Annotated in this window: 48 protein-coding genes and 2 pseudogenes (1 of these 50 running past the window's edge); 35 read left to right on the top strand and 15 right to left on the bottom strand. The window is 71.9% G+C overall.

The annotated features are described in order from the left end of the window. Nucleotides 1-1,185, top strand: partial view of an alkaline phosphatase family protein gene (locus IF20_RS31835; RefSeq protein WP_052868873.1) — the 3' portion only. 15 nt of this gene lie to the left of the window's left edge; 1,185 of the gene's 1,200 nt are visible here — the last part of the coding sequence; its start codon lies beyond the left edge, outside the window; it ends in the stop codon at nt 1,183-1,185. Between the two features lie 308 nt (nt 1,186-1,493). Further along, nucleotides 1,494-2,147 (top strand): thymidine kinase, encoded by a 654-nt coding sequence (locus IF20_RS31830; RefSeq protein WP_052868872.1) that lies wholly within the window; start codon nt 1,494-1,496, stop codon nt 2,145-2,147. Nucleotides 2,148-2,367: 220 nt separating this feature from the next. Here IF20_RS31830 and IF20_RS31825 read toward each other — a convergent pair whose 3' ends face one another. Continuing rightward, nucleotides 2,368-3,132 (bottom strand): VOC family protein, encoded by a 765-nt coding sequence (locus IF20_RS31825; protein ID WP_052868871.1) that lies wholly within the window; start codon nt 3,130-3,132, stop codon nt 2,368-2,370. A 357-nt stretch (nt 3,133-3,489) separates the two neighbouring features. On the opposite strand from IF20_RS31825, the gene IF20_RS31820 reads away from it, so the two are divergent. Further along, a complete protein-coding gene (locus IF20_RS31820) occupies nt 3,490-4,326 on the top strand; it encodes a sulfurtransferase (protein ID WP_052868870.1) in 837 nt (278 codons plus the stop codon). 201 nt (nt 4,327-4,527) lie between these two features. On the opposite strand, the gene sepH is transcribed toward IF20_RS31820, so the two are convergent. Continuing rightward, a complete protein-coding gene (sepH, locus tag IF20_RS31815) occupies nt 4,528-5,628 on the bottom strand; it encodes a septation protein SepH (RefSeq protein WP_110944726.1) in 1,101 nt (366 codons plus the stop codon). Nucleotides 5,629-6,111: 483 nt separating this feature from the next. Between sepH and IF20_RS31810 the strand changes: the two genes are divergently transcribed. Further along, on the top strand, nt 6,112-7,341 hold the full coding sequence (locus tag IF20_RS31810; RefSeq protein ID WP_199896845.1) for a hypothetical protein: 1,230 nt from the start codon (nt 6,112-6,114) through the stop codon (nt 7,339-7,341). Between the two features lie 59 nt (nt 7,342-7,400). On the opposite strand, the gene IF20_RS31805 is transcribed toward IF20_RS31810, so the two are convergent. After that, nucleotides 7,401-8,720, bottom strand: coding sequence for a D-arabinono-1,4-lactone oxidase (locus IF20_RS31805; protein ID WP_052868867.1), 1,320 nt, complete (start codon nt 8,718-8,720; stop codon nt 7,401-7,403). Further along, complete coding sequence (locus IF20_RS31800) at nt 8,680-9,951, bottom strand: MFS transporter (RefSeq protein ID WP_052868866.1); 1,272 nt, start codon at nt 9,949-9,951, stop codon at nt 8,680-8,682. The genes IF20_RS31805 and IF20_RS31800 overlap by 41 nt, the downstream gene beginning before the upstream one ends. 153 nt (nt 9,952-10,104) lie before the next feature. Between IF20_RS31800 and IF20_RS31795 the strand changes: the two genes are divergently transcribed. Then, entirely contained in the window at nt 10,105-11,253 is a 1,149-nt protein-coding gene (locus IF20_RS31795; protein WP_052868865.1) for a ferrochelatase, read from the top strand. A 50-nt stretch (nt 11,254-11,303) separates the two neighbouring features. Further along, entirely contained in the window at nt 11,304-12,134 is an 831-nt protein-coding gene (locus IF20_RS31790) for an inositol monophosphatase family protein (RefSeq protein ID WP_052868864.1), read from the top strand. A gap of 204 nt (nt 12,135-12,338) precedes the next feature. On the opposite strand, the gene IF20_RS39490 is transcribed toward IF20_RS31790, so the two are convergent. Further along, a complete protein-coding gene (locus IF20_RS39490; RefSeq protein WP_199896844.1) occupies nt 12,339-12,512 on the bottom strand; it encodes a hypothetical protein in 174 nt (57 codons plus the stop codon). 353 nt (nt 12,513-12,865) lie between these two features. On the opposite strand from IF20_RS39490, the gene IF20_RS31785 reads away from it, so the two are divergent. The 4 genes from IF20_RS31785 to IF20_RS31770 all read left to right on the top strand — a co-directional run bounded on the left by IF20_RS31785 (nt 12,866) and on the right by IF20_RS31770 (nt 16,534). Beyond that, entirely contained in the window at nt 12,866-13,519 is a 654-nt protein-coding gene (locus tag IF20_RS31785) for a response regulator transcription factor (protein WP_030062975.1), read from the top strand. An 8-nt stretch (nt 13,520-13,527) separates the two neighbouring features. Further along, on the top strand, nt 13,528-14,775 hold the full coding sequence (locus tag IF20_RS31780; RefSeq protein ID WP_052868863.1) for a sensor histidine kinase: 1,248 nt from the start codon (nt 13,528-13,530) through the stop codon (nt 14,773-14,775). A gap of 439 nt (nt 14,776-15,214) precedes the next feature. Continuing rightward, a complete protein-coding gene (locus tag IF20_RS31775) occupies nt 15,215-15,517 on the top strand; it encodes a DUF4193 domain-containing protein (RefSeq protein WP_003982531.1) in 303 nt (100 codons plus the stop codon). 189 nt (nt 15,518-15,706) lie between these two features. Beyond that, nucleotides 15,707-16,534: a hypothetical protein gene (locus tag IF20_RS31770; RefSeq protein WP_110944725.1), complete on the top strand. Its 828-nt coding sequence runs from the start codon at nt 15,707-15,709 to the stop codon at nt 16,532-16,534. Nucleotides 16,535-16,615: 81 nt separating this feature from the next. On the opposite strand, the gene IF20_RS31765 is transcribed toward IF20_RS31770, so the two are convergent. Beyond that, complete coding sequence (locus tag IF20_RS31765; RefSeq protein ID WP_052868862.1) at nt 16,616-17,059, bottom strand: DUF3093 domain-containing protein; 444 nt, start codon at nt 17,057-17,059, stop codon at nt 16,616-16,618. Between the two features lie 58 nt (nt 17,060-17,117). Between IF20_RS31765 and IF20_RS31760 the strand changes: the two genes are divergently transcribed. From IF20_RS31760 to IF20_RS31730, 7 genes are all read left to right on the top strand, one after another. Next, on the top strand, nt 17,118-17,702 hold the full coding sequence (locus tag IF20_RS31760; RefSeq protein ID WP_052868861.1) for a PaaI family thioesterase: 585 nt from the start codon (nt 17,118-17,120) through the stop codon (nt 17,700-17,702). Beyond that, nucleotides 17,699-18,238, top strand: coding sequence for a dUTP diphosphatase (dut, locus tag IF20_RS31755; RefSeq protein ID WP_052868860.1), 540 nt, complete (start codon nt 17,699-17,701; stop codon nt 18,236-18,238). The genes IF20_RS31760 and dut overlap by 4 nt, the downstream gene beginning before the upstream one ends. Before the next feature lies 1 nt (nt 18,239). Continuing rightward, complete coding sequence (locus IF20_RS31750) at nt 18,240-19,004, top strand: DUF3710 domain-containing protein (RefSeq protein WP_052868859.1); 765 nt, start codon at nt 18,240-18,242, stop codon at nt 19,002-19,004. 443 nt (nt 19,005-19,447) lie between these two features. Continuing rightward, on the top strand, nt 19,448-21,994 hold the full coding sequence (locus IF20_RS31745) for a sensor histidine kinase (protein ID WP_052868858.1): 2,547 nt from the start codon (nt 19,448-19,450) through the stop codon (nt 21,992-21,994). 65 nt (nt 21,995-22,059) lie between these two features. After that, the gene (locus IF20_RS31740; protein ID WP_052868857.1) at nt 22,060-22,743 is read left to right on the top strand and encodes a response regulator; all 684 of its coding nucleotides are present in this window, start codon (nt 22,060-22,062) and stop codon (nt 22,741-22,743) included. A gap of 79 nt (nt 22,744-22,822) precedes the next feature. Then, nucleotides 22,823-23,221, top strand: a complete 399-nt coding sequence (locus IF20_RS31735) for an OB-fold nucleic acid binding domain-containing protein (RefSeq protein ID WP_110944724.1) — start codon at nt 22,823-22,825, stop codon at nt 23,219-23,221. Between the two features lie 3 nt (nt 23,222-23,224). Beyond that, the gene (locus IF20_RS31730; protein ID WP_052868855.1) at nt 23,225-23,992 is read left to right on the top strand and encodes a DUF3159 domain-containing protein; all 768 of its coding nucleotides are present in this window, start codon (nt 23,225-23,227) and stop codon (nt 23,990-23,992) included. A 152-nt stretch (nt 23,993-24,144) separates the two neighbouring features. Here the strand turns inward: IF20_RS31730 and IF20_RS31725 are convergent, their stop codons facing one another. From IF20_RS31725 to IF20_RS31715, 3 genes are all read right to left on the bottom strand, one after another. Beyond that, a complete protein-coding gene (locus tag IF20_RS31725; RefSeq protein WP_052868854.1) occupies nt 24,145-24,816 on the bottom strand; it encodes a potassium channel family protein in 672 nt (223 codons plus the stop codon). Continuing rightward, nucleotides 24,813-25,481: a potassium channel family protein gene (locus IF20_RS31720; RefSeq protein ID WP_052868853.1), complete on the bottom strand. Its 669-nt coding sequence runs from the start codon at nt 25,479-25,481 to the stop codon at nt 24,813-24,815. The genes IF20_RS31725 and IF20_RS31720 overlap by 4 nt, the downstream gene beginning before the upstream one ends. A gap of 228 nt (nt 25,482-25,709) precedes the next feature. Next, nucleotides 25,710-26,399, bottom strand: coding sequence for an acetoacetate decarboxylase family protein (locus IF20_RS31715; protein ID WP_052868852.1), 690 nt, complete (start codon nt 26,397-26,399; stop codon nt 25,710-25,712). A gap of 94 nt (nt 26,400-26,493) precedes the next feature. Here IF20_RS31715 and IF20_RS31710 point away from each other — a divergent pair, with 94 nt between their 5' ends. The 4 genes from IF20_RS31710 (at nt 26,494) to IF20_RS31695 (ending at nt 33,771) form a co-directional block, all read left to right on the top strand. Beyond that, entirely contained in the window at nt 26,494-28,602 is a 2,109-nt protein-coding gene (locus IF20_RS31710; protein ID WP_052868851.1) for an NAD(P)-binding protein, read from the top strand. A gap of 100 nt (nt 28,603-28,702) precedes the next feature. Then, nucleotides 28,703-29,809: a PucR family transcriptional regulator gene (locus IF20_RS31705; RefSeq protein ID WP_052868850.1), complete on the top strand. Its 1,107-nt coding sequence runs from the start codon at nt 28,703-28,705 to the stop codon at nt 29,807-29,809. A 459-nt stretch (nt 29,810-30,268) separates the two neighbouring features. Next, entirely contained in the window at nt 30,269-32,320 is a 2,052-nt protein-coding gene (locus tag IF20_RS31700) for an APC family permease (RefSeq protein ID WP_052868849.1), read from the top strand. A 122-nt stretch (nt 32,321-32,442) separates the two neighbouring features. After that, a complete protein-coding gene (locus IF20_RS31695; RefSeq protein ID WP_052868848.1) occupies nt 32,443-33,771 on the top strand; it encodes a class I SAM-dependent RNA methyltransferase in 1,329 nt (442 codons plus the stop codon). A 518-nt stretch (nt 33,772-34,289) separates the two neighbouring features. Here IF20_RS31695 and IF20_RS31690 read toward each other — a convergent pair. After that, nucleotides 34,290-37,526, bottom strand: a complete 3,237-nt coding sequence (locus IF20_RS31690; protein WP_199896842.1) for a type ISP restriction/modification enzyme — start codon at nt 37,524-37,526, stop codon at nt 34,290-34,292. 623 nt (nt 37,527-38,149) lie between these two features. On the opposite strand from IF20_RS31690, the gene IF20_RS31685 reads away from it, so the two are divergent. From IF20_RS31685 to IF20_RS31675, 3 genes are all read left to right on the top strand, one after another. After that, complete coding sequence (locus IF20_RS31685; protein WP_052868846.1) at nt 38,150-38,404, top strand: ribbon-helix-helix domain-containing protein; 255 nt, start codon at nt 38,150-38,152, stop codon at nt 38,402-38,404. After that, a complete protein-coding gene (locus IF20_RS31680; RefSeq protein ID WP_052868845.1) occupies nt 38,401-38,844 on the top strand; it encodes a PIN domain-containing protein in 444 nt (147 codons plus the stop codon). Before IF20_RS31685 ends, IF20_RS31680 begins: the two co-directional genes overlap by 4 nt. 429 nt (nt 38,845-39,273) lie before the next feature. Further along, nucleotides 39,274-40,449, top strand: coding sequence for a spore photoproduct lyase family protein (locus IF20_RS31675; RefSeq protein ID WP_052868844.1), 1,176 nt, complete (start codon nt 39,274-39,276; stop codon nt 40,447-40,449). A gap of 234 nt (nt 40,450-40,683) precedes the next feature. On the opposite strand, the pseudogene IF20_RS31670 reads toward IF20_RS31675, so the two are convergent. After that, nucleotides 40,684-42,036, bottom strand: a pseudogene (locus tag IF20_RS31670) (NERD domain-containing protein); the annotation flags it as partial. 33 nt (nt 42,037-42,069) lie between these two features. On the opposite strand from IF20_RS31670, the gene IF20_RS31660 reads away from it, so the two are divergent. Further along, nucleotides 42,070-42,996, top strand: a complete 927-nt coding sequence (locus IF20_RS31660; protein ID WP_052868841.1) for a DUF4232 domain-containing protein — start codon at nt 42,070-42,072, stop codon at nt 42,994-42,996. Nucleotides 42,997-43,036: 40 nt separating this feature from the next. On the opposite strand, the gene IF20_RS31655 is transcribed toward IF20_RS31660, so the two are convergent. Next, complete coding sequence (locus IF20_RS31655; protein ID WP_052868840.1) at nt 43,037-45,307, bottom strand: hypothetical protein; 2,271 nt, start codon at nt 45,305-45,307, stop codon at nt 43,037-43,039. Continuing rightward, entirely contained in the window at nt 45,304-45,987 is a 684-nt protein-coding gene (locus IF20_RS31650; RefSeq protein ID WP_052868839.1) for an ABC transporter ATP-binding protein, read from the bottom strand. The genes IF20_RS31655 and IF20_RS31650 overlap by 4 nt, the downstream gene beginning before the upstream one ends. A 233-nt stretch (nt 45,988-46,220) precedes the next feature. Between IF20_RS31650 and IF20_RS31645 the strand changes: the two genes are divergently transcribed. The 7 genes from IF20_RS31645 to IF20_RS31615 all read left to right on the top strand — a co-directional run bounded on the left by IF20_RS31645 (nt 46,221) and on the right by IF20_RS31615 (nt 53,530). Next, nucleotides 46,221-47,900, top strand: a complete 1,680-nt coding sequence (locus IF20_RS31645) for a PucR family transcriptional regulator (RefSeq protein WP_110944731.1) — start codon at nt 46,221-46,223, stop codon at nt 47,898-47,900. Nucleotides 47,901-48,188: 288 nt separating this feature from the next. Further along, nucleotides 48,189-49,574 carry a type III PLP-dependent enzyme domain-containing protein gene (locus IF20_RS31640; protein WP_407702578.1) on the top strand — a complete coding sequence of 462 codons (1,386 nt, stop codon included), beginning with the start codon at nt 48,189-48,191 and terminating at the stop codon, nt 49,572-49,574. Nucleotides 49,575-49,767: 193 nt separating this feature from the next. Further along, nucleotides 49,768-51,273: an amino acid permease gene (locus IF20_RS31635; protein WP_052868836.1), complete on the top strand. Its 1,506-nt coding sequence runs from the start codon at nt 49,768-49,770 to the stop codon at nt 51,271-51,273. A gap of 167 nt (nt 51,274-51,440) precedes the next feature. Continuing rightward, nucleotides 51,441-52,313 carry a helix-turn-helix domain-containing protein gene (locus tag IF20_RS31630; protein ID WP_052868835.1) on the top strand — a complete coding sequence of 291 codons (873 nt, stop codon included), beginning with the start codon at nt 51,441-51,443 and terminating at the stop codon, nt 52,311-52,313. Then, complete coding sequence (locus IF20_RS31625) at nt 52,310-52,495, top strand: DUF397 domain-containing protein (protein WP_052868834.1); 186 nt, start codon at nt 52,310-52,312, stop codon at nt 52,493-52,495. Before IF20_RS31630 ends, IF20_RS31625 begins: the two co-directional genes overlap by 4 nt. Beyond that, nucleotides 52,492-52,683 (top strand): DUF397 domain-containing protein, encoded by a 192-nt coding sequence (locus tag IF20_RS31620; protein WP_052868833.1) that lies wholly within the window; start codon nt 52,492-52,494, stop codon nt 52,681-52,683. The genes IF20_RS31625 and IF20_RS31620 overlap by 4 nt, the downstream gene beginning before the upstream one ends. A 91-nt stretch (nt 52,684-52,774) precedes the next feature. Next, nucleotides 52,775-53,530 (top strand): DUF4232 domain-containing protein, encoded by a 756-nt coding sequence (locus tag IF20_RS31615; RefSeq protein ID WP_052868832.1) that lies wholly within the window; start codon nt 52,775-52,777, stop codon nt 53,528-53,530. Here the strand turns inward: IF20_RS31615 and IF20_RS31610 are convergent. After that, complete coding sequence (locus IF20_RS31610; RefSeq protein WP_052868831.1) at nt 53,493-54,347, bottom strand: AraC family transcriptional regulator; 855 nt, start codon at nt 54,345-54,347, stop codon at nt 53,493-53,495. The two genes, IF20_RS31615 and IF20_RS31610, sit on opposite strands and share 38 nt — an antisense overlap. 50 nt (nt 54,348-54,397) lie before the next feature. Here IF20_RS31610 and IF20_RS31605 point away from each other — a divergent pair, with 50 nt between their 5' ends. Then, a complete protein-coding gene (locus tag IF20_RS31605) occupies nt 54,398-54,862 on the top strand; it encodes a DUF2000 domain-containing protein (protein WP_052868830.1) in 465 nt (154 codons plus the stop codon). Nucleotides 54,863-54,894: 32 nt separating this feature from the next. On the opposite strand, the gene IF20_RS31600 is transcribed toward IF20_RS31605, so the two are convergent. Further along, nucleotides 54,895-55,665 carry an IclR family transcriptional regulator gene (locus tag IF20_RS31600; protein ID WP_052868829.1) on the bottom strand — a complete coding sequence of 257 codons (771 nt, stop codon included), beginning with the start codon at nt 55,663-55,665 and terminating at the stop codon, nt 54,895-54,897. 219 nt (nt 55,666-55,884) lie between these two features. On the opposite strand from IF20_RS31600, the gene hutH reads away from it, so the two are divergent. After that, nucleotides 55,885-57,423 carry a histidine ammonia-lyase gene (gene hutH, locus IF20_RS31595; RefSeq protein WP_052868828.1) on the top strand — a complete coding sequence of 513 codons (1,539 nt, stop codon included), beginning with the start codon at nt 55,885-55,887 and terminating at the stop codon, nt 57,421-57,423. Nucleotides 57,424-57,458: 35 nt separating this feature from the next. After that, nucleotides 57,459-57,671, top strand: a pseudogene (locus IF20_RS31590) (urocanate hydratase); the annotation flags it as partial.

The following is a 57,671-nucleotide window of genomic DNA, read 5'->3' as shown; positions in this document are numbered from 1 at the left end:
GTGGACCCGGCGTCCGCCTGGCCCGAACCGCTGGACCTCGACTCCGCGCCGGTACCCCGCTACGGCACCGGCTCGCTCGCCGACCTGCTGCCCGCCATCACCGCCGGCCAGGGCCTTGCACACGCGCAGCCGACGGGCCTGGAGCTGGCCCCCGCCGACCGCGCCTGCGTCTTCCTGATCGACGGCCTGGGCTGGGAGCTGCTGCGCGCTCATCCGGACGAGGCGCCCTTCCTGTCCTCACTGCTCGGCACGTCCATGAACGGCACCGGACGCCCCATGACGGCCGGTTTCCCGTCCACCACGGCCACCTCCCTCGCCTCGGTCGGCACCGGCCTGCCACCCGGCGCGCACGGCCTCGCCGGGTACACCGTGCAGGACCCCGGAACGGGCGCGCTCATGAACCAGCTGCGCTGGTACCCGTGGACCGACCCGCACGCCTGGCAGCCGTACCCCACGGTCTTCCAGCAGGCGCACGCGGCGGGCATCCACACCTGCCAGGTCTCCGCGCCCGACTTCGCGAGCACCCCGCTCACCCAGATCGCGCTCAGCGGTGGCACGTTCCACGGCAGGCTCTCCGGCGAGGAGCGGATGGACCTGGCCGCCGAGCAGCTCGCCGCCGGCGACCGGTCGCTGGTCTACACGTACTACTCCGAGGTCGACGGCAAGGGGCACCGCTACGGCGTGGACTCCGATGCCTGGCGCGGCCAGCTGATGTACGTCGACCGGCTCGCGGAGCGGCTGGCCGAACAGCTGCCGCCGCGCTCGGTCCTGTACGTCACCGCCGACCACGGCATGATCGACATCCCGTTCGACCCCGACTCCCGCGTCGACTTCGACGAGGACTGGGAGCTGAGCGCGGGCGTCCGTCTCCTGGGCGGCGAGGGGCGCTGCCGCCACCTGTACGCGCACCCGGGCGCGGCCGACGACGTGCTCGCGGTCTGGCGCGAGGTGGTCGGCGACCGGATGTGGGTGGCCGGGCGCGAGGAGGCGATCGCCGCCGGCTGGTTCGGGCCGCGCGTCGACGACCGCGTACGAGGCAGGATCGGAGACGTGGTGGCCGCCGCGCACGCCGACATGGTGATCATCGCGAGCGAGACCGAACCGCGTGAGTCGGCCATGGTCGGCATGCACGGCTCCATGACCCCCGTCGAACAGCTCGTCCCCCTCCTGGAAGTCCGCACTTGACGGCCAGGAGGTCCGCCCGCAGCTGACGGCGCCTACGGCGTTGTCAGTGGCACCCGCTACTGTGCTGAGCAGGGGTTCTCGCTCCCCCCATGGGGAAAGTGAGAGGCGAATCGATTCGTCGGTACGGCCCATCGATACGTCGGTACGGCGCTCGGTACGTCGCGTCGATACGTCGGTACGGCGAGCGCTCGGCCCTCCTCACGGCGAGCGCTCGGGCCTCCTCCCCAACTCCCTCTCATAGCTCCCCCTCGAACAACCCGATTGGCGTCGGTACGGCCCGACGCGCCCGAAAGGCGACCACATCCCCCATGGCTGAACTGGTGTTCTTCAGCGGCACGATGGACTGCGGGAAGTCGACGCTCGCGCTGCAGATCGAGCACAACCGCTCGGCCCGCGGCCTGCAGGGCATGATCTGCACCCGGGACGACCGGGCGGGCACCGGCCGGCTCTCCTCGCGGCTGGGCCTCGCCGTCGACGCCGTGGAGGTCGCCGACGACCTGGACTTCTACGCCTACGTCGTCGGCCGCATCAGCTCCGGGGCCCGCGTCGACTACGTCATCGCCGACGAGGCGCAGTTCCTGACCCCCGACCAGATCGAGCAGCTGGCCCGGGTGGTGGACGACCTGGCGCTGGACGTCTTCGCCTTCGGGATCACCACCGACTTCCGCAGCAAGCTCTTCCCCGGCTCCCAGCGGCTGGTCGAACTGGCCGACCGCATAGAGGTGCTGCAGGTCGAGGCGCTGTGCTGGTGCGGTGCCCGCGCCACCCACAACGCTCGTACGGTCGGCGGGCAGATGGTCGTCGAGGGCGACCAGGTGGTCGTGGGAGACGTGTACGCGGCCGGGACCGAGGTCGGGTACGAAGTGCTCTGCCGGCGCCACCACAGGCGCCGCCAGACGGCCGCGTCCGCGCACGCCGCCGCGCTCTCCCCGGACGTCCTCCCGGTCGACGCGGGGGAGTGACCACACGGGCCGAAGGGGACAGCGGGTCAACGGGGGAGTGAGACGACGGGACAGCGGGTCAACGGGGGACTGGGACGACGGGGCTCGAAGGGACGAGAGCCGGCGGGGTATGAATACGAAGGGGACAGCGGGCCGACGGGCCCGGCGAGGACATACAGCTACCGGCCGGGGCGAGGCCCGGTGGGCGGTCCGGTCACCGCGGGGCCCGTGGGCGGTCCGGTCACCGCTGGATCACTCTGAATTCCGCGCCCTCCGGGTCGGTGACCACCGCCAGCCGCCCGTGGGACGAGTCCTGCGGGCGGCCGACCACCTGACCGCCCAGCTCCGTGACGCGGCGGGCCGCCGCTTCCGCATCGGAGACGGCGAAGTACGTGGTCCAGTGCGGCCCCCGCTCCCGGGGGAGCGCGTCGCCCACGCCCTGAATGCTCGCCATCGGGCGCCCCTTGAGGCACAGCGTCAACCGGTCGGGGCCGGGCCCCGCCTCCGTCTCGAAGCCGAAGACGTGCTCGTAGAAGGTGCAGGCCTCGGCGGCCTCCCGCGTCACCAGTTCGTTCCACACCAGGGCGCCGGGCTCGCCCACCACCGCGGTGCCCTTCATCGTGTGGCCCTGCCAGACCCCGAAGACCGCGCCCTGCGGATCCGAGGCGAGCGCCATCCGCCCCGCTCGGTCGGCGTCCAGCGGGCCGACCCCAACCGTGCCGCCGCAGGCGCGGATGCGCTCCGTTGCGGCGTCCGCGTCGTCGCTCGCGAGGTACGGCGTCCAGGCGAGGGGCAGGTGCCGCTCCGGTGGCAGCACGCCGATGCCCGCCACCTCACGGCCGGCGAGCAGCGCCCTTACGTAGGGGCCGAGTTGCTGCGGCCCGGGCCGGAACTCCCAGCCGAACAGCGCGCTGTAGAAGGCCTGCGTGGTGGACATGCCGTGCACCATGAGACTCACCCAGCACGGGGTGCCGGGCACCCGCGGACTCGCTGCCTCGGTCGTCATCGTCGCTCGCTCCTCGGACCATCGGGGGACCGTATGGGTAGGGCTGTGCCGTGCAGATGCTCGCACCCTCGGGTGCGTGGTGCGGGTCGGCCGCGCCGCCCGTCGCGCGAAAGGTGTGAACCGGGTGTGCGGTGGTGCCGGAGAGCGCTCGATGTGATGACGCAGGTTCGTTTCTTCCGATGTCACCGCCCAGCGTGAAGAACCGCTGTCACCGTCCGATGTGAGGACCGCTGTCACCGCCGAAAGACCGCTGTCACCGCCCGGTGCGACGGCCTCCTCGTGCCCCGCTCTCCGCCATTCCGTACGGACTTGGCCCTGATCGGCGTGGCCCCGCCGTGACTGCGCAAGGATGGGGCCATGAATGCCATCATCTCCGCTTCCGAACTGGCGAGCGAGCTCGCGGGCGGTACGCCTCCGGTGCTTCTCGACGTCCGCTATCAGCTCGGAGGCCCGCCCGGACGCCCCGAGTACGAGGCGGGCCACCTGCCCGGCGCCTTCTACGTGGACCTGGAAGGCGAACTGGCCGGGCCCGCCGGCGCCGCGGGCCGGCACCCTCTCCCGGACCCGGAGGTCTTCACCGCCGCGATGCGCGCGGCCGGCGTCTCCAAGGACCGCGAGGTGGTCGTGTACGACGGCGCCCAGGGGTGGGCGGCTGCCCGGGCCTGGTGGCTGCTGCGCTGGGCCGGGCACGAGGCCGTACGGGTCCTGGACGGCGGCCTGGCGGCGTGGCGGGCGGCGGGCGGCGAGCTGACCGGCGAGGAGCCCGCTCCCGAGCCCGGCGATTTCACGATGGCGCCCGGTGCGCTGCCGGTGCTGAACGCCGACGAGGCGGCCGCTCTGGCCCGTCGCGGGGTGCTTCTGGACGCGCGGGCCGGGGAGCGTTACCGCGGCGAGGTGGAGCCGATCGACCGGGTCGCCGGCCACATCCCCGGGGCGCGCTCCGCGCCGACGACCGAGAACGTCACCGCCGACGGCACGCTCCGGCCGGCGGCCGAGCTGGCCGCGCGGTTTGCCGCCCTCGGGGCCGTGCCGGACGCGGAGGTCGGCGTCTACTGCGGCTCGGGGGTCTCCGCCGCCCAACAGGTCCTGGCGCTGGCCGTGGCGGGCGTACCGGCCGCCCTGTACGTCGGCTCGTGGAGCGAGTGGTCGTCCGACCCGTCCCGCCCGGTGGCCACGGGAAGCGACGCGGGCTGACCGGCCCGCCGGTGCCCTGGCCGGGCGCGGGGCCAGCGGAGGCGTGAGCCCGCAGGCCCCTTACGGAACGCAGCGCTGCCGGGGACGCTTACTGCGCCCCGGCAGCGCTCAGGCAGCGTCCCTGCAGGACCGTTTCCGCACCGGGGGATTCGGTCGGTGGGAGCGTTGATCGGGCCGGCCGTGCGCCTGACCGCCAGGCGGTCAGGCGTCCGGCTTCTTGCCGCGCCGTGTACCGAAGACGATCTCGTCCCAGCTGGGCACGGCGGCGCGGCGGCCGGGGCGGACGCCGTCCGCTTCGGCCTGGCGGTCGGTGGTGCCCGTGAGCCGGTCCCGGTGTCCCGCGACGGCGCGCGGCATCAGTACGTCGGCGTACGCGGAGCCCGCGCCCGCGCTCGCCGCCGGGGCCGGCTCCTCCTCGACCTCGGCCTCGGTCGCCGGCTCGTCGTCCGGCGGCGTCTTCGGTTCCGGGACGACCAGGTCGCCGCGGAAGCTCGGCACCGCCTCCAGCAGGCTGGTCAGCGAGTCGCGCGGGTCCCGCTCCTCCAGCTCCTCGGCCGACGCCGCGGGGACGTCGTCCTCGAGGTCCGGCGGCGCGGGGCGCTCCGCGGGCTGCGGGCGGTCCAGGGACCGGTCCAACGGCCGGTCGCGGGGCAGCCGTGCGATCCGCGGGACGAACGGGAAGCTCGGTTCCGGGGTGTCGTCGGTCTCGCCGATCAGCGCCCGCGCCTCGTCGTCCACGGCCTGCACGAGCCGCCGGGGCGGGTCGTACGTCCAGCTCGCGGAGTGCGGCTCGGCCGCAACGCGGTAGACCAGCAGGACCTCCCAGGTGCCGTCGTCGCGGCGCCAGGAGTCCCACTGCACGCTGTCCTTGTCGGCGCCGCGCAGCAGCAGCCGCTCGGCGACCGCCTCGCCCAGCTGCGGACCGGTGTTCTCGCCGGGGCGGCGTACGGGTGTCTTACGGGCGCGCTCGGCCATGAACGCGCGCTCTGCCAGTACGGGGCCCTCGAAGCGCCGCACCCGGTCGACGGGGATGCCGGCGAGCTGGGCGACCTCCTCGGCGGATGCGCCGGCCCGTATGCGGGCCTGGATGTCGCGTGGCCGGAGGTGGCTCTCCACCTCGATCTCGATCTGGCCCAGGCGTGCACGGTCGTTGCGCACCGCGGCACGCAGCCGCTCGTCGATCGGCAGCGTGTACTCGGTGCTGTCCGCAGCCTTGAGCACCAGCCGTGTGCCGTCGTTCGAGACGGCCACGACACGCAGTTCGGGCATGGGGACCTCCCGGGTGGTGCCTGCCGACGTCACGTGCGTCGCTGCTTCCGCTAGTCGAGTGTGGCCTGCCCGGGTGCAGCCTGCCACAACATTGCCGAGTTGCCCGGCGCGTCAGGCTGTGGCCCTGAAACGCCGTTATGACACGGTAACCAGTTTGCAACCTCCGGTGACCGTACCGGTTGCCCTGTCTACCAGTACCCCGTGCCGAGTGGCGGCACCCCGGGGCGAGCGCCGCCTTGGGCCCCTCCCGTGGGTCCGGGCAGCCGGACGGGTAACCGGGGCCAGGATTCGCAACAGTACTCCATTCGGACCACCGGGGTGGGCCGCCGCGCCGCCAAGTTTTCGCTGGACAACGGAGTTCGGTCGCCTTGTCGACCTCTCTACTTCCGGGGGCTGCGGCGACGTACACCGAAAATGTGACCTGCTTCACAGAAACGCCAGAAACGGAACTATTCAGTTCGCCCAAATGTCCCTTCTGTGTGCAAGACCGATCGAAGCGTCGATCAAGGGCGTGGAATGGACGACAGAACCGATAGCCAGACAAAGAAGACCGGGAAGGAGAAAAGGCTCGACCTGAGCGTCCCCCAAGTGGCGGGCAGCGCGCTCGCCGCGGCGGTCGCCGCCTACCTGGCCGGTCGGCTCGGCGTCTACGGGACGGTCATCGGCGCCGGCGTGGTGAGCGTGGTCGCCACCACGGGCGGGTCGATCTTCCAGCACCTCTTCCGCCGCACCGGTGAGCAGGTCAAGGAGGCGACGGTCAGTACGCGGCCCAGGCCACGCCGCCGTCAGCAGCTCGGTGGCCGGGCGGCCGCCTCCGGTGCGTACGCGCGCGAGGCCTCCCGGCCCGGACCGGGGTCCGGGCCGGGTGTGACGATGGTGCTGCCCACGTTCGGGCGTGACGGTGCCGAGGACGAGGTCACCTCTGTCGCGGCGGCCATGGACCGGGCCGCCGACCGTGATCCCGCGAGCGCTGCCGCTGGGACGGACGACGCTACCCGGGCGATGCCCGTGCTGTCGGAGGTGGCCACCCGGGCGCTCTGCCCCACGGCCCCTGAAGGCGCGGAGGACGAGACCCGTCCCGTGCCGCGGCGCGACGCGCGCACGATGGCGCTGCGTACGGTGGCGGAGCCGTCCGCCGCGGCCTCCGTGGAGCCGTCCGACGGTGCCCCCGAAGGGGAGCCGCCCGCCGGTGCTTCGGTGGCGGAGACCTCGGGCGAGGAGATCAGCCGGACCGTCTACGGCACCCGGTGGCGGGGCCGGCGCCGTACCTGGCTCGTGGGCCTGGCGGTCTTCCTGCTCGCGATGGCCGGGGTGACCGCCTTCGAGCTGGCCACCGGGCACGACGCCTCGGGCGCTCGCGGCACGTCGGTCACCAACCTCTTCCGGCCCGGCGGTGGCGGCAACGCCCCGTCGACGCCGACGCCGTCGCCGAGCACGTCCACCGGGGACACGGAGAAGGGCGGCGGCGCCACCGAGTCACCGACGCCGCAGCCGGACTCCTCGGACGACGGGTCCCCGTCGCCCTCCAGCTCGGATCCGGCCGGGGACAGCGGTACGGAGAACGGCTCGGACGGCGCGTCCACCTCGCCCAGCCCGTCGCCGAGCGACGGCGACGAGTCCTCCTCGGACCCGGCGCCCACGCCGACCGACGGGGCCGACGGTGACGCGACCGACGACCAGGACGCGGGGAGCGACTCCGGCAGCGCGCAGGGCGCCGGACAGTCCCAGGCTCCCGGCTCCTCCTGAAGCGGCTCCTCCTGAAGCGGGGCGGTGGCCCCGGGGTCCGCCCCGGGGCCACCGTGCCGCTAGTCGCCGAGCACCCGCCGCAGGTACGGGTTGGCGAACACCCGCTCCGGGTCCAGCCGGTCCCGTAGCGCGGTGAACTCACCGAAGCGGGGATAGGCCGCTTCCAGGTACGCCGCGTCCCGGGTGTGCAGCTTGCCCCAGTGCGGCCGGCCGCCGTGCGCGGTCATGATGCGCTCGGCGGCGGTGAAGTAGGCCTCGTGCGGCGTGCCCCGGTACATGTGCATCGCGATGTAGGCGCTGTCCCGTCCCGAGGCCGTGGACAGCGGGATGTCGTCGGCGGGCGCGGTGCGTACCTCCACGGGGAAGCTGATCCGGAAGCCGGAGCGCTCGACCAGCGCGCGCAGCTCCTGTAGTGCGGCGACCGCGGCCTCTCGGGGGACGGCGTACTCCATCTCCACGAAGCGCACCCGGCGCGGGCTGGTGAACACCTTGTAGGGGATGTCGGTGTACGTACGGGCGGAGAGCGCGCGGCTGGAGAGCTTGGCGATGCCGGGGATGGTGGCGGGCAGTGCCTTGCCGACGGCGCAGGCGACCTGGAAGACGCCGTTGGAGAGCAGCTCGTCGTCGACCCAGCCGCTGACGGTGCCGTTCGGTGCCGCGGGGCCCTGGCTGCGGTTGTTGCGCTTGGTGTTGCAGTTCCCGGTGTGCGGGAACCAGTAGAACTCGAAGTGCTCGTTCTCGGCGACGAGGGCGTCGAAGTCCTCGGTGACCCGGTCGAAGGACATCGGCTCTTCGCGGGCCGTGAGCAGGAACTCCGGCTCGACCTTGAAGGTCAGCTCGGTGAGGACTCCCAGGGCGCCCAGGCCCAGCCGGGCCGCCGCGAAGACGCCCGCGTTCTCCTGTGCCGAGCAGCGCAGTACGGAGCCGTCGGCGGTGACCAGCTCCAGCCCTGCGAGCTGCGCGGAGAGGGAGGCGGAGTCCCGGCCGGTGCCGTGGGTGCCGGTGCTGGTGGCCCCCGAGACCGTCTGCTCCATGATGTCGCCCATGTTGGCCAGCGACAGGCCCTGCCCGGAGAGCGCCGCGTTGAGGTCCTTCAGGGGCGTGCCGGCGGCCACGGTGACCGTGCCGGCGGCGCGGTCCACCTTCCGTATGCCGCTCAGCCGCTCGGGGCGTATGAGGAGGCCGTCGGTGGCGGCGGCCGGGGTGAAGGAGTGGCCGGTGCCGGCCGCCTTCACGGTGAGCCCGTCCGTGGCCGCCTGTCGTACCGCCGCCGCCAGTTCCTCGGTGGAGGCCGGGGCCACGCTCCGTACGGGGCGGGCCTCGACGTTCCCCGCCCAGTTACGCCACGCGTTCTCCCGTGTCGCTCGTGCCACTGTCATGTGCGCCCAGCCCTCCCGTTGCCGGGGGCAGGGGTGCCCCCGCCCGCGTCGGCGCCGGCCGCAGCCGGCGGTATCCGAGGAACGCGACCGCGGCCGCGAGCGCCCCCGCCACGGCCGGCACGACGTACCCCGCGCGGGCTCCGGCCGCGTCCACCACCGAGCCGGCGGCCGACGAGCCGAGCGCCACCCCGACCGCGAGCCCGGTACTCGTCCAGGTCATGCCCTCGGTCAGTTGCGCGCGCGGTACGTGCTGCTCGACCAGGGCCATGGTGGTCACCATCGTGGGAGCGACGGTCAGGCCCGCGACGAAGAGCGCCACGGCCAGGAACGGCAGGTTCCCGACCAGTTGGAGCGGGATCATACTCACGGCCATGAGGAGGACGCCCAGGACCCAGCGGCGGGCCGCCGGGCCGGCCGGGCGGAGCATCCCGAAGGCCGCGCCGGCCGAGCAGGACCCGAGCGCGTAGATCGCGAGGACGACGCTGGCCGCGCCCTTGTGGCCCTCGGCTTCCGCGAAGGCCACGGTCACCACGTCGATCGCCCCGAAGATCGCGCCGGTGGCGGCGAAGGTCGCCACGAGGACCTGCAGGCCCTTGGAGCGCAGCGCGGAGCCCTTGGAGTGGTGCTCGCGGGGGTGCGGCACGGGTTCGGTGGCGCGCTGTGCGGTCAGCCAGAAGACGCCCGCCGCCAGGAAGACGCCGGCCAGCAGGGGCCCGGCCTCGGGGAACCACGACGTGGAGAGCCCGATGGCGAGGATCGGTCCGACGATGAAGCAGAACTCGTCGACGATCGACTCCCACGAGTACGCGGCGTGCAGCATGTCGGGGGAGCCGCGGTGGACCTCGGCCCATCGGGAGCGGACCATCGCGCCGACGCTCGGTACACAGCCCGCGCAGGCGGCGAAGACGAAGAGCGTCCAGTCGGGCCAGCGCTGCTGGGCGGCCACGAGGAGGGCGGCGAGCGCGGCCAGTGAGACGAGCGTGGCGGGGCGCAGGACGCGGGCCTGGCCGTGCCGGTCCACCAGGCGGGAGATCTGCGGGCCCAGTACCGCGGCGGCCAGTGCGACCGTTGCCGAGAGCGCGCCGGCCAGCCCGTACCGGTCCGTGAGCTGGGAGACCATCGTGACGATGCCGATGCCGGTCATGGAGAGCGGCATCCGCCCCAGGAATCCGGCGGCGGAGAAGGACTTCGTGCCGGGCCGGGCGAACAGGGCGCGGTAGGGACTGGGCAAGGGGGCGCTCCGCCAGGTGAGGATCCGCGGGGACCGCGGGGAGACGGTACAGGGCGGCAGTAAGGAACGTACTGCAGTCATACAGCTTACGGGTGACGCACGGAAGGTGCCTCCGGTTTTCCGGCTGTCAGTGCCGGGTGGGAGGATCGAAACATGCCCGAACAGTCAGTGCCTGCTCCCTACGACGCCCTGCTCCTCCTCTCCTTCGGCGGCCCCGAAGGGCCCGACGACGTGGTCCCGTTCCTGGAGAACGTGACGCGCGGCCGCGGCATCCCCCGTGAGCGCCTCAAGGAGGTGGGACAGCACTACTTCCTGTTCGGCGGTGTGAGCCCGATCAACGCGCAGAACCGCGAGCTGCTGGACGCCCTGCGCAAGGACTTCGCCGAGCACGGCCTGGACCTGCCGGTGTACTGGGGCAACCGCAACTGGGCGCCGTACCTCACCGACACCCTGCGCGACATGGTCCGCGACGGCCGCCGCCGCATCGCCGTGCTGGCCACCAGCGCGTACGCCTCGTACTCGGGCTGCCGGCAGTACCGGGAGAACCTGGCCGACGCGCTCGCCGCCCTGGCGGCCGAGGGCCTGGAGGTACCGCAGGTCGACAAGTTGCGGCACTACTTCAACCACCCCGGCTTCGTCCGCCCCATGGTCGACGGGGTGCTCGCCTCCCTCGCCGAGCTGCCCGAGGACGCCCGCGCGGGTGCCCACATCGCGTTCACCACGCACTCCATCCCCACCGCCGCCGCCGACACCTCGGGGCGGCCGGAGGAGCACACCGAGGACGGTGCGGGCGGCGCGTACGTGGCGCAGCACCTGGACGTGGCCAAGGTGATCGTCGAGGCCGTCCGCGAGGAGACCGGCATCGCCCACCCCTGGCAGCTCGTCTACCAGTCCCGCAGCGGCGCCCCGCACATCCCCTGGCTGGAGCCCGACATCTGCGACCACCTGGAGACGCTGCACACCCAAGGCGTCCCGGCCGTCGTGATGGCCCCCATCGGCTTCGTCTCGGACCACATGGAGGTCAAGTACGACCTCGACACGGAGGCCACCGCCAAGGCCGCCGAGCTGGGCCTGCCGGTCACCCGGTCCGCCACCGTCGGCGCCGACCCGAGGTTCGCCGCGGCCGTCCGCGACCTGCTCCTGGAGCGCGCGGCGGCCGAGCGCGACCGCGCCCCGAAGCGCTGCGCGCTCGGCGCCCTGGGGCCCAGCCACGACCTCTGCCCGGTCGGCTGCTGCCCGGCCCGCACCCCCCGGCCGGCCGCCGCCGGCGCCGACTGGAGCGGCGCGACTGCGGGGGCCTAGGAGCCCGTGCAGCCCCCTGGAGCCACCTCTCCGTACGAACAAGGAGCACCGTGTCCCATCCCCTGAAGGACGCCTCGCCGCACAGCGGTGAACCGAAGGAAGAGCTTCTCGCGCTGGCCCTGGAGGCCGCCCGCCGCGCCGGTGACCTGCTGCGCGACGGCCGCCCCGCCGACCTCGGGGTGGCCGCGACGAAGACCAGCCCCATCGACGTCGTCACCGAGATGGACATCGCCTCCGAGAAGCTGATCACCGGCTTCCTCGCCGAGCACCGCCCCGAGGACGGCTTCCTGGGGGAGGAGGGCGCCAGCTCCGAGGGGACCAGCGGGATCCGCTGGGTGATCGACCCGATCGACGGCACCGTCAACTACCTCTACGGCCTGCCCTCTTGGGCGGTGTCCATCGCCGCCCAGAAGGACGGCGAGACGATCGTCGGTGTGGTCGCGGCCCCCGTGCGCGGCGAGACCAGCCACGCGGTGCTCGGCGGCGGCGCCTTCCTGAACGGCGCGCCGGTCCGGGTGCGGCCCGCGCCGCCACTGTCCCAGGCCCTGGTCGGCACCGGCTTCGGGTACGTGGCCGAGCGGCGCGCCGCGCAGGCCGCCGTCCTGGGTTCCGTGCTTCCGCAGGTGCGCGACATACGGCGCGGCGGCTCGGCCGCGATCGACCTCTGCGACGTGGCCTGCGGCCGGCTGGACGCCTACTACGAGCGCGGCCTGAACCCGTGGGACTACGCGGCGGGCGAGCTGATCGCCCGTGAGGCCGGCGCGCTCACCGGCGGCCGCCCCGGCGACCCGGTGTCCCCGGACCTCACCGTCGCCGCCTCCCCGGCGGTTTTCGAGGCGCTGCAGCCCCTGCTGGAGGACCTGGGCGCCTGGCACGACTGACCGGGGTCCGGGGTCCGCGGCGCCGTGCGGGTCGCGCACGGCGCCGTACGGCCCGCCTTTCGGCGCGATCTCCGAACCCGCCGAGCCGAGCGTCGTACGGACCGTCCGTGCCGCCGTACGACACGGGTACGTCCCCGGACACGACGAAGCGCCCCGGCACCGTCCCCTCGGTGCCGGGGCGCCCTTCGTGCGGGGCGTGCGGGGTCAGGCGCTGGGCGCGCCGACCTCCACACCGTGCTCGGAGGCCAGTCGCTGCAGGTCCTCCAGCTCGGCCTGCTCGACGTCGGCGAGGAAGTCGTCGCCGGTTTCGCGGGCCCGGTCCAGGTCGGCTTCGGTGCTCTTTATGCGCTGCAGAATGCCTGCGGTGAACGCGTCCATGGTGCGCCCCCTCGTCGTGGGTCGGTGGCACGGGGGTGTGCCGACGGGTGTGGGCCCCTCGTCCACGGGGGTGTGGTTGAGGGAGATCACGGCGTGGTCCCTGCGGGCTGCCGTCCGCGCGTGGGTACGGCGTCGTGCAGGGCGTGATCGCGAGTGTGCAATCGTCCTCCCCATGGCGAACCTCACGGAAACCTCAAGAAGGCGGTGAATCGCTGCCAATCGGGTAGCCGCGGTCCCGCGGCGAGCGTCCGCACCTCCTCTTACAGCCGGTTTACGGCTCTTGGGGGCAGGATGGACGTGCTCGAAAAATGTGTGTGCCCTGTTCGGCGGGGCCGTGAGGAAGGACTAGCGACGTGCGTGTACTCGTCGTCGAGGACGAGCAGCTGCTCGCCGATGCGGTGGCCACCGGACTGCGCCGGGAGGCCATGGCGGTCGACGTGGTGTACGACGGCGCGGCCGCGCTGGAGCGGATCGCGGTCAACGACTACGACGTCGTGGTGCTGGACCGCGACCTCCCGCTGGTCCACGGCGACGACGTCTGCCGCAAGATCGTCGAGCTGGGCATGCCCACCCGCGTCCTGATGCTGACCGCCTCCGGCGACGTCAGCGACCGCGTCGAGGGCCTGGAGATCGGCGCCGACGACTACCTCCCCAAGCCGTTCGCCTTCACCGAACTGACCGCTCGCGTGCGCGCCCTCGGGCGCCGTACGACCGTGGCGCTGCCGCCGGTCCTGGAGCGGGCCGGCATCAAGCTCGACCCGAACCGCCGCGAGGTCTTCCGCGACGGCAAGGAGGTCCAGCTCGCGCCCAAGGAGTTCGCGGTGCTGGAGGTCCTGATGCGCAGCGAGGGCACGGTCGTCTCGGCCGAGCAGCTGCTGGAGAAGGCCTGGGACGAGAACACCGACCCGTTCACGAACGTGGTCCGGGTGACCGTCATGACGCTGCGCCGCAAGCTCGGCGAGCCCGCCGTGATCGTGACCGTACCGGGCTCCGGCTACCGGATCTGAGCAGAGCAATGGCAACGACACCAGCGGCGCCTCAGTCGCCGCCCGCACCGCCCAAGCCCACCTGGGACCCGAAACCGCCGGTCCGGCCCTTCCCGTGGCTGCGCCCGACCATCCGGATACGGCTCACGCTGCTGTACGGCGGCATGTTCCTGATGGCGGGCATCGTGCTGCTGGCCATCATCTACATGCTGGCGGCCAACGCCCTGCAGGACGGCAACCAGCTACCCTTCAAGATCATCGGGTCGGACTTCCGGATCGTCACCGACCGCTGTCCCGGTGCTGCCACCAACAACGTCGACCAGCTGAACTCGGCCATCAACACCTGCATCTCCCAGCAGCGCGCGGTGGCCCTGAACAACCTCCTGAACCGCTCCCTGATGGCGCTGGTCGGCCTGACCATCGTCGCGTTCGCCTTCGGGTACGCGATGGCGGGCCGCGTCCTCTCGCCACTCGGCCGCATCACGCGTACCGCGCAGCGGGTGGCCGGCTCGGACCTGCACCGCCGGATCGAGCTGGGCGGCCCGGACGACGAGCTGAAGGAGCTCGCCGACACGTTCGACGAGATGCTGGACCGGCTGGACCGCGCGTTCGAATCGCAGCAGCGCTTCGTGGCGAACGCCTCGCACGAGCTGCGTACGCCGCTGGCCATCAACCGCACGCTTCTCGAAGTGCAGCTCGCCGACCCGGACGCCTCGCCGGAGCTGGCCCAGTTGGGCAAGACCCTGCTGGCGACCAACGAGCGCAGCGAGCAGCTCGTCGAGGGCCTGCTGCTGCTCGCGCGCAGCGAGAACAAGATCGTGGACCGGAAGCCGGTCGACCTGGCCGAGGTGGCCTCGCAGGCCATCGAGCAGTCCCGGACCGAGGCGCAGGCCAAGGGCGTCGAGCTGCGCGGCGTACGCAAGCAGGTCTTCGTGCAGGGCAACGGCGTGCTCCTGGAGCGCATCGCGCTGAACCTCGTACAGAACGCCGTGCGGTACAACGTGCCCGAAGACGGGTTCGTGGAGGTGACCACCGAGGCGCAGCCCGGTTGGGCGGTGCTGGTGGTCTCCAACACCGGTCCGGTGGTCCCCGCCTATGAGGTGGAGAACCTCTTCGAGCCGTTCCGACGGTTGCGTACGGAGCGCACGGGCAGCGACAAGGGCGTGGGCCTCGGCCTGTCCATCGTGCGGTCCGTGGTCCGGGCGCACGACGGCACGATCACCGCCGTACCGCGTGAGGGCGGAGGCATGGACATGCGCGTGGTGCTCCCGGTGTGAGAGTTCCGGCCACCGCTCCCGCGGGTCCGGCTTGACGCGGCCGGGGGAGTCCGGTCATCCTTCGCCCCGAGTTCGCTTTGCGCGGAATTCGACCGGTCCGTTCGGCGGCCCGGGCATGTGTGATCGATCACAGGCGCGAATTCCGGGCCGTCTACTCTCCGTGATCGCCAGGGCCCTCGGAACGCCGGGAAACTCCGGGTTTCCCGGGGGTCCGATCACGGGAAGTACACGTGATGGCAAGCGCGAGGTGCGACTTTAGGACCGTGTACGGTCCTATCGCCATCCAATCCGATCACCTCTTCAGGGGTGCGGTTGGGTGTCGATTGAGTAACAGACCTTGATGTGAGGCAAAATCTCCGCCTCAGGTCGGGCACAAGTCCGGCCTCTCACGCGTTACGAGCGCTGAGACACCGCAGACACCCAGAGGGGGAGAGCGACCATGGCTACGGATTACGACACACCACGCAAGACCGATGACGACCTCAACGAGGACAGCATCGAAGAGCTGAAGTCGCGGCGGAACGACAAGTCCGCCTCGGCCGTCGACGTCGACGAGTTCGAGCAGGCCGAAGGCCTGGAGCTGCCCGGCGCCGACCTGTCCAACGAAGAGCTCGCCGTACGGGTCCTGCCCAAGCAGCAGGACGAGTTCACCTGCATGAGCTGCTTCCTGGTCCACCACCGCAGCCAGCTGGCGGCGGAGGACAAGAACGGCCAGCCCATCTGCCGCGACTGCGCGGCCTGAGGGCGGGCCGAGGCCGTGGCCCGTACGCGCCCGCGAGGGAGACCGGCGGTCTCCCGGACAGGCGCCGCCCCGAGCCGCGGTCACCGGGACGACAGCGTGAGGTGAAGCTCAGTGAAACCGTTCCGTAGAGGCAATCAGGGCGAGACCGGTCCGGCGGCCGGAGCACACAGACGCGGCGAGACCGCGCCCGTGCCCACCGACCGGACCGCCCTCCCCGCGGAGCGGGGCACCGAAGCGCTGAGGGAGCGTGGCCGTGCGGCCACGCTCGCGGCCAGAACGGCCGCCGGCGCCCGCAGAAGCGGCGTCACGGTGCGGTCGGGACTCTCCTGGACCGCCGACCGGATCATCGAGGCCGCCCCGCGGATCCCGGTCCGCGACCTGGCCACGCTGCGCCGCCAGTTTCCCGGCCTGACCCCCGAGGAGCTGGCCGACAGACTCGTCGCGGGGGCGACGAGAGGCACCGCCACGGTCGGTGCCGGAGTGGGCGCCGCGGCCATGCTGCCGGTGCCGCCCGCCATGCCGGCCGAGCTGGCCGCCGAGGTCGTCGGCGTCGCCTCGGTCGAGATCAAGCTCATCGCCGAGCTGCACGAGGTCTACGGCCTGCGCCCGCAGGGCGGGCGCACCGCCCGTGGCCTGGCGTACGCCCAGGCCTGGACCGAGGAGCGCGGCGTCGACGTCGCCGCCCCGGCCTCGCTGAACCTCGCGCTCGGCGGACAGATGAAGCGCGAGCTGCGCCAGCAGATCATGAAGCGCATGATGCGCAATCTGCCCAGCATGACGCCGTTCATGGTGGGTGCGGCGGTCGGCGCGTTCATGAACCGCCGGGACACCGCCAAGCTGGCCGGCAAGGTCCGCCGGGACCTGCGGCGCCGCCAGGTCCCCTGGGACGCCCTCCCGGACCCGGCCCCGGCCCCCGAGCCCAAGCGGCTCACCGGCCGCGCCAGAACCGGCCGTACCGGCCGCCGGAAGCCCGGACAGCACGAGCCCGGACAGCACGAGCCCGGCCGGGACGACTGACCCGCCCTCGAAGCTTTCCCCCCGGGTAGGCTCCGAGGCTCCCCCGGATACGCCCCGAAGCGCTCTCCCCGTAGCGTCCTCTCAGGCCCGGATCGCCGCCAGCGCCGCCGACAGCTCCTCCGGATGCCGCGTCGACAGGTAGACGTACGGCGTCGGGTCCGCCGGATCGGTCACCTCGACCCGCACGGCCGTCGGAATGTAGCTGCGCATCACCATGAACGCACGGGTGTCGGCCTTGTACGTACGCCACGCCCGGGCCTCCTCGGCGTCCAGCATGTGCGTCTCGCCCAGCGCCTCGGCCGGGATCTTCGCGTCCCCGGCGATCAGCGCGCCGCCCACGATCCGGATGCGGGCCGAGCCGTACGCGCTCACCAGGACGGCGGCCAGCGCGGCGCCGCCCACCAGCCCGCCGAGCATCGGCAGCGTCCCGAGCGGCAGCAGCATCAGGGCGCAGGCGACGCCGACGGCGACGGCGATCACCCACCAGGAACGGGGCGCTGTGAGGCGTTCTTCGTACGACTGCATGCGTCCAGCTTGGCACGTGCGCGCGCGTGCTCCGCGCGCGCGGGTAGGGTCTCCACCTGTGAGTGGAGACAGGACATCGCTGACGCCGCCCGCGGACGCCGCCGCGCCGGTACGGCACCCCGAAGCACCCGCGCCCGGCGAACTGCTCGGCGCGCACTACGACCGATGTTTCGGGTGCGGCGGGAAGCAGCCGCACGGCCTGCACCTGGAGGCGCGGGCCGGAGAGGGCGTGCGCGTCAGCGCCGAGTTCACCGTCAAGGAGGCCCACCAGGGCGCGCCGGGCCTCGCGCACGGCGGCGTGCTGGCCACGGCGCTGGACGAGACGCTCGGCTCGCTCAACTGGCTGCTCCAGGCCATCGCGGTGACCGGCCGGCTGGAGACCGACTTCCTGCGGCCGGTACCGGTCGGCACGGTCCTGCACCTGGACGCCGAGGTCACCGCGGTGCACGGGCGGAAGATCTACTCGCACGCCGTGGGCCGGATCGGCGGCCCGGACGGCCCGGTCGCGGTCCGCGCCGACGCGGTCTTCATCGAGGTGAAGGTCGAGCACTTCATCCAGAACGGCCGGCCCGAGGAGATCGAGGCCGCGATGGCCGACCCCGACCAAGTACGCCGCGCCCGCGCCTTCGAGGTGAACCCGTGACCGAGCCCCTTCAGACACCGCAGCCGCGGCGCCCCGTGGACGTGCGGATCCGGCGCGTCGATCCGGAGGTTCCGCTGCCCGCATACGGGCACCCGGGCGATGCGGGGGCCGACCTCGTCACCACGGAGGCGGCCGAACTGGCCCCGGGGGAGCGCACGGTGCTCCCCACGGGGGTGGCCATCGCGCTGCCCGAGGGGTACGCCGCGTTCGTGCACCCGCGGTCGGGCCTCGCCGCCCGCTGCGGTGTGGCACTCGTGAATGCCCCCGGGACCGTGGATGCCGGGTACCGTGGGGAGATCAAGGTGATCGTGGTCAATCTGGACCCGCGCGAGACCGTGCGGTTCGAGAGGTTCGACCGGATCGCCCAACTGGTCGTCCAGCAGGTCGAGAAGGTGCGCTTCCACGAGGTGGCGGAACTTCCCGGCTCGGCGCGGGCCGAGGGGGGATTCGGGTCCACCGGCGGTCATGCGGCGGTGGGCGGCCCCACGGGCGGGAATGGATACGCATCGGTCGGTGCCGACCGGGAAGGACAGTGACGTGTTCGGACGTCGCAAGAAGAACGAGGCTCCAGACGACGCGGTCGAGGCGGTCGATCCTGCCGAGGAGACGGCGTCGGACGAGTCCGGTGCGGACGACGAGAGTTACGGCGTGAGCCTTCCGCCGGCCCCGCGGCCCGACGGCCCCTGGGACATCTCCGAGGTCGGCAATCCGGGCGAGGGCCGGGTGGACCTGGGCGGCCTCTTCGTACCGGGCGTGGAGGGCATGGAGCTGCGGGTGGAGGTCGCCGGTGACGCGATCGTCGCCGCGACCATCGTGCTGCAGGACAGCGCCGTGCAGCTGCAGGCCTTCGCCGCCCCCAAGAACGAGGGCATCTGGGGCGAGGTGCGGCAGGAGATCGCCTCCGGCATCACCCAGCAGGGCGGCGTCATCGACGAGGTCGACGGCCCGCTGGGCTGGGAGCTGCGGGCCCAGGTGCCGGTGCAGCTGCCGGACGGGACGAACGGCGTGCAGGTCGTGCGGTTCGTCGGCGTGGACGGCCCGCGGTGGTTCCTGCGTGGCGTGATCTCCGGCCAGGGCGCGGTGCAGCCGCAGGCCGCCGGGCTGCTGGAGCAGATCTTCCGGGACACGGTCGTGGTGCGCGGCGAGGGCCCGATGGCGCCCCGCGACCCGATCGTCCTCAAGCTCCCCGACGACGCCCAGATGGTGCCGGAGGGCGTCCAGCAGGACGACGCCTCGCAGTCCCGCTTCGGCGGCGGCGTGGAGCGTCTGGAGCGCGGCCCGGAGATCACCGAGATCCGCTGACCGCACGCTCGTACCCGTCCCGCGGCCGCGGCACCCCGTACGGTAGGGGCGCCGCGGGCCGCGGGGGCGTGAGCCGGGTGTCGCGTGCTGCGTACCGTGTGCTGCGTATCGCGTGCTGCGTGTCGCGTGACGGCGTACCGTTTCGCCCCTCGTTTCCCCCATGGGGGTGCATTGAGGTCCCCTTCTCAACACAGTAGTGCGCGGCACTGACAGCCCGGACAGTCCTGCCCGCCCACGCTGCCGCCGCCCATGCCGCCGCGAACGCCGCCGTTCACGCCGCAGCGAAGACTGCCGCCCACGCCGCCGCCCGAGCGGTCCGTCAGGGTCCCGTCAAGACCACCCCCCGGCTTCCCCGTATGCGGCCTTCGTCCCGTTCCCGCTCGGTAGGGTCGGCAGCGGTAACGGCCCGGTCATGGGCAGCTCACAGGTAAGACAATGGGGCCATGGGACGCGGCAAGCTTCGCATCTACCTCGGCGCGGCGCCGGGCGTCGGCAAGACGTACGCCATGCTTTCCGAGGCGCACCGGCGCCTGGAGCGCGGTACGGACGTCGTCGTCGCCTTCGTGGCACACCACGACCGGCCGCGCACGGAGGTGCTCCTGCACGGCCTGGAGGAGCTGGGGCGCCGGCAGCTCAGCCATCGGGGCACGACGTTCACCGAAATGGACGTGGACGCGGCACTGGCCCGCAGGCCGGCCGTCGCGCTGGTCGACGAGCTGGCCCACACCAACGTGCCCGGCTCGCGCAACGCCAAGCGCTGGCAGGACGTCGAGGAGCTGCTCGAAGCCGGCATCGACGTCGTCTCCACCGTCAACATCCAGCACCTGGAATCACTCGGTGACGTGGTGGAGTCCATAACGGGTGTACGGCAGCGCGAGACCGTCCCCGACGAGGTGGTCCGGCGTGCCGACCAGATCGAGCTTGTCGACATGTCGCCTCAGGCGCTGCGCCGCCGTATGGCGCACGGCAACATCTACGCCTCCGACAAGGTCGACGCCGCGCTGTCGAACTACTTCCGGCCCGGCAACCTCACCGCCCTGCGCGAGCTGGCGCTGCTGTGGGTGGCCGACCGGGTCGACGAGTACCTCCAGCAGTACCGCGCCGAGCACTCCATCCGCTCCACCTGGCAGGCCCGCGAGCGCATCGTCGTCGGCCTCACCGGCGGCCCCGAAGGCAAGACGCTGCTGCGTCGCGCCGCGCGGATGGCTGCCAAGGGCTCCGGCAGCGAGGTCATGGCGGTCTACATCGCCCGCAGCGACGGGCTCACCGGCGCCTCGCCCAAGGAGCTGGCCGTCCAGCGCACCCTGGTCGAGGACCTGGGCGGCAGCTTCCACCACGTCATCGGCGACGACGTGCCGAGCGCGCTGCTGGAGTTCGCGCGCGGGGTGAACGCCACCCAGATCGTGCTGGGCTCCAGTCGCCGCAAGGCCTGGCAGTACGTCTTGGGCCCGGGTGTCGGCGCCACCGTCGCCCGCGACTCAGGGCCCGACCTGGACGTCCACATCGTCACCCACGACGAGGTCGCCAAGGGCCGCGGCCTGCCGGTGGCCCGCGGCGGCCGGCTCAGCCGCTCCCGCGTGCTGGCCGGCTGGCTCACCGGCGTGCTGGGCCCGGTCCTGCTCACGCTGCTGCTGTACAACCTCGACAGCGGCCCCGGGCTCGCCAACGACGTCCTGCTGTTCCTGTTCCTGACCGTGGCGGCGGCCCTGCTCGGCGGGCTGGCGGCCGCGCTCGCCTCGGCAGCCGTCGGGTCGGTCCTGCTGAACTTCTACTTCACGCCACCCACCCACAGCGTCACCATCGCCGACCCCGAGAACATCGTGGCCATCGCGATCTTCTTCGCGGTCGGGGTGGCCGTCGCCTCGGTGGTGGACCTGGCGGCCCGCCGCACCCACCAGGCGGCCCGACTACGGGCCGAGGCGGAGATCCTGTCGTTCCTGGCCGGCAGCGTGCTGCGCGGCGAGACCACGCTGGACGCGCTGCTGGAACGGGTGCGCGAGACCTTCGCCATGGACGCCGTCGCCCTCCTGGAGCGGGGGAGCGAGGTCGAGCCGTGGAGCTGCGCGGGCAGCGTCGGCGAGGGCAAGGCACCGGGCCGCCCCGAGGACGCGGACGTGGACATGCCGGTCAACGAGCACATGGCCCTCGCGCTCACCGGCCGCAAGCTGCCCGCCGAGGACCGCCGGGTGCTCGGCGCCTTCGCCGCCCAGGCCGCCGTCGTCCTGGACCGCCAGCGGCTGGTCGGCGAGGCCGAGCGGGCCCGCGAGCTGGCCGAGGGCAACCGCATCCGCACCGCCCTGCTCGCCGCCGTCAGCCACGATCTGCGTACGCCCCTGGCCGGCATCAAGGCCGCCGTCACCTCGCTCCGCTCCGACGACGTGGCCTGGTCCGAGGAGGACGAGGCCGAGCTGCTGGCGGGCATCGAGAACGGCGCCGACCGGCTGGACCACCTGGTCGGGAACCTGCTGGACATGTCCCGGCTGCAGACCGGCACGGTCACCCCGCTGATCCGCGACACCGACCTGGACGAGGTCGTCCCGATGGCGCTCGGCGGCGTCCCCGAAGGCAGCGTCTGCCTGGAGATCCCCGAGGAGCTGCCCATCGTCGCCGTCGACCCCGGCCTGCTGGAGCGGTGCGTGGCCAATCTCGTGGAGAACGCCGTGAAGTACAGCCCGGACGGAGCGCCCGTCACGGTCGCCGCCAGCGCGCTCGGCGAGCGCGTGGAGGTACGCATCGTGGACCGCGGCCCCGGCGTCCCCGACGCCGCCAAGGACCGCATCTTCGAGCCGTTCCAGCGCTACGGCGACGCCCCGCGTGGCGCGGGCGTAGGCCTCGGCCTCGCCGTCTCCCGCGGTTTCGCCGAATCCATGGGCGGCACCCTCGCCGCCGAGGACACCCCAGGAGGCGGTCTGACCATGGTCCTGACCCTGCGCGCTGCGCCCGGCCACCCGCCGGTCAGCCCCGGCCTCCCCGCTCGGGCGACGACGTGAGCGCGCCCGCTCCCCGTACACCGACTGCGGCGGCTCCGGTGCCGTCCGCGGGAAAGGCAGGCCCGATGAACCGGGTGCTCGTGGTCGATGACGAGCCGCAGATCGTCCGCGCCCTCGTGATCAACCTCAAGGCGCGCAAGTACGAGGTGGACGCCGCGCCCGACGGCGCCACCGCGCTCCGGCTCGCCGCCGCCCGCCACCCCGACGTGGTCGTCCTCGACCTCGGCCTGCCCGACATGGACGGCGTGGACGTGATCAGGGGACTGCGCGGCTGGACCCGGGTGCCGATCCTGGTGCTCTCCGCCCGGCAGACCTCCGACGAGAAGGTCGAGGCGCTGGACGCGGGCGCCGACGACTACGTCACCAAGCCGTTCGGCATGGACGAGCTGCTGGCCCGGCTGCGGGCCGCCGTGCGCCGCGCCGAGCCCACCGGGCCCGCCGACGCCGCCGTCCTGGTCGAGACCGAGGGGTTCACCGTCGACCTGGCCGCCAAGAAGGTCAACCGCGGCGGCCGCGACGTCCGGCTCACCCCCACCGAGTGGCACCTGCTGGAGGTCCTGGTCCGCAACACCGGCCGGCTGGTCAGCCAGAAACAGCTGCTGCAGGAGGTCTGGGGGCCCTCGTACGGGACCGAGTCCAACTATCTGCGGGTCTACATGGCCCAGCTGCGCCGCAAGCTGGAGGCGGATCCGTCCCATCCGCGGCACTTCGTCACCGAGCCGGGCATGGGCTACCGCTTCGAACAGTGATCCGTATCCGGCTCCGCTGCTCCCGGTCACCGGGCTCGGGCCGGTGATCCCGCCGGGAGGCGGCCGGTACGCTGGCTGTATGAGTGCTGGGACCCGTTCCGAGAAGCCGGCCGGACGCTTCCGCCGGATGCTCGACAGGCTGTCCTCCTCCGAGGAGGAGCTGCAGTCCGCCGAGCTGCAGCAGGACGCGCAGAACGCGGGCTGTACGCGGATCTGCGACTGCGACGACCGCCAGATCGTGAAGGTCACGGGTACGCTGCGGCACGTCACGCTGCGCCCTCGGGCCGGGGTGCCGGCGCTGGAGGCCGAGCTGTTCGACGGCTCGGCGGCGCTGGACGTGGTCTGGCTCGGCCGGCGCGCCATCACCGGTATCGAACCGGGCCGTAAGCTCATCGCCTCCGGCCGGATCTCCATGAGCCACGGGCGCCGGGTGCTGTTCAATCCGAAGTACGAACTCCGACCGCTCGGACAGGAGTAGCCGGTGACGTCGTTCGAGAAGACGACCACGAGCAACGAGGATCAGCCGACGGACGACGCCACGGCGCCGTCCGGCCATCGCCGGGGGGCGCACGCACCGGGCAAGGAGTCCGCCGAGAAGGCGCTGCTGGAAGCGTTCGGCGGGGTCTGGGGCATGGTGGACACCACCGTGCCGGGGCTGGTCTTCGTCCTGCTCTACACGATCAAGCGGGACATCCAGCTGGCCGCGATCGTGGCCGTCGGCCTCACGGTCGTCCTCGCGCTGGCCCGGCTGGCCCGGAAGCAGACGCTCAAGCACGCCCTCAGCGGCGTCTTCGGCGTGGCGTTCGGCGCGGTCTTCGCGATGATGTCCGGCAACGCCAAGAACTTCTACCTGCCCGGCATGCTCTACACGCTGGGGCTCGCGGTCGTCTACATCGTCTCGGCGCTCTTCAAGTTCCCGCTGATCGGCGTGTTGCTCGGCCCGATACTGCGCGAGAACCTCTCCTGGCGCACCCGCAACCCCGGCCGGCTCTCGGCGTACACCAAGTCCACCTGGGCCTGGGGCATCATCCTGCTCGCCAAGTCGGCGATCCTCTTCCCGCTGTACTGGTGGGGCGATGCGACGCAGCTCGGCTGGGTCAAGGTCGCGCTCGGCATCCCCCCGTTCCTGCTCTGCGTCTACCTCACCTGGATCTTCCTCGCGAAGGCCCCGGCCCCGATCGACGTGATCGCGGAGATGGAGGCGGAGGACCGGGTCCGCGCTCAAGAGTCGACGACCCGGGACGTCTAGCCGCGGCAGTCATCGCCTGGTGCGGCGCCGCGGTGACCGGCCGCGCCCACGCGGCGGGGCCGCATGACCGACACGCCCCGCGCCCCTGATGCGATGGCGGAGGGCCCGGAACCGTACGGTTCCGGGCCCTCCGCCATCGGTCGGCTCACCGCCTACTCCGTAGGCCGCCGCATCGAGAGCAGGTCCTCCAACTGCTCCTCCCGCGCCTGCGCCGCGACGAACAGCAACTCGTCACCGGCCTCCAGCGCGTCCTCCTTGTTCGGCGTCAGCACCCGCGTCCCGCGGATGATCGTCACCAGCGAGGTGTCCTCGGGCCACTCCACGTCGCCGACCTGGGTGCCCGCGAGCGCCGCCTCCGGCGGCAGCGTCAGCTCGACGAGGTTGGCGTCGCCGTGGCTGAAGCGCAGCAGCCGTACCAGGTCGCCGACGCTCACCGCCTCCTCGACCAGCGCGGACATCAGGCGCGGCGTGGAGACCGCGACGTCGACGCCCCAGGACTCGTTGAAGAGCCACTCGTTCTTCGGGTTGTTGACGCGGGCGACCACCCGCGGCACGCCGTACTCGGTCTTGGCCAGCAGCGAGACGACGAGGTTGACCTTGTCGTCACCGGTCGCCGCGATGACGACGTTGCACCGCTGCAGCGCCGCCTCGTCCAGCGAGGTGATCTCACAGGCGTCGGCCAGCAGCCACTCGGCCTGCGGCACCCGCTCCACCGAGATGGCGGTGGGCGCCTTGTCGATCAGCAGGATCTCGTGGCCGTTTTCCAGGAGCTCTCCCGCGATGGAGCGTCCCACCGCTCCCGCACCAGCGATCGCGACCCTCATGCGCCTGCCTCCTCGGGCCCTTCGGCGAACGCCGCCTCGACCTTCTCCACGTCGTCGGTGCGCATCATCACGTGCACCAGGTCGCCCTCCTGCAGGACGGTCTGCGAGGTCGGCAGTATGGCCTCGCCCAGCCGGGTGAGGAACGCCACCCGTACCCCGGTCTCCTCCTGGAGGCGGCTGACCTTGTGGCCGACCCAGGAGGCGTCGGTGTGCACCTCGGCGAGCTGCACACCGCCGCTGGGGTCCCGCCACAGCGGCTCGGCGCCCGAGGGCAGCAGCCGGCGCAGCATCTGGTCCGCGGTCCAGCGGACGGTCGCCACGGTCGGGATGCCCAGGCGCTGGTAGACCTCGGCGCGGCGCGGGTCGTAGATGCGGGCCGCGACGTTCTCCACGCCGAACATCTCCCGGGCCACCCGGGCGGCGATGATGTTGGAGTTGTCGCCGCTGCTGACCGCCGCGAACGCGCCGGCCTCCTCGATGCCCGCCTCGCGGAGCGTGTCCTGGTCGAAGCCGACGCCGGTCACCCGGCGGCCCCCGAAGCCGGAGCCCAGCCGCCGGAAGGCGGTGGGGTCCTGGTCGACCACGGCGATCGTGTGGCCCTGGTTCTCCAGGGTCTGTGCGAGCGCGGATCCGACCCGCCCGCAGCCCATGATGACGATGTGCATCGTCCCGCTTACCCCGCACTCCTCGTAGGCCCGCTGGCCTGCCTCAACACCCTGCTCACAACTTTCTTTCCGGCGGACGGGGCCGCCCGGGGCACCCGGCCCCGGCACCGCCCGGTCACGAGCTTATGCGGCAACGGGGGAGTTGCCCCCCGCTGATGTGCGACACCACCGTAACCGGCAGGCCGGACGACGGGACTTCTGCCCTTCGCCGGACGTGCCGACCCCTGTTCAGGCGCGTGGGTCGGGGCCGGTGGCCCGGCCGGGGCGCCCCGGCAGTGGCCCGCCCCGGGAGTCGACGACGGTCCCCGCCGGGAAGAAGAAGCGCGCGGGGGAGAGAGCCAGCGCGCAGAACGGCTCCGCGCGCCGCAGCTCCGGCAGTCGCCCACTCCACTCCAAGGCGCCGAGCCGGCCGGTCCGCAGCCGCCCGGAGAGCCGGCCGGCTAGCTGGACGCGGTCCGCGCCGATCCGCCCGAAGACGTGGCCGGGGGCGTACGGCACCGGAACGCGCCACCTGCCGTGCGGCCCCACGCGGAGGGCCGCGATCGTCCCGGCGTCGTCGGACACGCGGACGGAGTCCGCGCTCCAGGAGAACCGGGCCGGCTCCTTCGGGATGCCCCACAGGTCGCGGCCGCCGCGCAACGAAGCCTCGGAGTCCACCCAGATGCCGTGGCAGTGCAGCCCCACGTGGCGGCCGCTGCGGACCGGGGAGGCGACCGCGAACTCGTCGTACCGGAGCGTCCCCTCCGTGTAGCGCACGAGCAGGACGGCGAGCAGGCGCCGGCTGCCGAGGGGCGTGAGGCCGGTGGGGAGCGGCAGCGGCGCGCGCGTACGGAAGAGGGACAGCCACAGGCTGCCGCGGGCGCGCCAGGGCGGCGCGGGAAAGCCGGGGCCCGCCGGCGGTTCGGTCCGGTCGGTCACTGCGGGACTCCTTCGGTCGGGCCAGGAGGTGCGGTCGGGGCCGGTACGGGCATCGTGGGCCGGAACGGGCTGACTGGATGATCTTCGAACAGGCATGCTGGGCGACGTGTCCTCTTCGTCTCCTGTGCCACAGCAGCCCCTACCGAATCCGCCCACCCCGCACATGGTGGTGTGCGGCGACGACTCACTGGCCCACCGGCTCGCGGTCGAGCTGCGCGAGGTCTACCGCGAGCGGGTCACCCTCGTGGTGCCCTCCGTACGCGACCCGCGCGGCCCCCGCGTCCCCGAGCCGGCGCGCGGCAGCCTCGGCCGGGCGAGCGCCCTCCTCGGCCGGGTGACCGCGGCGGTCGGCCGGACGACCACCGCGGACGGCAGCCGCGCGGACGACGGCGGACGTGCGTCCGACGCCGCCCCGTCGGACGCGGCGGAGGACTCCGTACGCGTCCTGCGGGCGCCGGAGCCCGACGACGAGACGCTCACGGAGGCGGGCGTGGAAGAGGCCGACGCGCTGGCCCTCGTCTACGACGACGACGAGACCAACATCCATGCCGCGCTGCGCGCCCGCCGCATGAATCCCCGCCTGCGGCTCGTCATCCGCCTCTACAACCGCCGCCTCGGCCAGCACCTGGAGGAGCTGCTGGACCAGGCCGCCGCCGTGGTCTGGTCCGACAGCTCCGACATAGACGCGTCCACCACCGTCCTCTCCGACGCCGACACCGTCGCGCCCGCGCTCACCGCCACCGCGGTGGCCGGCACCAGCAAGGTCATCGAGGTCGACGGGCTGCTGCTGCGGGCCGTGGAGCACACCCCGGGCGCGCCCGCTCCGCCGCGCGCCGGCCAGAGCCTGGCCACCCTGGCCCTCCTCTCGCCCGCCGCCTCGGACGAGACGGCCCACGAGGGTGACCCCGCGCCGGCCCCGCCCCCGCCGGGCCGCCACCGGCACGGCCGCGGCCACCGGCACCCGGCCGACGACGGGCCCTCCCTGCTGCCCGACGACGCCGAGGCCGCGGCGGCCACCGGCCGCGCCACGGTGGCGCTGGAGACCGTCTCCTACCGCGGGCGGCGGCCGCCGGCCCGCCGCCTCACCGGCCGTGGCGCGCCCCTCAGCTCGCTGTTCTCCCCTCGGCTGCGCTGGGCCGTCGCCGGCATCGTCGCCACCGTGCTGACGCTGGCCCTGCTCTCCGTGCTGCTCACCGGGGAGCGACCGATGCACGCCGTCTACCTCTCCCTCCTGGACCTCTTCGCGATCAACGACCCCGCGATCGACGACGGCATGGCCCGCAAGGTGCTGCAGCTGCTCTCCGGGCTCACCGGCCTGCTCCTGCTGCCGGTCCTGGTCGCCGCGGCCTTCGAAGCGCTCGGCACCTTCCGCAACGCGTCCTCGCTGCGCCGCCCGCCGCGCGGCCTCTCCGGGCACGTCGTCCTCCTCGGCCTCGGCAAGGTCGGCACCCGCGTCCTGGCCCGGCTGCGCGAGCTGGGCGTACCGGTGGTCTGCGTCGAGGAGGACCCCGACGCACGCGGCATTCCGCTGGCCCGTCGACTCCGGGTGCCGACCGTCCTCGGCGACGCCACCGAGGACGGCGTGCTGGAGGCGGCCGGCATCGCCCGCGCCCGTACGCTCCTCGCCCTGACCAGCGAGGACGGCACCAACCTGGAGGCGTCGCTGTACGCCAGGTCGGTCAAGCCGCAGCTCCGCGTGACGCTGCGGCTCTTCGACGACCGGTTCGCCACCGCCGTCTACCGCACGCTGCGCGCCGCCCATCCCACCGCCGTCACCCGCAGCCGCAGCGTCTCTTTCCTGGCGGCGCCCGCCTTCGCCGGCGCCATGATGGGCCGCCAGATACTGGGCGCCATTCCCGTCGAGCGCCGGCTGCTGCTCGTCGCCCACGTGGACGTGCGCGATCAGACCGAACTGGTGGGCCGGAAGCCCGCCGACGTGTTCCGGGCGGGGCGGCTGCGGGTGGTGGCCGTGAACAGCGGCGCGTCCCCCGACCCGGCCGAGGATCCGGAGACCATGGCGGCGCACGGGCAACGCTGGGAGCCGGCGCGCCTCGTCCGCGACCTGCCGCCCGACTACGTCCTGCGGCCCGAGGACCGGGTGGTCATCGCCGCCACCCGGGAGGGACTGGGGGAGCTGCTGGGCCGCCGGCCCCGCCTTGCCGGGGTCGGACAGGACGGATCTGCCGGGTCCCGGCAGGATTGATACCGTCCCGATGTCCGGGAGTCGGCAATCAAGGCCGGCGATCAAGGCCCCGGAACCGGCTTGCAGGAGCCGGGCAGAGCGGTGGCAGGGAGCACGACAAGTGGAGCGCGGCGCAGCGGAATCGCAGGACCTCGGCGGCTACGCCGACCTCCTCGACGAGGTCTCGCGGACCGGGCGGCTGCCCCGCCGCGACGAGCTGGACGTCCTGCGCGACCTGGGCGAGCGGGCCGCCGAAGAGGGCCTGAGCCTGCGCGAGCTGATCGGCCGCTACCTGGCGGAGACCCGTCGGCTCTGGGGTTCGCTGCCCGGGGTGGCGCGGGCCGCGAGCGCCGGCGACCGGGCCCGTACCGGGGACGCGCTGCTCGCGGCCGTCGAGGCGGCGGTCGCGGCGCTCGGCGAGGGACACGAGCGCGCCCAGCGGCTCGCGGTCCGGCAGGAGGAGGCGGCGCGCCGCGAATTCGTCGACGACCTGCTCTACGGGCGCAGCGACCTGGGCCGGCTCGCCGAGCGGGCCGAGCGCTTCGGTCTGCGGCTGGCGGGGGAGCACGCGGTGGCCGTCGCGGAGGGCCCGGAGCGCTTTGACGACCTGCATCCGGTGGCCCGGCGCGTGGAGCGCGAACTGCTCAGCCGTTTCGGGGACCGCGACGTGTTGATCGCCACCAAGGCCGGGCGGCTGGTGTGCGTGGCGCCGGGCGGCCGGGACGGCGCCCTGGACGCCTTCGCGCAGCACGCCCGCACCCCGGGCCCCGGCGGACGCGCCGCGCACCGGGTCACGGTCGGCCGCCCGCACGCCGGTGCGGGTGGCGTGGTCACCTCGTACGAGGAGGCGCTGGGCGCACTGGAGCTCGCGACCCAGCTGGAGCTGACCGACCCCGTGCTGTACGCGGCCGACCTGCTGGTCTTTCCCGTCCTGCTGCGGGACCGGGCCGCCATGGCCGACCTGGTGCGCAGCGTGCTGGGGCCGCTGACTCAGGGGCGCGGCGGCGCGCGGCCGCTGCTGGAGACGATCTGGGCCTGCGCGGCCACCGCGTACGTCAACGCCGAGGCGGCCCGCCGGCTCCAGGTCAGCGTGCGCACCCTCTCCTACCGGCTGGCCCGCATCAAGGAGCTGACCGGCTACGACCCGGCCGACGGGCTGCAGCGCTACACGCTGGAGACGGCGGCGATGGGCGCGCGCGTACTGGGCTGGCCGGACCGGCCGCTGTAGCTCCTCCGGACGTCCCCTGCCCACCGGCTCCGCAGCCACCGGACGGTGGGGCAAGCGGGGGTCGGTGAGCCATCAAAATCGCGTAAAGATTGCCGGGAACCGGCAATGTGCCGAGGCCGTGGCGAATGCCACCATCGGGGCGCACCGGCGGGTGCGCGGCGGGCGGCGCAGCGTCAGGGGTCTGCTCGCCCGCCGGCCGCCCGCGGCGGATCGGTTGTCTCCACCCTCCACGGGGGTGAGGGTGTGGACACCCCGCTCGGGGCAGGCAGTTCCGCCTTTCGGGGGATGCGGAAGGGGGGCGTACGCGGCCCGTTCGAGCCATGGGCACGACGGATTCCGTAGCCCCGGAGATGCCCTCCGAGGGGGCGCGGTCCCGTCGCGCGGCGTGCTTCGAGAGCCGCCTCGCCCCCTCGGGTGGCGGGTGGGCGACGGCCTTGACGAAGGCTTAGCATCCTCTGCGTGTCCAAACTGACCGACGTGCCCAAACGCATCTTGATCGGGCGCGCACTGCGCAGCGACAAGCTGGGAGAGACGCTTCTCCCCAAGCGCATCGCACTCCCCGTCTTCGCCTCCGACCCGCTCTCCTCCGTGGCGTACGCGCCGGGGGAGGTGCTGCTCGTCCTGTCCGTGGCCGGCGTGTCCGCGTACCACTTCAGCCCGTGGATCGCGCTCGCCGTCGTGGTGCTGATGTTCACGGTGGTGGCCTCGTACCGGCAGAACGTGCACGCGTACCCGAGCGGTGGCGGCGACTACGAGGTGGCCACCACCAACCTCGGGCCCAAGGCGGGCCTCACCGTGGCCAGTGCGCTGTTGGTCGACTACGTCCTCACCGTCGCCGTCTCCATCTCCTCCGGGGTGGAGAACCTGGGCTCGGCGATCCCCTTCGTGGTCGAGCACAAGACGTTCTGCGCCATCGCGATGATCCTCCTGCTCACCGTGATGAACCTGCGCGGCGTGCGCGAGTCCGGCAAGCTCTTCGCCATCCCGACGTACGTCTTCGTCCTCGGCGTCTTCGCCATGATCCTCTGGGGCGCCTTCCGCGGCCTGGTCCTCGGCGACGCCATGAAGGCCCCCACCGCCGACTACACCGTCCACGCCGAGCAGGGCGGCCTCGCGGGCTTCGCGCTGGTCTTCCTCCTGCTGCGCGCGTTCTCCTCCGGCTGTGCGGCGCTCACCGGCGTCGAGGCGATCTCCAACGGCGTGCCCGCCTTCCGCAAGCCCAAGTCGAAGAACGCCGCCACGACGCTGGCGCTCATGGGCGGCCTGGCCGTCACCATGTTCTGCGGCATCATCGTCCTGGCCATGACCACCGGCGTGAAGATGGCCGAGAAGCCGGCCACCGACCTGCTGCACAACGGCCACCCGGTCGGCTCCGGCTACACCCAGAACCCGGTGATCTCGCAGGTCGCGGCCGCCGTCTTCGGCGACGGCACGCTGCCCTTCGTCATCCTGGCCGCCGCCACGGCACTGGTCCTCTTCCTCGCCGCGAACACCGCCTACAACGGCTTCCCGCTGCTCGGCTCGATCCTCGCGCAGGACCGCTACCTGCCGCGTCAGCTGCACACCCGCGGCGACCGGCTCGCCTTCTCCAACGGCATCGTGCTGCTCGCCGGCGCCGCCGCGATACTCGTCTACATCTACGGCGCCGACTCCACCCGGCTGATCCAGCTCTACATCGTCGGCGTCTTCGTCTCCTTCACGCTCAGCCAGATCGGCATGGTCCGGCACTGGAACCGCCATCTGACCACCGAGAAGGACCAGGCCAAGCGGCGCCGGATGCACCGCTCCCGCGCGATCAACGCCTTCGGCGCCACCTTCACCGGCCTGGTCCTGGTCGTCGTGCTGGTCACCAAGTTCAGCCACGGCGCCTGGGTCGCGCTGCTCGGCATGGTCATCTTCTACGTCACGATGACCGCGATCCGGAAGCACTACGACCGGGTGGCCGACGAGATCGCCGCGGCGGACTCGCCCGACGACGAGATCGCCCGCCCCTCCCGCGTGCACTCCATCGTCCTGGTCTCCAAGGTCCACAAGCCGACCCTGCGGGCCCTGAACTACGCCAAGCTGATGCGCTCCGACTCCCTCGAAGCGGTCAGCGTGGACGTCGACCCGGCCGACACCAAGGCGCTGCGCGCCGAGTGGGAGAGCCGCGGCATCGAGGTACCGCTGAAGGTCCTGGCCTCCCCCTACCGGGAGATCACCCGCCCCTTCATCGAGTACGTGAAGTCGCTGCGCAAGGAGAGCCCGCGCGACGTGGTCTCGGTCTTCATCCCCGAGTACGTCGTCGGCCACTGGTACGAGCACCTGCTGCACAACCAGTCGGCGCTGCGCCTGAAGGGCCGGCTCCTCTTCACCCCGGGTGTGATGGTCACCTCCGTCCCCTGGCAGCTGGACTCCTCCGAGGCCGCCAAGGTCCGCGCCCGCAAGCACGCCGAGTGGAACGCGCCCGGCTCGGTCCGCCGCGGCCCGGTCGCCCAGCCGAAGAAGGAGAAGGCGGCGACGAAGAAGTAGGAAGGGAACCGGGGAGCACGCTCCCCGGTGGGCCCCGATGGTCATGGGGAAGGTACGGCGGGACGTAGACTAGAAGGCTGTTGTCCCGCCGTACCACCCACGTTTTTTGGAGCTCGCCCGCCATGCAGACAGAACCGAAGAAGTCGCTGGTCGGCGAGGAGTACGAGGTCGAGGTCGGCCCCGTCGCGCACGGCGGCCACTGCATCGCCCGTACGGCCGAGGGCCAGGTCCTCTTCGTACGCCACGCCCTCCCCGGCGAGCGCGTCATCGCCCGAGTCACCGACGGTGACGAGGGCGCCCGCTTCCTGCGCGCTGACGCCGTCGAGATCCTCTCCCCCTCCAAGGACCGGGTCGAGGCCCCCTGCCCCTTCTCCGGCCCCGGCCGCTGCGGCGGCTGCGACTGGCAGCACGCCAAGCCGGGCGCCCAGCGCCGCCTCAAGGGCGAGGTCATCGCCGAGCAGCTCCAGCGCCTCGCGGGCCTCACCCCCGAGGAGGCCGGCTGGGACGGCACGGTCGTACCGGCCCCCGGCGACAAGGTCCCCGCCGGCGAGGTCCCCGCCTGGCGCACCCGCGTCCAGTACGCCATCGACGCCGAGGGCCGCGTAGGCCTCCGCAAGCACCGCTCGCACGAGGTCCAGCCGATCTCCCACTGCATGATCGCGGCCCCGGGCGTCTCCGAACTGGGCATCGAAAACCGCTCCTGGCCCCAGATCGCCACCGTCGAGGCCATCGCCGCCACCGGCTCCAACGACCGCCAGGTCGTTCTGACCCCCCGCCCCGGCGGCCGCCTCCCCATCGTCGAACTCGACAAGCCCGTCTCGGTCCTCCGCATCGGCGAGAAGGACAAGGGCGTGCACCGCGTACACGGCCGCCCCTTCGTCCGCGAACGCGCCGCCGACCGCACCTGGCGCGTCGGCAACGGCGGCTTCTGGCAGGTCCACCCCCAGGCCGCCGACCTCCTCGTCGAAGCGGTCATGCGCGGCCTGATGCCCAAGAAGGGCGACATGGCCCTGGACCTCTACTGCGGCGTCGGCCTCTTCGCCGGTGCCCTCGCCGACCGCGTCGGCGACAAGGGCGCCGTCCTCGGCATCGAGTCCGGCAAGCGCGCGGTGGAGGACGCCCGCCACAACCTCGCCGACGCCGACCGCGTCCGCATCGAACACGGCAAGGTCGACCAGATCCTCCCCCGCACCGGCATCGAGGACGTCGACCTCGTCGTCCTCGACCCGCCCCGCGCCGGCGCCGGCCGCAAGACGGTCGAACACCTCGCCTCCCTCACCCCCCGCCGCATCGCCTACGTGGCCTGCGACCCGGCCGCCCTCGCCCGCGACCTCTCCTACTTCGCCGCCGCCGGCTACGTCCCCAAGCGCCTCCAGGCCTTCGACCTCTTCCCGATGACGCACCATGTGGAGTGCGTGGCGGTGCTGGTACCGGCGGGGAAGGGTGCCTGACCTGCGTTTTCGCGGTGTTCGTCGGCTACTCGACCTGTTTCCACCCGCCCAACAGGTGAACGGTGAAGATCGTTTGCAAAGGCCGTCTGATCTGCGGATTCAGGCGAGTGGAGCGACTGCGGTGAAAGCCGTGCCCCTGCGCCTCGGGCTGTTGACGCGTGTATGACGCTCGTCCTGAAGTACCGTCACATCAGTAATGCGGGTCCGACCCGGCGCTGAGGCTCTGCTGGCGTCGAGTGGAGCCAACTCCACCGGTTGCAGATGCGGCCGCGGACCCAGGAGAGTGGTCGGCGATGGACATGACGCCTCCGCAGGTCACGAGCCGGACCGACGAGTACAGGCTCCTCCTGCTTCACTACCCGAAGCGTGCTGGTATATCGCGGAGGGGCCTTCCTGTATGCCAAGGAGCAGTTCGCCGTGCATCGAAGGCTTGGGGGCGTGCAGGGCCGCGCTGAGGACACCTGTCGCAAGCGCTTCATCTACGAGTGCGCGCGAGGGCGATGTGATCCCGCAGGGTGTCAGTTCGGGAAGTCGAGGCTCTCCTGACCAGGTCCAGGGGCGCGACGGGACTTCCGCGGCGGCTTCGGCTCCTTGGTCGCGTAGGCAGGCACAGGCAGGATGCCCGAGCCCCGGAGGTCGTCGGTGGTGATGAGCGGGCCACTGCTCACGGCGTTTAAGAGCCGGGCCTGTCGGGGTTCGAGGGCTACGAGGAGCCCGAGCGCGTTGATGAGGTCCAGCAGGTCGATGGTCCACCGAGGAGTCCAGATCGGAGGCAGGATGTCGTTCAACGGGGTCTGTCGCTCCACATCCGGTTTGCGTTTGCGGAAGCTGAACCACTTACGGATCACCTGCACCCCGCCGATCCGGTAGTCCCAGACTTCCGGCGCCACTGGACGTATGCAGCCGGTGCCAACCGTGAGGGTTCGCGTGGGCGCGTCGTAGGTGATGTCCTCCGGTAGCCCGTCGTCCTCTCCGATCGCGACGACGGCTTCCGGTTGTTCCTCGGAGGGAAGCCTCGGGGCCGATCCAGGCGCACTGCCATGGTGGTGCGCGGCGAAGCGCTGGCCGTACGTGTGGATCCACACCGTGCGCTTGCCCACTTCCACTGCCTCCGCCCACAGGGCCGGGTCGCGCGTCAGGGGGATACGGGCGCCGCGCTCGGCGAGGTTCGCGGAGAAGCGTTGGGTGTAGCCGCTGTGGCCAGCTGTTCCCGCGATGTACGCGAAGAGATCTTCGGCTGTGACCGTGACTCCGTGCACCCTGGTAAGCAGCTGCAGCAGGCCGGGGGTCACGTTCGGTTCTGCTTGGTGAGGATGGCGGTAGAGGGGGGCGATGCGGCCGCCTTCGGTGCCTTTGAAGTGATGAACGTCGGGCAGAAGGGCCGTGAAACTCACCGCTGGTCCCGGGCGGCCTGATTCTGTGTGGAGTTCGGACAGGTAGATCTGGCGCTGGTCATTATGGGCGAACCACAGGGCCGGCCGGGGCCGGTCGATTACTCTCCGGTCCGCGATGATGTACTGCCGGTCGAAGGTCATCCGTCCGTACGGGACGATGACCGGAACCGTCTCTTTCTCTGCGGCGAGACTGCCCGTCTCCTGCTGGCCGGGCAGGGGTGGTTCCAACTTGTCCGGGCGGCGGTCTCCGGTGCTCTTCATCAGCGCAGCTTTGGCGTCGGCTGGAGCCTGGACGAGCCTGCGCCAGCGCCTTTCCAGAACATCCCGGCTAGGTGAGACGGGCCAACTACGGTTGTTGGTGTTGCCTGTGGTCGTCCAGGGAAGCAATGCGTCCACCGTTGGTATGTCTGACCACTCGGAGTCGGACGTGACGTGAAAAGGCGCGGTCCATTGTGTGGGGCAGAGCTGCCATGGGGTTCCGTTCCAGTGGCCCTCGACGCCGAGCCCTTCCAGCCAGTCGAACTTCTCCTCGCGTGTGCCCGCGGGGGCGTCGAGTCGCCACACCCGGGCTGGGTTCCTCGTGTCCGGCGCACCCCGGCGGACGAAGATGCCGATACAGACCTCGCGCTTGACTCCTTGAAAGACACGGGTCCGCGTGTCGGAGTAGGGGCCTTCGGGGGAGAGGCCGATGATCCAGCCCTCGTCGGCGGCCTCGCGCAGGTAGTGGCGCATACCTGCCGCGCCCTCGCTGTCCAGGTATCCGGAGTTGGTGATGAGGGCGACGATCCCGCTGGGGGCTTTGGGCGTTCCTGAAGTAGTCACCTGGTCGAAGACCTTCCAGGTGGACCACGCCCAGAAGTAGACGTAGAGGTTGTCGAGGGCGTATCCGATGCGCCCGTTGTCCTCGGGGTGGAAGCGGGCGAGGATCGGTCCCTGGTCGTTCGGATTGCCCTCGGTGACCCAGCGTCCGACGCCCGACTGCCTCGCACTCCGAAGGTAGGGCGGATTGCCGATCACCACCATGACCTTCTCGTCCGCCTTGATCCTGTTCGCCATGCGACGGTGGCGGGCGATCGCCTCGTACATGAAGCCCAAGTGGTGCTCTACGGCGGGATCGTCGAGTGTGTCGGCCACCAGAAGCCTCGGCGGGCGGCGCGTGACATCGGCGTCGTGGGACTGGAAGGCATGGTGCACACGGAGTTCGGCGACCGCGTAAGGCCCGGTCTGTTTCTCCAACCCGACCAGTCGGCCCGAAAGGTCCTTGAGAAGACCGGACTTGAGCTCCGCACCGTACTTCATTGACAGGGACGTAGCGACGTGGTCGATGATGTTGATGAGAAAGGTCCCGGTGCCCATGGCGGGGTCGACCACGGTGACGTCCTCGCTTCCGTACCCGTCCGCTTGGCCGAGCCGGCCACGCAGTATCTCGTCGGTGAACCCGACCATGAAGCGGACGACCTCGCCGGGTGTGTAGTACGTCCCCGTCCGCCGTCGCAGCTCTGGGTCGTAGGCGCTCAGAAAGCCCTCGTACAGGTGGAGGTAGGCGTCTCCTGTCTCGTCCTTGAACATCTCGGGGTCGACGGCCGATATGACGTCGATCAGAGGGGCGATGACCCCTCGCAGGTCGTCGAGGGCGTCGTCTGTCAGCACTGCCAGCGCCTTGCCCATCAGGGAGTGCCGTTTACCTAATCGAATCGCGACCTCGGGGAGGGAGAGCTGGTCGAGATCGATGCGCTCAAGGCGTGCCAGCAGAATGGCGAAGGTCAGTGTCTGGCTGTACTGGTCCGCGAACTCCTCCGGGCGGGCGTCGGGGAAAAGTAGGTCCTTCCAGTTGCCAGCTAGGATCGAGAATGCCGCGTCGGCCTCTCCGTACTCCTCTCGGGCGAGACGTTCGGTGACCTCGTCGCGCAGCAGGGCGCAGATTTTCGCGATGCGCCTGACCAACTCGTCGATGCTGCCGTGGAGGATGGGCGCTGGCAGGAAGAAGTGCGTGAGTACGCGCTCGAACCCGGTGTCCGGGGCGATGAGTTGCCGGTTACCGGTTTCAAGGTCCCCGACCAGAATTCCGGTCGGACCGACTCGCACGCCGAAACGATAGACCGCCCACTGGTATCCGTCGGTGTACAGCACGTTGTGGAGGGCCTTGATCTTCTCCCACTGTTTCCGGTCGTGGCTCCTCACTGACCACTTCTCCGGATCGACCCCCGCGCCCGGCTGCTTCAGCTCGACGTGCCCAATGGTCCTGCCGCCGCATGCGATGGCGAAGTCGGGCCGGATCCCGAGTTCCTTGACACGGCTCTGACCGTGGGCGATGAGCTTGAGGCGTTGCCGCGAGGCCATGCCGCGCAGCAGTTGTTCCACCGGTGCGGTGAGACTGTCTTCTCTGCTGCTGACAGCCCCTGCGGGACCTTGCAGCTTGGCCCTGACCTCCTCGCCAAACCGGGCGACGAGGTCTGAGACCGATATAGGCGTGCCCTTCCCTGCCCAGACGTCCCCTCTTGCCATCGTCCCCCCAACGTCGCACCTGCGCCGACGATCAGACCCATACAGAATGCCCATGACAATCCAAGAGGCAAACATCGGTGGATGTAGGTTGATTGGCGGCATGTAGCGAAAGCTCGGTGCGCGGAGGGGCGTTGGAGCGTGGGTGTGAACCTGGAGGCGGCCGCGTATGACGAATGGCCTTGGCTACGTGACGGGTGTCGAACTCGCGCCTCTGGAGGCGGTCAGCGGTGTCCACGATGGTGCCCCGCCACGTGACCGACGAGTGATTCAGGCAGGGAGCGACCCGCCTTAGCAGGGAGCCTTGCGGGCTGTTTCCTTTGTGGCGACCGTCGTCGGCTGCGAACCGGGACGACAGGTACTTGATCCCCTGCATCACGGGCGGGATGCGACTGTCTGCCGCCTGGTCGGGACGCATCGCTCATGGAGCACGCGGGCACAGCAGGCATACATCATTGTGGTACATGCGCTAGTCTTGGTACATGTCGATGAAGCGCACCAATGTCTACGCCGATCCGGAAGACCTCGCGATCATCAAAGAGGCCGCCAAGCGGCGCGGCATCAGCGAGGCCGAGATCATCCGCCAGGGCATCCACCTCGCGGCCATGGCCAACCGCATATGGGACGAGCCCCTCTTCTCCCGCACCTTTCAGGGAGCGGGCCGCACCCCCGGTAAGCGTGACGTGCGTGACGCCGTCGCCGATGCCGTGCGCCGCGAGACCGGGACTGCTGCGTGATCGTCGTCATCGCGGATACCTCCGGGCTGCTCGCGGCGCTCGACTCCGCTCACCCCGAGCACCAGGCATCGAACGAAGCCATCATGGTTGCCGGGCTCCTGGTGATGTCCCCGCTGCTGCTCGCGGAGATCGACCACGTCGCCACGCGCGAGCTCGGCCGTGAAGCGGCGCTCAGCGCGGTTGACGACATCCGCCATTGGGTGCGACGAGGCCGTGTCGTTCTGCCCGAAATCACGGAAGATCATCTGGGTGTCGCCCAGTCGGTGCGCGCGCGCTATCGCGACTTGGACCTGGACCTCGCGGACGCGGTGAATGTGGCCATTGCTGCTGAGTACGACACCGACGCAGTGCTCACACTTGACCGGCGCGATTTCCGGGCTGTGCGCCCATTGGGTCGGCACAAGGCGTTCCGGGTGCTGCCCGACGACCTGCCGATCTGATTGCGGATGGTGTTTGGCCATGTCGTCCGTGTGATTCCGACGCTCGTATGACGCTCGCGGCCTTCGCTCATTCCCAGGCGGAGAGGGGAAACCCTACCTGACCTGCAGTTTTCCGGATGCGGTTCCGGTAGATACCTTCCCGATGACGCACCATGTGGAGTGCGTGGCGATTCTGGTGCCGGAGGGCAAGCAGGGCGCCTGAAAGGGCGCCTGAACAGGACGTCGCTCCGTGTCGGCGTGTGCGGGGCGCCGTCCGCGCCGTCGTGCGCTTTGATCTGTGCAGGACGGGGCGGCCCTTCCCGGCAGTGCGCCGTCGGACCGCCGCGCTCGGACGACTCGGGGCTCGGATGACAGGCCCTGCAGAGGCTCGACCGCTGGGACTGAGAGCTGAGCCCCTGCAGGCGGGGGACGGACGGAGAGGATCAGCCCGTGGACCAGCCGGCGGGAGAATCCGCCTCGGGAGAGCCTGAGCAGCAAGCGCTCTTCGGGTGGGCGGAGACCGCACCCGAGCAGGCCCCGCGGCAGGCGTTCCGGGACAGTCCGCAGGCGCGCCGGATGCTCGACGTACGCGAGGTCTACGCCGAGCCGGCGGCCCTCGATTCCCCGCGCGGCCAGCAGATCATGGCCCGGCTGCCCGGGGTGCGGGTGACCGAGGTCGACAGCCACTGGCGGATTCCGTCCCTGCACGGCAACGACGGCAACATCGGCCGGTGGGTCCGCATCAAGACCGAGACGCTCGTCCTCGGCGTCAAGCACAAGCTCACCACGCGCCCCAACGGCAGATCCGCCGACTGGATCGCGCCGGGCCCCTCCAACGGCTGCGCGATGGCCTGCGCCTACTGCTACGTCCCCCGCCGCAAGGGCTTCGCCAACCCCATCACGCTGTTCACCAACATCGAGGCGATCGTGGCCCATGTCCGGCGTCACGTACGGGCCCAAGGTCCCAAGACGGAACCCAACCAGTGCGATCCCGAGGCATGGGTCTATGACATCGGCGAGAACGGTGACTGCTCCGTCGACGCCCTGGTCTGCGACAACACGGCAGATCTCATCGCCGCGTTCCGTGGCCTGCCCACGGCCAAGGCATCCTTCGCGACCAAGTTCGTCAATCCCGATCTGCTCGCGCTGGACCCGCAAGGGCGTACCCGCGTGCGCTTCTCCGTCATGCCGGGCGACGATGCCCGGCTGCTGGACATCCGCACCAGCCCCGTCGACGAGCGGATCGCCGCCGCCGCCGACTTCCTCGACGCCGGATACGAGGTCCATTTCAACCTTTCGCCCGTCGTGCTGCGCCCGGGATGGCAGCGGGACTGGGCCGAGCTGCTCACCCACCTCGACGACGTCCTGCCCGCCCGCGTGAAGAAGCAGGCGGCAGCCGAGATCATCATGCTGACGCACAACGAGTCGCTGCACGAGGTCAACCTGGGCTGGCACCCCCGCGCCGAGGAGGTGCTGTGGCAGCCGGAGGCCCAGGAAACCAAGCGCTCACAGAACGGCTCGCTCAACGTGCGCTACGCCCAGGACGTCAAGCGGGAGTCCCTGCGGCGGATCCAGCAGCTCCTCGCGACGCACGCGCCGTGGCTGCGCGTCCGGTACGCCTTCTGACGAGGGCCGGCGTACGGCCTTCGCGTCCGCGGCACGAACGGCCCAGGACCGACAGGGCCGGTCCGCCCCTACGATCCGGCCGGCACGGCTCGTACACCCGGTATGGGGGGAGACGGGGCACATGGACGCTGCGGGGGGAACAGGGTGTCAACATACCCCCCGGGGTTGGCAGCCCTCTCGTACGCAGGGGCGGAGGAAGGCCCGGCTGGTCGCCCCCGTACCGAGGCGGCGGACGTCCACGGTGGCGAGCCGCTGCACGGGGCGGTAGGCGGTGGCTGCCTGCACCAGCTCGTCGATGTCCTCGGACAGTCCGTCGACCAGCAGATAGGTGAGGACGCCGAGGCCGTAGACGTCCGGATACACCGGGTCGGCGTTGAGCGCGGTGAGCTCGGGGCGAGATACGGGTCGGAGCCGTCGGACAGGTGCATCGCGGACAGCGCCGTCGGTGCGAACCTGCCCAGGCCCTCCGAGGAGCTGTCGGTGTTGCTGCGCTGTGTGGCGATCTGCCAGTCGGAGATTTGCAAGTGCGGGGTCAGCCCTGCGGCTTCTTCGCCGACGGCCCGGCCTCGGCGGCCCCTGTTGCGAAGGATGGCGTGGACGGAACGGGCAGCCAGTGCCCGGTGGTGGATGCGGCTGGAGTGCGCTGACCGCATCGTCTCGGCCAACTGCCGCACGAGTGCAGTGCGGTCGAGGACGTCGAGCTTCTCCCCGTACTGGAGCAGGTACTCGTCCAAGCGCAGGGTGTGCGGGTGGTAGTCGAAGATCAGTGCCGGACCTGCGGAGTGGCCCGACGGGTCGTACTGCTTGACCTGTAGGGCACCGGGGTGACGGAAGCGGCGCAGTACCGCGGCTTCGCGCCGGGCGGCGTTCTCCACCGATTGCCGGACGGAGGCGTCCGAGCCGCGCTCGCGCAAGTAGATGCGGACACGGGCGGCCTCGGGCAACTCACTTTGGGCGGCGAGGTAGTCGGCCCAGGCCGGCCCGGAGTCGAAGGACCGCCGCTCCAGTTGATAGGGGCCGATCTTGTACTCCGCGTCACTGCGGCGGATGCCGATGCGCTCCAGGGCGCTCTCGACCTCACGGGAGCGGGTCGCGTCGATCCGCCGACTCGCATCGCGCGGTGGCCGCTTGAGCATCTCGACCAGCTCGGCGACGGTGTGGACACCATTCTGGTCATGGGCCGGGAGCCGGACGCGTAAACCGTCGTTGGTGAAGCACACGGCTTCGCCGACCCACACCCGCTTGCCGTACTGGCCGAGCAGGGTCGCCAGCTCCTTGGCCTTCTTGTTGACCAGGTGGAGCGGGTTGCCGTGCGGGCGCCGGTGCCCCTTGGGTGTGGTCTGTATCCGGGAGCCGTTCTCACTGGTGAGCGAGTCGCGCCAGGTCTTCAACTCGATCATGCAGACGCCGCCCGGCGCGATGACGTGGAGGTCGACCTCCCGGACGTGCCCGGTGTTCGCGGTGAAGGTGAACTTCGACCAGGCCCCAGGCCGTCAGGGGGCGGCGTCGGGGCAACTGCTCGCGGATGGCTTCCAGACCGCGGCGCTCGTGGTTGAGTTCGGTAAATCCTGACGGTGGCCGTGCAATTCGAGGATGGCTGAGGCAAAGGTGATACGGAAGATGCGTACGAGCATTCCGCTTGTCCTGATGGCGTTTCTTGCGAATGGGCTGCTCCTGGCGGCGTGCGGGTCGGAGGTCGCCGGACCGGCGGGTGAGCGTTCGGTGCTGGGTGGTGGGGGCGGCGGGGCGGACAGCCCGGGCATCCCTGGTGACCCCGCCGATCTGGCGAAGGACGGTGTCAGGATCACCGGCATGAGCAGCGGCCGGTCCGGCGCTGACGCACCGTCATCGGTCACCGCCGATTTCGAGGTCACCAACCGGGAGGCCGAACCGTTCACGTACACCGTTACCTTCGACCTGCTGTCCGAGTCCGGAGGGGTGCAGATGAACCAGGACCGGACGGTGGCCTCCGTGCGGCCCGGTCGGACCGTGCGGAGTACCGTCCGCCTGGACGGACGGACGGTCACGGGCGGCCAGGGGCGGGTGCGGATCGCCAAGGTCAGGCGCGTTCCGTCGGACGAGTTCCCGGCCGAGTCTGGGCCCTGTCCGGCTTCCGGGGTCCGCGTCACGGCAGATGACGGCGACGCGGCGATGGGGCTGCGCGTGGTGGGGCTACGCCTGCGGAACTGCGGTACACGTACCTATCACCTCGATGGTTACCCGCTTCTGAAGCTGCTGGACGAGGACAGGAAACCGGTTTCCGGCGTCCGGATCCTGCACGGCAGCGGCAGTATCGCCACCGTGGCCGGCTTCGACACGCCGCCCCGGCCGGTGACCCTGAAACCGGGCGAGGCGGCGTCCGCCGGCTTGATGTGGCGCAACACCACGGGTGGCGGTATTGCCGCGAACGTCCCGTACGTACAGGTCAGGCCCAAGTCCGGCGCCGAGGCCGTGACAGTGACGCCGGAGCTCGACCTCGGCACCACGGGCAAGCTCGGTGTCAGCCCGTGGAAGAAGGCCTCGAGCACTGATATCCCGGTGCGCTGAATCAGAAGCGGCTAGCCGCGGGCGAGGCGACCCAGTCCCATCAGTCCCGGCGGATCAACTCCGGGTCGATCCTGCGGCCCACCAGGGGGAGGGTGCCGAGGATCGCGGCGAGGAGGACGGTGCCGGCCGCTGCGGCGAGCAGGGGGACGCCGGCGCCGTCCCAGAAGGTTTCGCCGCCGCCCGTGACCAGGTAGGACGTCTCGGCCAGTTTGCCGGTGAGGAGGGCCAGGAGGAGGCCCACCGCCAGGGGGAGGACGACCTGGGCGCATTGGACCAGGCGTAGGACGCGTGGGCGGGCGCCGATCAGGGCGAGGGCGGTGACCTGGGAGCGGCGTTCCACGGCGCGGTCCGTCGCGGAGACCAGGAATGCCGCGGCGCCGACCACCAGGCCCATGACCATGCCGAGGGCCAGCAGCGTTTCGATGACGCTGATCTGCTGGAGTCCGTCGACGTTGACGCCGACCGGGTCCACGTCAGCGGTGGGGGATATGGCGCCGATGCGGTCCAGTACGGCACGGACCGTGGCCGGGTCGGAGGCGCCGGCCAGGATGAGCGTGCCGGATGCGGGGACGGCGCCGGGTGGCAGCTCGGAGGGCGGGAACAGCACCGGTGTGTCCACGGAGGTGACGTCGTAGCCGGTGAACAGCGCGCGTTGGCGCGGCACGGTGATCTTGAGTGAGATGTGCCGGGTGCCCTGGCGCAGTCGGACCGTGGAGGGCGCCACCGGCTCCGGGGTCACTGCCGGGTCGGTCAGGCGGAGTGCCTTGCCATCGACACAGCCTTCGACGTGCCGCACCAGGGACTTGAGCTGCCCGCAGGTGGCGACCAGCGCGCGGGCGGGGATGCGCGAGCCCTCGGCGTCCGGGTCGAAGGGCGGCTCCATGACGAGGGCGTGGGCGCGCAGTTGGGGGATGGCGGTGAGTTGTTGCTGCTGGTGCGCACTGAGGCCCGCCAGCGGGATGCCGTACTCCTGTGAGGGGGAGGAGGAGCGGGTGATCTGCGACTCCTCCACCAGGACGCCCTGGGCGAGGGACGCGGAGAAGACGAGCAGGACGAGGCCGCTGACGACGCGCATGGCGCTGCCGGGCTCGACCTCGTTGCGCCGCATCGCGAGGTTCAGGGTCAGTGACCGGGAGCGCGCCAGGCGCCGGGCCATGAGGTACGAGAGGAGCGGCATCGAGAGGACCAGGCCGAGGCCGGTCAGGAGCACGCCGAGAGGGACGAGGAGGGCGTTGATGCCGGAGCTGTCCGCGGGGTGCGCGGTGAGCCCGGTCAGGCTGTAGCCGATGACGATGCCGAGGCCGGTGACCAGGAGGAGGCCGCCCCAGATCCTCGGCGTACGGGGGATGGCCGTACGGCGGGTGCTCAGCGGGTTGGTCGCGGCGGCGCGGGCGCTGGCGCGGCCGACGAACCAGGCGAGCGCGGGACAGCCGAGCAAGCACAGCGCGAGGGTGCCGGCGGTCGGGACGCCGTCGCCGGGGTACCACTTCAGGCCGGGCAGGCCGGTCCGGGCCATGGCCTGGTTGAGCAGCCAGTACTCACCGATGCCCAGGACCGCGCCGAGCAGCGCCGCCACGACGGTCTCGGCCGCGTTGACCCGCTGAGTGCCCTTCGCGCTCAGGCCGAGGAGGCGGAGCGCGGCGAGCCGACGGTTGCGGCTGGCGGCCGAGAGCCGGGCGCAGACCGAGAGGTGGACGGCCAGCGGCAACAGCACCAGCGTGGCCATGGTGAAGCGCAGGATGTCCAGGGTGGAGGGGTCGACGGCGGGGTTGGGGGCGTAACCGCTGCCCCAGCTTTTGAGCGCCCGGGTGGCCCCCGAGTGGATGAGGTCGCTCGGCGTGGCTCCGACGTACGCGTACAGCTCGTTCGGGTCGGTGAGGCCGGCGGGGGCGATGGTGCCCCGCACCGTTCCCGGCAGCAGGCCCTTGAGGTTCGGTTCGCGGCGCAACTGGTCGCGCAGGGCCGGGGAGACGAACACCTCGTGCGGGGCGGGGAGGGCGTCCAGGCCGGGCGGCGGGCCGGGGGTGTCCCGCGTGCCGCGCGCGACGAAGACCCGGTTGAAGGGGCGCGACCCGTGCGGGTCGGTGCGTTCGAGGACGAGCGTACGGCCGGACGCGGGCTTGCCGGCGAAGACGACGGGGTCGCGGCCGCCGGCGCGTCCGTCACGGGCGTCCAGGATGGCCGGGACGGTGAGGACGAGAGCGAGGCAGCAGACGCCGAGTGAACTGCCCAGCGTCATCAGCCAGAAGCGGGCCCGCGCACCGCGTCCCGAGCCGAGCAGCAGACGCAGTCCGAGGAGGAACTCCCTCACGCGGCGGCCCCCGTCGCCGACAGGACGCCGTCGGCCATCGTCCAGTGGTGGTCGGCGCGGGCCGCCACGCCCGCGTCGTGCGTGACCAGCAGGACGGCCGTGCCCTGCGAGCGGGCCAGGGAGAGGAACTCCTCCAACACCGCGCCGGCGTTGGCGCTGTCCAGCGAGCCGGTCGGCTCGTCAGCGAACACCACGGACGGCCGGTGGACGAGCGCACGGGCGACGGCCACGCGCTGGCTCTGCCCGCCCGAGATCTGCGAGGGGCGCCGTTCGCGGAGGTCGGCGATGCCGAGCCGGTCCAGTACCTCGGCGGCGGCCTTGAGGGCGGGCGCCTTGCGCCGGCCGGCCAGCCGCAGCGGCAGGGCGGTGTTCTCCTCCACCGTCAGCTCCGGCAGCAACTCGCCGTACTGGAAGACGAATCCGAAGCGCTCGCGGCGGAGCGTGCTGATCTCTTCGTCGTCCAGGGTGCTGAAGGGACGCCCTTCGAACCACACCTCGCCGCGCGCGGGCGGCAGCACACCGGCGAGGCAGTAGAGCAGCGAGGACTTGCCCGAGCCGCTGGCGCCGGTGATCGCGGTCACCTCGCCGGGCGCGAGCGAAAGGTGCGCGTCGCGCACCGCGGGTGTGGAGCCGTAGGAGAGGTCAACTCCGCGGGCGGCCAGCACTTCTGTCGTATTCATCGTGTCTCCCCCAGTGGGCCGGGCAGGGCCCCGGCCGGTGGACGCGCGGTCAACGCGTCCCGACCGGGCCCCTTACCGTGAGTCCCGACCGGGCCCCTTACCGTATGTGAACGCCGACGCCCCGAACTGTGGTGGTCGGCGCACGGCTCCACCTGGCCGACACTGCCGACACGGCCGATACGGCGTTCGTGGCCGGCAGCGCCTTCGTGGCCCGTATCGGGGAGACTGGCCCCATGGAACCCCGTCCGACTTCCGATGATCCGTCCGCGTCCGGCTCGTACAGCGGGGTGCCGTCGCTCGGGCAGGTGCTCGAGGTCGGTGGTACGGAGGCCGTCGAGGTGGTGCGGGCGCCCCGGGGGATGGACGTGCCGGTGCGCGGGGTCGGGGTGTTCGACGCCGGGGAGACGTTGGAGGCGGCGGGGCAGGTGCTGGTGGCGGTGGGGGTGGACACCTCGTCGGAGGAGGCTCCGCGGGTGCTGCGGGACGCGGCGCGGGCGGGGGCCGCCGCGCTCGTGATGCGGCGGGGGTCCGCGGGGGTGTCGGAGCGGCTGCTCGCCCAGGCCGAGGAGGGTGGGACCGCGTTGCTGGTGCGGGCGGCGTGGATCGAGTGGGGGGAGCTGATAGGGCTGCTGCGGGCGGCGCTCAGTCAGGGTGGGGCGCGGCCGGAGACGGCCGCGACGGCTGCCGATGTGGCGCTCGGGGACCTGCCGGGGCTCGCCGTCGCGCTCGCGGCGCTGGTCGGGGGCGCCATCACGATCGAGGACCCGGACTCGAACGTTCTTGCTTACTCACCTACGGCCGACACCGCGGACCCGTTGCGGCGGCTCACGATCCTGGGGCGGCGGGTGCCGCAGTGGCGGGTGGCCGAGCTGGCCGAGAGCGGGTTCCTCCAGACGCTGTGGGCGACGCCCGACGTGGTCCACCGGCCCGCCGACGACCGGTTCCCCGAGCGGCTCGCCATCGCCGTACGGGCCGGGGACGAGATCCTGGGCTCGTTGTGGGCCGCCGCCGACGGCGAGCCGCTGCCGGCCGGGGCGCGTGACGCGCTCCGCGCCGCCGCCGAGACCGCCGTCCCGCATCTGCTGCACCACCGGCTGCGGTCCCGGTCCGCCGCGTCCCGCCGCAAGCAGGCGGTGCGGGCCCTCCTCGAAGGGCGGCAGCCGGACGTACCGGACTCGGCCGCGGCCCTGGAGGTCGATCCGCAGGTCCCGTGCGCGGTACTGACCGTCGCGGCCGCGCCGCCCGTGCCCGCCCCCGACGCGCTGGACCGCGCCCTGCACCTCGCGTCCCTGCGCGCCGCCGCGCACCACAGCCCGGCCTTCGCCCACCGCGACGGCGACCGGCTCGACGTGCTCCTCACCGACCCGGCAACCGGTGCGGCACACCGGCTCGGCGGCGAGCTGGCCACGGTGCTGCGCAGCAGCGGCGTACGGCCGCTGGTCGCCATCGGGCCCGTCGGGGCGGGGCTGGGGGAGGCCGCCGCGTCGCGGGCCGGGGCCGCGCTGGTTCTGCGGGTCCTGCGGGAGCGCGGCGCGAGCGCACGGCCGAGCGCGGCGCGCACGACCGGAAGCGCGCCCGAGGTGGCCGCGGCGGAGGACGTGCGGTACGCGCTGGACGCCCTGCGGGTCGTCGACGCCGTGGCCGCGCTCAGCCCGTCGGCGACGGACGCGGTGCGGGAGCTGCTCGCGTACGAGGCGGAGCACGGTACGGATCTGCCGCGCACCGTCGCCGTGCATCTCGCCTTCTTCGGGGACGCCGCGGCGACCGCACGGCACCTGGGCGTCCACCCCAACACACTGCGTTACCGGCTGCGACGGGTGCGGGAGCTGTTCGGGCTGGACCTGGAGGACCCGGACGTACGGCTGCTGACCGAACTGGGGCTGCGCAGGGCCGGGCTGATCCCGCCGGGGTGAGGCGACGCGGGGTTGGTGTGGCCGCACCACGCGCGCGCTCGGGGGATTGTGCTGTTGCACCACGTCGGCGGGGCCGCGGCTCGGGTGTTGTGCGCGCCGACAGTGACCGGCGCCAGGACTTCGTGCTCCGGCACGCAGACACCGCCCCGTGCCGACCGGCACAGTGACGGAAGCGACCCCGACCTCGGCTGCCGGTCTCCGGCCTCGCGCTGTCGGTTTCCGGCCACGCACGCGGGACATCCGTACAGGACCCCGGCACCGGCCCCCACAAGAAGGCAGGACATCCCCATGGCCCTTGATCCCGTCCCCATGGCTTCTGATGGCGCCTCCACGGCTCTCGATCCCGTCGCCCGCAGGGAAGCGGCCGTGCGTGCCGCCGTCGAGCAGGGGCTGGTCGGTCCGGACGCGCCCGTGCTCGGGCTGCTCGACGTGGACGGCGTCCGGGCCACGGTGCGGGAGCTGCGGGAGGCGTTCACCACCGAGGGCGGCGGGACCGTCCTGCACACCTTCGCGGTGAAGGCGGCCTCGCTGGTGCCCGTGCTGGCGCTGCTGAACGAGGAGGGCGTGGGTGCCGAGGTGGCCAGCCCCGGGGAGCTGGAACTGGCGCGCGCCGCGGGCGTGCCCGCCGACCGCATCGTCTTCGACTCGCCGGCCAAGACGGTCGCCGAGCTGCGCGATGCCCTGGCGCACGGCATCGCCGTGAACGCCGACAACGCGCAGGAGCTGGAACGCATCGACGCGCTGGTGGCCGAGACCGGCGGGCAGGTGGTCGCGCCGCTCGGTATCCGGGTGAACCCGCAGGTCGGGACCGGTTCGATCGGGGCCATGAGCACGGCGACCGCCACCTCGAAGTTCGGCGTCGCGCTGCGTGACGAGGGCGCCGAGCAGTGGGTGCTCGACGCGTTCCGCGCGCGCCCGTGGCTGACCCGGCTGCACACGCACACCGGCTCGCAGGGCGTCCCGCTGGAGCTGATGGCCGAGGGCGTACGGGTCGTGTACGAGCTGGCGGAGAAGATCAACGCGCAGGCGGGCCGGCAGCAGATCGACACACTCGACATCGGTGGCGGCCTGCCGGTGAACTTCGCGTCGGAGGAGGTCACGCCGTCCTACGCCGAGTACGCGGAGCTGCTGCGGCGGACCGTGCCGGGGCTGTTCGACGGCCGGTACGCGCTGGTGACGGAGTTCGGCCGCTCGCTGCTGGCCAAGCAGGGCCTGATCGCCGCGCACGTGGAGTACACCAAGACCTCCGGCGGCCGGCGCATAGCCGTCACGCACGCCGGTGCGCAGGTGGCGACCCGTACCGTCTTCGTGCCCGAGTCCTGGCCGCTGCGGGTCGGCGCGTTCGACGCGCTGGGCCGCCCCAAGACGGCGCCCGGCCTGGTGCAGGACGTGGCGGGGCCGTGCTGCTTCGCGGGCGACCTGGTGGCCCGCGGGCGGGAGCTGCCGGAGCTGGCGCCGGGCGATCTCGTGGCGCTGTACGACACGGGCGCGTACTACTTCTCGACCCACTTCCACTACAACAGCCTGCCGCGCCCGGCCGTCGTCGGGTACGTCGTGGACGACGCGGGCGCGGTGACGTTCGCGCAGGTCAGGCCGGCGCAGACGGTGGCGGAGGTGCTGGCGGAGAGCGGAGTCGGGCAGGTGTCGGCGCTCACGGAACTGCGGTCGGCGTGACGGTGGAGCGGAAGCTACCCACCAGTTAATGGTTGCCTGAACAAACCGTTTAGGGTGGCTACGTCACCCTATCGACGTCCCGGCCCCGTTTCCCGGTGCCGGTCCACTTCCACAGGTACGCCGCGCCGTATGCGCGTGCCCGCGCACGCCCAGGAACGGGCGGTGTGCGGCGTACCGCTATGCACGGAGAACCATGGAGCACACAGCAGAAGCCGAGCAGGCGGCACCGCCCACGTCCTCCGCCGGGACCGCCGCCTCGGGCGGCGCGCCGGTCCGCGAGGGTGGTTACGCCGCGGGCCTGCGCAATCGCCAGGTCCAGATGATCGCGGTCGGCGGCGCCATCGGCACCGGCCTCTTCCTGGGCGCCGGTGAGCGGCTGCACGCCGCGGGCCCGATCCTGGTCGTGGTCTTCGCCGTCACGGGCCTGTTCGCCTTCTTCATCGCCCGCGCCATGGGCGAACTCGTGATGCACCGCCCGACCTCCGGCTCGTTCGTCTCCTACTCGCGCGAGTTCCTCGGCGAGAAGGCGGCCTATACGGCGGGCTGGGTCTACTTCCTGCACTGGGTGTGCAGCGGCATCGCGGAGATCACCGCGGTCGCCATGTACCTGCACTACTGGGCGGCCTTCCGCGACATCCCGCAGTGGATGCTCGCGCTGGTCGCGCTGCTCGTGGTGCTCACCGCCAACCTCATCTCGGTGCGTTGGTTCGGCGAGTTCGAGTTCTGGTTCGCGATCATCAAGGTCGCCGCGATCATCGCGTTCCTCGCCATCGGCTGCTGGCTGCTGGCCAGCCGCCACCCCGTCGACGGCCACAGCACAGGGCCGCAGCTCATCGCCGACCACGGCGGCATGATGCCCAACGGCCTGCTCGCCTCCGTCGTCCTCATCCAGGGCGTGGTCTTCGCGTACGCGGCGATCGAGATGGTCGGCATCGCGGCCGGCGAGACCGAGAACCCCCGCAAGGTCATCCCGCGCGCCATCAACTCCGTCTCCTGGCGCATCGTCGTCTTCTACGTCGGCACCGTGCTGCTCCTCGTACTGCTGCTGCCCTGGAGCGCGTACAAGGCGGGGGAGTCGCCGTTCGTCACACTGCTCGGCAAGCTGGGGGTGCCCGGCGTCAGCGGGGTCATGAACTTCGTGATCCTCACGGCGGCCCTTTCCAGCTGCAACTCGGGCCTGTACTCCACGGGCCGCGTGCTGCGGTCGATGGGCCTGGCCGGCTCGGCGCCGAAGTTCACCACGCTGATGAACAAGCGCGGCGTCCCGTACGGCGGCATCCTCCTCACCGCCTCCTGCTACATCCTCGGCATCGTCCTCAACTACGTCGTGCCCGAGCGCGCCTTCGCCATCGTGCTGAACTTCTCGGCGATCACGATGATCGGCACCTGGGTGATGATCATGATCTGCCAGATGGTGCTGCGCCGCCGGGCCGCACGCGGCGAGGTCGAACGCCCCGCCTTCCGGCTCCCCGGCGCCCCCTTCACGTCCTGGCTGACGCTCGCCTTCCTGGCCGCCGTCGTGGTCCTGATGTGCGTGGACGGCGGGGACGCCGCCTGGTCGGTGGCCTGCGTACCCCTCATCGTCGCCGCTCTGGTCGGCGGCTGGTTCCTGGTACGCGGCAAGGTCGCGAACGGCCGACACGAGGCCACAGGCGACCGGCACGAGGCCGGGGACGACCGACGCGAGGTCGCGGACTGACGCTGGTTACGATCGGCGCTGACGCTGGATACGACCGGTCACGCGCGGAGTGGTCCGTACGCGGCGACAGCGTACGGACGCGTTTCGTGGACGGTGGGTGATCGGTTCCGTCACTCTGGGTGAGTTGAGCTCGCGGAGATCGTGCAGGCACCTGGAGGTGGTCGTCCGTGACGACCGGTGATGTCGACGTGGCCACGTGCGACGGGGAACGGGAGGGGCGGGAGGAGCGGGAGCCCGATCCGTCGGACAGCCTGCGGACCTTCGGGGCCGTCGTCCAGGCCCTGCGTGAGCACGCGGGGCTCACCCGGGCCGAGTTCGGTGCCCGGGTCCGGTTCTCCCGGCACACCGTGGAGTCGGTGGAGCTGGGCCGCCGGATGCCGGACGAGTCGTTCGTCGAACGGGCGGAGGACGTACTGGGCAACACGGGTGCGCTGCGCCGGGCGGCGCGCTTCCTCTCCCGCGGCGAGCCCGGCCTCGCCGTCTGGTTCCGCCGCTGGGCCCGCCTGGAACGGGTGGCCGTGAGCCTCTGCACGTACGAATGCCGGCTGGTGCCGGGGTTGTTGCAGTCGGAGGGGTACGTGCGGGCGTTGTGCGACAACGACGTACCGCCGCTGGCCGACACCGAGTTGGAGTCGACGGTTGCCGCACGGTTGGAACGGCAGCGGATTCTCGTGGAGAGGCCCAACGCCACGTTCGACTTCGTCATCGAGGAAGCAGTGCTGCTGCGTCGCCTCGGCGGGGTCGAAGTCAGCCGTGAACAGCTCGATCGCCTCCTTGAGTTGGGGACGCTGCGGAACATCACGGTGCAGATCATGCCGGCGGAAAGCGAGCACCACGCCTGTCTGGCCGGGCCCGTATGCCTGCTGCAGACGGCGGACGGACGCTGGCGCGCGTACTCCGAAGGCCAGGAGAGCGGTCGCTTGATCGCCGACCCGAAAGAGGTCAGCCGGATCGAGATGCGCTATGGGAGACTGCGCTCGCAGGCTCTGTCCCCGAAGGACTCCGCGGGACTGCTGGAGCGGATACGAGGAGCGCTATGAGCACGACCGAACTCGCCTGGTACAAGTCGAGCCACAGCAGCGCCCAGGGCGACAACTGCGTCGAGGTCGCCGTCACTCCGCGGGCCGTTCATGTCAGGGATTCGAAGGACACCACGCGCCCCGCCATGCGGGTGGAGCGGGGCGGCTGGGCTGCTTTCGTACGGCACGTGGCACGCGGATGAGTGACGACGAGGTGGACGCACGCACCTGGTTCAAGTCCAGTCACAGTGGCACCGAGGGCGACAACTGTGTCGAGGTGGCTCTCGGCGCGGCCGTCGTCCGCGTTCGCGACTCGAAGGACACCGCGCGCCCGACGGTCACCGTCCGGAGGGGCCCCTGGGCCGAGTTCGTGCGGTTCGTGGCGCGTTAGTGGCTTGTTAGTGGGGCATCAGTGGCACCCGGCATGGTGAAAGGGTGCGGGGCCAAAACCTCGCATCCGCCGACTCGATGAGGGGATTTCCATGTCGCAGCACGCCGGTCTCCGCCGTGGCCGCAAGGCCGCCACCGCCACGCTGATCGCCGCTGCGGCGGCCGTCGCGCTCACCGCCTGCCAGGGCACCGGCGCCGGGTCGGGTGACGCCGGTGCCGCCGGGGCGCCGTCCGACGCCGCGTCGTCGTCCTCGGCCCCCGCCACCACGGGCGGCAGCGACAGCGCAGGTGGCACCGGCGGCTCCACCACCGACACCGGTGGCGGCGGGCAGCACGCCACGCAGGACGTCACGCAGCCCTCCACCGGCAAGGGCGGGGCGACCGTCGCCCGTACGGCCTCCGCGCGTACCGCCGCCTCCGCGTCCGCCGACCGCTCGTCCGACCGCTGTACCGCCGGCGAGATGGGCCTGCGCCTGGGCCGTGCCGACGTGGGTGCGGGCAACATTTACAGGCCGCTGGTGTTCACCAACAAGTCCAGGTCCACCTGCACGCTCCGCGGCTACCCCGGCGTCTCGCTGATCCAGCGCGACGGCCAGATGATCGGGAAGCCCGCCACCCGTGAGGGCGCCGCGGGCAGGGCCGTCACCCTGAAGCCGGGCGGCAGCGCGTACGCCGTGCTGCACACCATCCAGGACGGCCTGAAGGACACCCCGTGCTGGAAGAGCCCGTACCTCCTCCAGACCTACCCGCCCGGCTCCACGGAGTCGATGACCCTGCGCACCTCCGACCTGCGGGTCTGCGGCGGCGAGTTCACCGTGACGGCGCTGGAGCCGGGCACCGGTCTGTGACGGGCGCCGGGCGGCGGCCCGTGAAGCGCCCCGGCGGTACGCCGAGGATGCGCGTGAAGTGCCGGGTCAGGTGCGACTGGTCGTGGAAGCCGGCGGCGGCAGCGGCGTCCCGCGGCGCCATGCCGTCCACCAGCAGCCGCCGGGCGAGGTCGACACGGCGCGCGGTGAGGTACCGGTGCGGACTGATCGCGAACGCGCGGCTGAACGCCCGTACGAGGTGCGCCGGATGGGCGTGCAGCAGGCCGGCCGCCTCGTCGAGGGACAGCCCCTCCGAGGTACGCGCGTCGAGCAGGTCCCGCAGCTGCCGCGCGAGGTCCGGAGCGTCGACCGGTGCCGCGGCGGGCCCGCCGCGCCGCTCCAGGTGCCCGCGCAGCCGTTCGGCGATGAACGCGAGCCGGCTCTCGGCCTCCAGCTCCTCGCCGGACAGGACGAGGCTGTCGTGCAGCCGGTGGATCCGGTCGCGCAGCGCGGCGTCCGCCAGTACGGGCGCGTCGACCGCGAGCCCGATGTGCTCCTCGCCCAGGCCCGCCGCCTCCGGTTCGAGGTAGAGCACGCGTTTGCGGAAGCCGTCCGGCGTTGCGGGCGAACCGTTGTGCGGTACGTGCGGGGGCAGCAGCGTGACCCCGGACCGCAGGGCGCCGTGCTCGTGCCGGTCCAGGTCGTACCGGACCACGCCGTCGTCCACGATGAGCAGCGTCCACGCGTCGTGCGTGTGCAGCGGGTAGGCGTGGCCGGTCAGGTGTGCGTGGTAGACCTCGGCGATCCCGGTCACCGCCGGGCGCCAGGCCCTGACCTGTGGCTGCGGACGGCGGACCATGCAAAGAACGTACAAGACCGGGCCCGGAGCGGGACGGAACAATCCACGATATGGAAACTCCGAACACCGACCTGACTGCCACCTCCGCGGACCCGTCCGCACCCGTCCGCTTCGACACCAAGCTCGCCGTCCTGCTCCGCGAGGACCTGGAGACCTGGCAGCGGCTGAACGTGACGGCCTTCCTCGTCAGCGGTATCGGTACGGAGATCCCCGACGTGATCGGGGAGCCGTACGCGGACGCGGACGGCAATGACTACCTGCGGATGTTCCGCCAGCCCGTGCTGGTCTTCGAGGGGACGAAGGAGACGCTGACCGCCGCGCACGGCCGTGCGCTGAGCCGCGGCGTCGCCCTCTCGGTGTTCACCTCGGACCTCTTCGCGACCGGTAACGACCGGGACAACCGGGCCGCCGTACGGGCCGTCGGCCGGGATCAGCTCGATCTGGTGGGCCTGGCCGTGTACGGGCCGAAGAACGCCGTCGACAAGATCGTCAAGGGTGCGCGGATGCATCCGTGAGACGCGGCGGATGCACCCGTAAGTAGCGGGTCCTACGGTACCGGCAGCGTCCCGCCGATCCGCAGCGTGAGGTCGCGCGCGGTACGGGCGACCTGCTCGGCGATGGCCGTCTGCCGTTCCGCCGTGACCTCCACGGCCGGGTAGGTCACGGCCACCCCCGCGACGGGGTGCGCGCTGTGGTCGAGCACCGGCGCGGCGACCGAGGAGAACCCCGGCGTGACCTCGCCCTCCTCCGTGGCGATGCCGCGCCGCCGCACCTCCACCAGCAGGTGGCGCAGGGCCGAGAGGGAGCCGGGCCCGTGCCCGTGGCGGACGACGAACGCGGACGGGTCGGGGAAGAGCGCCCGCACCTGGGCGTGCGGCAGCCGCGCGAGCATGGCCCGCCCGCTGGCCGTCAGGTGCGCGGGCAGCCGCACGCCCACCTCGGTGACCAGCGGCGCCCGGCCCGGCGCCCGCTCCTCGATGACATAGATGACCTCGCGGCCGTGCAGCACGGCGAGGTGCGCGCTGTGTCCGGTGCGGTCGACCAGCGCGGTGAGCGGCGCCCGGGCCAGCCGCTGGAAGGGCGCCTGACGGCTGTACCCGGAGGCGAGTTCGAAGGCGCTGACGCCGAGCCCGTACCGGCGCTCGTCCGGCAGGTGCACCACGAAGCCGTCCTGCGCGAGCGTGTCGAGGAGGTGGTACGTCGTCGAGCGGGGCAGGCCGACGTCCCGGCTGATCGCAGCCGCGGGTACCGGTCCGAGCTGGCCGGCGAGGTACCGGAGGATCGCCAGGACCTGGGCGGCTGCGGGAACGATGGCCATGCGGCGAGAGTAGCCGCGGAGGAACGGGGGCTCCCGCCGTGGGGGCTTGCGTCCGTGGCGCCGTGCCGCGCCGTCGTGGTTGCTCGCGCAGTTCCCCGCGCCCCTGACGGGGCGCTCCCGGGAGGGACGCGAGCGCGCTGCGGCAAGTGTCTGGGATACCAGACACAAAGCGGGCGGCAGGCATGGAACAGCTGCTCTGACCTGGTGCTTCATTGAGGCATGTCAACTGTTGTCATCGACGTCGGCGCGCTGTCCGCCGACGATGTCGTGGCTGTCGCCCGCCACGACGCCCCTGTCGAGCTCTCCCTCGCCGCCCGGGAGGAGATCACTCGCAGCCGCAAGGTCATCGAGGCCCTGGCCGACGATGTCACCCCGCACTACGGCGTCTCCACCGGCTTCGGCGCCCTCGCCACCCGGCACATTCCCACCGAACTCCGCGCCCAGCTCCAGCGCAGCCTGGTCCGCTCGCACGCGGCGGGCTCCGGCCCCGAGGTCGAGCGCGAGGTCATCCGCGCACTCATGCTGCTGCGCCTGTCCACCCTCGCCACCGGCCGTACCGGCGTCCGCCTCGCGACCGCCGAGGCGTACGCCGCGCTGCTCAACGCCGGCATCACCCCGGTCGTCCGCGAGTACGGCTCCCTCGGCTGCTCCGGCGACCTCGCCCCGCTCGCCCACTGCGCGCTCGCCGCCATGGGCGAGGGCGAGGTGCGGGACGCCGACGGCGTGCTGCGCCCGGCCGGCGAGGCGCTCGCCGCCGCCGGCATCGAGCCGGTCACCCTGCACGAGAAGGAGGGCCTGGCCCTCATCAACGGCACCGACGGCATGCTCGGCACGCTCGTCCTGGCCGCCCACGACCTGCGCCGCCTGCTCGCCACCGCCGACATCAGCGCCGCCATGAGCGTCGAGGGCCAGCTCGGTACGGACGCGGTCTTCGCCGCCGACCTCCAGGCGCTGCGCCCGCACCCGGGCCAGGCCGACAGCGCCGCCAACCTGCGCGCCGTGCTCGCCGATTCGGGCATCGTCGCCAGCCACCGCGGCCCGGAGTGCACCCGCGTCCAGGACGCGTACTCGCTGCGCTGCTCGCCCCAGGTGCACGGCACCGCGCGGGACACCCTCGGCCACGCCGAGCTGGTGGCGTCCCGCGAACTCGCGGCCGCGGTCGACAACCCCGTCGTCACCCTCGACGGCCGGGTGGAGTCCAACGGCAACTTCCACGGCGCGCCCGTCGCCGCCGTGCTGGACTTCCTCGCGATCTCCGTCGCCGACGTCGCCTCCATCGCCGAGCGCCGCACGGACCGCTTCCTGGACGTGGCGCGCAACCACGGCCTCAACGCGTTCCTCGCCGACGACCCCGGCGTCGACTCCGGCCACATGATCGCCCAGTACACCCAGGCCGCGATCGTCTCCGAGCTCAAGCGCCTCGCGGCCCCCGCCTCCGTGGACTCCATCCCGTCCTCCGCCATGCAGGAGGACCACGTCTCCATGGGCTGGGCCGCGGCCCGCAAGCTGCGCAAGGCGGTCGACGGCCTCACCCGCGTCCTCGCGATCGAGCTCCTCACCGCGGCCCGCGCCCTGGACCTCCGCGCCCCGCTCACCCCGGCCCCGGCCACCGCCGCGGTCGTCGCGGGCCTCCGCACCGACGTACCGGGCCCCGGCACCGACCGCTACCTCGCCCCCGAGATCGAGGCGGCCGTGCAGTACGTGGCGTCGGGCGAGGCCCTGCGCGCGGCCGAGTCGGTCGCCGGCCGGCTCCGCTGACACCCGGCCACTCCACACTCCGAAAGGACAACACCATGACAGGCGCACGCCCCGTCCGCGCGGCCCGCGGCTCCGATCTCTCCGCTCTCGGTTGGCAGCAGGAGGCCGCCCTGCGGATGCTGCACAACAACCTGGACCCGGAGGTGGCCGAGCACCCGGACAAGCTGGTGGTCTACGGCGGTACGGGCAAGGCGGCCCGCGACTGGCGCTCCTTCGATGCGATGGTCCGTACCCTGCGGTCGTTGAAG

Origin of the sequence: Streptomyces niger, assembly GCF_000718305.1 — a bacterium.
Taxonomy (GTDB): domain Bacteria; phylum Actinomycetota; class Actinomycetes; order Streptomycetales; family Streptomycetaceae; genus Streptomyces; species Streptomyces niger.
This window is presented reverse-complemented; position numbering and strand designations above follow the sequence as displayed.

Coding starts and splice junctions, on each gene's coding strand:
- IF20_RS31830 (WP_052868872.1), top strand. CDS start 1,494: ATGGCTGAACTGGTGTTCTTCAGCGGCACGATGGACTGCGGGAAGTCG.
- IF20_RS31825 (WP_052868871.1), bottom strand. CDS start 3,132: ATGACGACCGAGGCAGCGAGTCCGCGGGTGCCCGGCACCCCGTGCTGG.
- IF20_RS31820 (WP_052868870.1), top strand. CDS start 3,490: ATGAATGCCATCATCTCCGCTTCCGAACTGGCGAGCGAGCTCGCGGGC.
- IF20_RS31810 (WP_199896845.1), top strand. CDS start 6,112: ATGGACGACAGAACCGATAGCCAGACAAAGAAGACCGGGAAGGAGAAA.
- IF20_RS31805 (WP_052868867.1), bottom strand. CDS start 8,720: ATGACAGTGGCACGAGCGACACGGGAGAACGCGTGGCGTAACTGGGCG.
- IF20_RS31795 (WP_052868865.1), top strand. CDS start 10,105: ATGCCCGAACAGTCAGTGCCTGCTCCCTACGACGCCCTGCTCCTCCTC.
- IF20_RS39490 (WP_199896844.1), bottom strand. CDS start 12,512: ATGGACGCGTTCACCGCAGGCATTCTGCAGCGCATAAAGAGCACCGAA.
- IF20_RS31780 (WP_052868863.1), top strand. CDS start 13,528: ATGGCAACGACACCAGCGGCGCCTCAGTCGCCGCCCGCACCGCCCAAG.
- IF20_RS31775 (WP_003982531.1), top strand. CDS start 15,215: ATGGCTACGGATTACGACACACCACGCAAGACCGATGACGACCTCAAC.
- IF20_RS31765 (WP_052868862.1), bottom strand. CDS start 17,059: ATGCAGTCGTACGAAGAACGCCTCACAGCGCCCCGTTCCTGGTGGGTG.
- IF20_RS31745 (WP_052868858.1), top strand. CDS start 19,448: ATGGGACGCGGCAAGCTTCGCATCTACCTCGGCGCGGCGCCGGGCGTC.
- IF20_RS31740 (WP_052868857.1), top strand. CDS start 22,060: ATGAACCGGGTGCTCGTGGTCGATGACGAGCCGCAGATCGTCCGCGCC.
- IF20_RS31735 (WP_110944724.1), top strand. CDS start 22,823: ATGAGTGCTGGGACCCGTTCCGAGAAGCCGGCCGGACGCTTCCGCCGG.
- IF20_RS31725 (WP_052868854.1), bottom strand. CDS start 24,816: ATGAGGGTCGCGATCGCTGGTGCGGGAGCGGTGGGACGCTCCATCGCG.
- IF20_RS31720 (WP_052868853.1), bottom strand. CDS start 25,481: ATGCACATCGTCATCATGGGCTGCGGGCGGGTCGGATCCGCGCTCGCA.
- IF20_RS31710 (WP_052868851.1), top strand. CDS start 26,494: ATGCTGGGCGACGTGTCCTCTTCGTCTCCTGTGCCACAGCAGCCCCTA.
- IF20_RS31695 (WP_052868848.1), top strand. CDS start 32,443: ATGCAGACAGAACCGAAGAAGTCGCTGGTCGGCGAGGAGTACGAGGTC.
- IF20_RS31685 (WP_052868846.1), top strand. CDS start 38,150: ATGTCGATGAAGCGCACCAATGTCTACGCCGATCCGGAAGACCTCGCG.
- IF20_RS31660 (WP_052868841.1), top strand. CDS start 42,070: ATGCGTACGAGCATTCCGCTTGTCCTGATGGCGTTTCTTGCGAATGGG.
- IF20_RS31650 (WP_052868839.1), bottom strand. CDS start 45,987: ATGAATACGACAGAAGTGCTGGCCGCCCGCGGAGTTGACCTCTCCTAC.
- IF20_RS31645 (WP_110944731.1), top strand. CDS start 46,221: ATGGAACCCCGTCCGACTTCCGATGATCCGTCCGCGTCCGGCTCGTAC.
- IF20_RS31640 (WP_407702578.1), top strand. CDS start 48,189: ATGGCCCTTGATCCCGTCCCCATGGCTTCTGATGGCGCCTCCACGGCT.
- IF20_RS31635 (WP_052868836.1), top strand. CDS start 49,768: ATGGAGCACACAGCAGAAGCCGAGCAGGCGGCACCGCCCACGTCCTCC.
- IF20_RS31625 (WP_052868834.1), top strand. CDS start 52,310: ATGAGCACGACCGAACTCGCCTGGTACAAGTCGAGCCACAGCAGCGCC.
- IF20_RS31620 (WP_052868833.1), top strand. CDS start 52,492: ATGAGTGACGACGAGGTGGACGCACGCACCTGGTTCAAGTCCAGTCAC.
- IF20_RS31615 (WP_052868832.1), top strand. CDS start 52,775: ATGTCGCAGCACGCCGGTCTCCGCCGTGGCCGCAAGGCCGCCACCGCC.
- IF20_RS31610 (WP_052868831.1), bottom strand. CDS start 54,347: ATGGTCCGCCGTCCGCAGCCACAGGTCAGGGCCTGGCGCCCGGCGGTG.
- IF20_RS31605 (WP_052868830.1), top strand. CDS start 54,398: ATGGAAACTCCGAACACCGACCTGACTGCCACCTCCGCGGACCCGTCC.
- IF20_RS31600 (WP_052868829.1), bottom strand. CDS start 55,665: ATGGCCATCGTTCCCGCAGCCGCCCAGGTCCTGGCGATCCTCCGGTAC.
- hutH (WP_052868828.1), top strand. CDS start 55,885: ATGTCAACTGTTGTCATCGACGTCGGCGCGCTGTCCGCCGACGATGTC.